This is a genomic window from Arthrobacter sp. Z5-13, assembly GCF_056499105.1.
The window spans coordinates 2,688,153-2,743,922 of the sequence record NZ_CP096460.1; the positions used below are offsets into that span (position 1 = coordinate 2,688,153).

The 55,770-nt window shown below is 63.0% G+C and carries 56 protein-coding genes, 6 tRNA genes and 1 riboswitch (1 of these 63 cut by a window edge); of the genes, 23 read left to right on the forward strand and 39 right to left on the reverse strand.

Annotation, left to right across the window (positions count from 1 at the left end; translation table 11 throughout):
• From M1E02_RS12680 to hisI, 3 genes are all read right to left on the reverse strand, one after another.
• On the reverse strand, positions 1-624 hold the 5' portion of the coding sequence (locus tag M1E02_RS12680) for a Trp biosynthesis-associated membrane protein (RefSeq protein ID WP_479374625.1). The gene continues 75 nt to the left of window position 1, outside the view; only the first 624 of its 699 coding nucleotides appear in the window; it begins with the start codon at positions 622-624; the stop codon falls past the left edge of the window.
• A complete protein-coding gene (locus M1E02_RS12685; protein WP_479374626.1) occupies positions 624-2,219 on the reverse strand; it encodes an anthranilate synthase component I in 1,596 nt (531 codons plus the stop codon). The genes M1E02_RS12680 and M1E02_RS12685 overlap by 1 nt, the downstream gene beginning before the upstream one ends.
• 76 nt (positions 2,220-2,295) lie before the next feature.
• A complete protein-coding gene (gene hisI / locus M1E02_RS12690; protein ID WP_479374627.1) occupies positions 2,296-2,751 on the reverse strand; it encodes a phosphoribosyl-AMP cyclohydrolase in 456 nt (151 codons plus the stop codon).
• Between the two features lie 101 nt (positions 2,752-2,852).
• On the opposite strand from hisI, the gene M1E02_RS12695 reads away from it, so the two are divergent.
• On the forward strand, positions 2,853-3,497 hold the full coding sequence (locus M1E02_RS12695) for a TIGR03085 family metal-binding protein (RefSeq protein WP_479378146.1): 645 nt from the start codon (positions 2,853-2,855) through the stop codon (positions 3,495-3,497).
• Positions 3,498-3,520: 23 nt separating this feature from the next.
• Here the strand turns inward: M1E02_RS12695 and hisF are convergent, their stop codons facing one another.
• The 14 genes from hisF to M1E02_RS12765 all read right to left on the reverse strand — a co-directional run bounded on the left by hisF (position 3,521) and on the right by M1E02_RS12765 (position 14,790).
• Complete coding sequence (gene hisF / locus M1E02_RS12700) at positions 3,521-4,297, reverse strand: imidazole glycerol phosphate synthase subunit HisF (protein ID WP_479374628.1); 777 nt, start codon at positions 4,295-4,297, stop codon at positions 3,521-3,523.
• Between the two features lie 45 nt (positions 4,298-4,342).
• Entirely contained in the window at positions 4,343-5,188 is an 846-nt protein-coding gene (gene hisG, locus M1E02_RS12705) for an ATP phosphoribosyltransferase (RefSeq protein WP_479374629.1), read from the reverse strand.
• 65 nt (positions 5,189-5,253) lie between these two features.
• On the reverse strand, positions 5,254-5,517 hold the full coding sequence (locus tag M1E02_RS12710; protein ID WP_247044674.1) for a phosphoribosyl-ATP diphosphatase: 264 nt from the start codon (positions 5,515-5,517) through the stop codon (positions 5,254-5,256).
• Positions 5,518-5,605: 88 nt separating this feature from the next.
• Positions 5,606-6,091 (reverse strand): 6,7-dimethyl-8-ribityllumazine synthase, encoded by a 486-nt coding sequence (ribH, locus tag M1E02_RS12715; protein ID WP_479374630.1) that lies wholly within the window; start codon positions 6,089-6,091, stop codon positions 5,606-5,608.
• A gap of 106 nt (positions 6,092-6,197) precedes the next feature.
• The gene (ribA, locus tag M1E02_RS12720; protein ID WP_479374631.1) at positions 6,198-6,908 is read right to left on the reverse strand and encodes a GTP cyclohydrolase II; all 711 of its coding nucleotides are present in this window, start codon (positions 6,906-6,908) and stop codon (positions 6,198-6,200) included.
• A complete protein-coding gene (gene ribB / locus M1E02_RS12725; protein ID WP_479378147.1) occupies positions 6,908-7,600 on the reverse strand; it encodes a 3,4-dihydroxy-2-butanone-4-phosphate synthase in 693 nt (230 codons plus the stop codon). The genes ribA and ribB overlap by 1 nt, the downstream gene beginning before the upstream one ends.
• A 29-nt stretch (positions 7,601-7,629) precedes the next feature.
• Positions 7,630-8,298 (reverse strand): riboflavin synthase, encoded by a 669-nt coding sequence (locus tag M1E02_RS12730; RefSeq protein ID WP_479374632.1) that lies wholly within the window; start codon positions 8,296-8,298, stop codon positions 7,630-7,632.
• Positions 8,298-9,413, reverse strand: coding sequence for a bifunctional diaminohydroxyphosphoribosylaminopyrimidine deaminase/5-amino-6-(5-phosphoribosylamino)uracil reductase RibD (gene ribD, locus M1E02_RS12735; RefSeq protein WP_479378148.1), 1,116 nt, complete (start codon positions 9,411-9,413; stop codon positions 8,298-8,300). Before ribD ends, M1E02_RS12730 begins: the two co-directional genes overlap by 1 nt.
• Positions 9,414-9,538: 125 nt before the next feature.
• A riboswitch (FMN riboswitch) is annotated at positions 9,539-9,689 on the reverse strand.
• 108 nt (positions 9,690-9,797) lie between these two features.
• The gene (gene rpe, locus M1E02_RS12740) at positions 9,798-10,454 is read right to left on the reverse strand and encodes a ribulose-phosphate 3-epimerase (protein ID WP_479374633.1); all 657 of its coding nucleotides are present in this window, start codon (positions 10,452-10,454) and stop codon (positions 9,798-9,800) included.
• 100 nt (positions 10,455-10,554) lie between these two features.
• Complete coding sequence (locus tag M1E02_RS12745; protein ID WP_479374634.1) at positions 10,555-12,168, reverse strand: RsmB/NOP family class I SAM-dependent RNA methyltransferase; 1,614 nt, start codon at positions 12,166-12,168, stop codon at positions 10,555-10,557.
• A complete protein-coding gene (gene fmt, locus M1E02_RS12750; RefSeq protein ID WP_479374635.1) occupies positions 12,165-13,085 on the reverse strand; it encodes a methionyl-tRNA formyltransferase in 921 nt (306 codons plus the stop codon). The genes M1E02_RS12745 and fmt overlap by 4 nt, the downstream gene beginning before the upstream one ends.
• A complete protein-coding gene (gene def / locus M1E02_RS12755) occupies positions 13,082-13,651 on the reverse strand; it encodes a peptide deformylase (RefSeq protein ID WP_479374636.1) in 570 nt (189 codons plus the stop codon). The genes fmt and def overlap by 4 nt, the downstream gene beginning before the upstream one ends.
• Positions 13,652-13,755: 104 nt before the next feature.
• Positions 13,756-14,601 (reverse strand): cytochrome, encoded by an 846-nt coding sequence (locus M1E02_RS12760; protein WP_479374637.1) that lies wholly within the window; start codon positions 14,599-14,601, stop codon positions 13,756-13,758.
• Between the two features lie 117 nt (positions 14,602-14,718).
• Positions 14,719-14,790 (reverse strand) — tRNA-Val (locus M1E02_RS12765).
• A gap of 261 nt (positions 14,791-15,051) precedes the next feature.
• Here M1E02_RS12765 and M1E02_RS12770 point away from each other — a divergent pair.
• The 6 genes from M1E02_RS12770 to M1E02_RS12795 all read left to right on the forward strand — a co-directional run bounded on the left by M1E02_RS12770 (position 15,052) and on the right by M1E02_RS12795 (position 15,990).
• Positions 15,052-15,124 (forward strand) — tRNA-Gly (locus M1E02_RS12770).
• 46 nt (positions 15,125-15,170) lie between these two features.
• A tRNA-Cys gene (locus tag M1E02_RS12775) sits at positions 15,171-15,241 on the forward strand.
• A 40-nt stretch (positions 15,242-15,281) separates the two neighbouring features.
• Positions 15,282-15,356, forward strand: a tRNA-Val gene (locus M1E02_RS12780).
• Positions 15,357-15,411: 55 nt separating this feature from the next.
• Positions 15,412-15,484, forward strand: a tRNA-Gly gene (locus M1E02_RS12785).
• A 33-nt stretch (positions 15,485-15,517) separates the two neighbouring features.
• Positions 15,518-15,589: transfer RNA gene (locus M1E02_RS12790), tRNA-Val, on the forward strand.
• 131 nt (positions 15,590-15,720) lie between these two features.
• Positions 15,721-15,990: an antitoxin gene (locus tag M1E02_RS12795; protein WP_247044726.1), complete on the forward strand. Its 270-nt coding sequence runs from the start codon at positions 15,721-15,723 to the stop codon at positions 15,988-15,990.
• 109 nt (positions 15,991-16,099) lie between these two features.
• On the opposite strand, the gene zapE is transcribed toward M1E02_RS12795, so the two are convergent.
• The gene (gene zapE, locus M1E02_RS12800; RefSeq protein ID WP_479374638.1) at positions 16,100-17,137 is read right to left on the reverse strand and encodes a cell division protein ZapE; all 1,038 of its coding nucleotides are present in this window, start codon (positions 17,135-17,137) and stop codon (positions 16,100-16,102) included.
• A 200-nt stretch (positions 17,138-17,337) separates the two neighbouring features.
• Here zapE and M1E02_RS12805 point away from each other — a divergent pair, with 200 nt between their 5' ends.
• From M1E02_RS12805 to ybaK, 3 genes are read left to right on the forward strand one after another with little or no spacing between them, the layout of a single operon-like run.
• Positions 17,338-18,279: a sulfurtransferase gene (locus M1E02_RS12805; protein WP_479374639.1), complete on the forward strand. Its 942-nt coding sequence runs from the start codon at positions 17,338-17,340 to the stop codon at positions 18,277-18,279.
• A 51-nt stretch (positions 18,280-18,330) separates the two neighbouring features.
• Positions 18,331-18,792, forward strand: a complete 462-nt coding sequence (locus M1E02_RS12810; protein WP_479374640.1) for a SufE family protein — start codon at positions 18,331-18,333, stop codon at positions 18,790-18,792.
• 14 nt (positions 18,793-18,806) lie between these two features.
• Positions 18,807-19,301, forward strand: a complete 495-nt coding sequence (gene ybaK / locus M1E02_RS12815; protein ID WP_479374641.1) for a Cys-tRNA(Pro) deacylase — start codon at positions 18,807-18,809, stop codon at positions 19,299-19,301.
• On the opposite strand, the gene M1E02_RS12820 is transcribed toward ybaK, so the two are convergent.
• On the reverse strand, positions 19,285-20,595 hold the full coding sequence (locus tag M1E02_RS12820; RefSeq protein ID WP_479374642.1) for an alpha/beta hydrolase family protein: 1,311 nt from the start codon (positions 20,593-20,595) through the stop codon (positions 19,285-19,287). The two genes, ybaK and M1E02_RS12820, sit on opposite strands and share 17 nt — an antisense overlap.
• Positions 20,596-20,691: 96 nt before the next feature.
• Between M1E02_RS12820 and M1E02_RS12825 the strand changes: the two genes are divergently transcribed.
• The 9 genes from M1E02_RS12825 (at position 20,692) to M1E02_RS12865 (ending at position 30,883) form a co-directional block, all read left to right on the forward strand.
• Positions 20,692-21,183, forward strand: a complete 492-nt coding sequence (locus M1E02_RS12825) for a hypothetical protein (protein WP_479374643.1) — start codon at positions 20,692-20,694, stop codon at positions 21,181-21,183.
• Between the two features lie 14 nt (positions 21,184-21,197).
• Positions 21,198-21,638 (forward strand): peptide-methionine (R)-S-oxide reductase MsrB, encoded by a 441-nt coding sequence (msrB, locus tag M1E02_RS12830; RefSeq protein WP_479374644.1) that lies wholly within the window; start codon positions 21,198-21,200, stop codon positions 21,636-21,638.
• A 164-nt stretch (positions 21,639-21,802) separates the two neighbouring features.
• Positions 21,803-23,239, forward strand: a complete 1,437-nt coding sequence (locus M1E02_RS12835) for a DUF6421 family protein (protein WP_479374645.1) — start codon at positions 21,803-21,805, stop codon at positions 23,237-23,239.
• Positions 23,236-23,958: an SDR family NAD(P)-dependent oxidoreductase gene (locus M1E02_RS12840; RefSeq protein ID WP_479374646.1), complete on the forward strand. Its 723-nt coding sequence runs from the start codon at positions 23,236-23,238 to the stop codon at positions 23,956-23,958. The genes M1E02_RS12835 and M1E02_RS12840 overlap by 4 nt, the downstream gene beginning before the upstream one ends.
• Positions 23,959-24,097: 139 nt before the next feature.
• A complete protein-coding gene (locus tag M1E02_RS12845; protein WP_479378149.1) occupies positions 24,098-25,147 on the forward strand; it encodes a threonine aldolase family protein in 1,050 nt (349 codons plus the stop codon).
• A 61-nt stretch (positions 25,148-25,208) separates the two neighbouring features.
• Complete coding sequence (locus M1E02_RS12850; protein WP_479374647.1) at positions 25,209-25,862, forward strand: DUF3000 domain-containing protein; 654 nt, start codon at positions 25,209-25,211, stop codon at positions 25,860-25,862.
• 52 nt (positions 25,863-25,914) lie between these two features.
• Entirely contained in the window at positions 25,915-27,267 is a 1,353-nt protein-coding gene (locus M1E02_RS12855) for an HRDC domain-containing protein (protein ID WP_479374648.1), read from the forward strand.
• A gap of 167 nt (positions 27,268-27,434) precedes the next feature.
• The gene (locus M1E02_RS12860) at positions 27,435-28,697 is read left to right on the forward strand and encodes a thiolase family protein (protein WP_479374649.1); all 1,263 of its coding nucleotides are present in this window, start codon (positions 27,435-27,437) and stop codon (positions 28,695-28,697) included.
• Positions 28,694-30,883: a 3-hydroxyacyl-CoA dehydrogenase NAD-binding domain-containing protein gene (locus M1E02_RS12865; RefSeq protein ID WP_479374650.1), complete on the forward strand. Its 2,190-nt coding sequence runs from the start codon at positions 28,694-28,696 to the stop codon at positions 30,881-30,883. Before M1E02_RS12860 ends, M1E02_RS12865 begins: the two co-directional genes overlap by 4 nt.
• Positions 30,884-30,984: 101 nt before the next feature.
• Here the strand turns inward: M1E02_RS12865 and M1E02_RS12870 are convergent, their stop codons facing one another.
• The 12 genes from M1E02_RS12870 to M1E02_RS12925 all read right to left on the reverse strand — a co-directional run bounded on the left by M1E02_RS12870 (position 30,985) and on the right by M1E02_RS12925 (position 46,240).
• On the reverse strand, positions 30,985-32,538 hold the full coding sequence (locus tag M1E02_RS12870; protein WP_479374651.1) for an ABC transporter ATP-binding protein: 1,554 nt from the start codon (positions 32,536-32,538) through the stop codon (positions 30,985-30,987).
• Positions 32,535-33,320 carry an energy-coupling factor transporter transmembrane component T gene (locus M1E02_RS12875; RefSeq protein ID WP_479374652.1) on the reverse strand — a complete coding sequence of 262 codons (786 nt, stop codon included), beginning with the start codon at positions 33,318-33,320 and terminating at the stop codon, positions 32,535-32,537. Before M1E02_RS12875 ends, M1E02_RS12870 begins: the two co-directional genes overlap by 4 nt.
• A 3-nt stretch (positions 33,321-33,323) precedes the next feature.
• A complete protein-coding gene (locus M1E02_RS12880) occupies positions 33,324-34,142 on the reverse strand; it encodes an ECF transporter S component (RefSeq protein WP_479374653.1) in 819 nt (272 codons plus the stop codon).
• A 66-nt stretch (positions 34,143-34,208) separates the two neighbouring features.
• Complete coding sequence (locus M1E02_RS12885) at positions 34,209-35,258, reverse strand: nucleoside hydrolase (RefSeq protein WP_479374654.1); 1,050 nt, start codon at positions 35,256-35,258, stop codon at positions 34,209-34,211.
• Positions 35,258-36,235 carry an aldo/keto reductase gene (locus M1E02_RS12890; protein ID WP_479374655.1) on the reverse strand — a complete coding sequence of 326 codons (978 nt, stop codon included), beginning with the start codon at positions 36,233-36,235 and terminating at the stop codon, positions 35,258-35,260. The genes M1E02_RS12885 and M1E02_RS12890 overlap by 1 nt, the downstream gene beginning before the upstream one ends.
• A gap of 54 nt (positions 36,236-36,289) precedes the next feature.
• Positions 36,290-36,517 carry a helix-hairpin-helix domain-containing protein gene (locus tag M1E02_RS12895; RefSeq protein ID WP_479374656.1) on the reverse strand — a complete coding sequence of 76 codons (228 nt, stop codon included), beginning with the start codon at positions 36,515-36,517 and terminating at the stop codon, positions 36,290-36,292.
• Between the two features lie 33 nt (positions 36,518-36,550).
• Positions 36,551-37,111 carry a hypothetical protein gene (locus M1E02_RS12900; protein WP_479374657.1) on the reverse strand — a complete coding sequence of 187 codons (561 nt, stop codon included), beginning with the start codon at positions 37,109-37,111 and terminating at the stop codon, positions 36,551-36,553.
• The gene (locus tag M1E02_RS12905) at positions 37,108-37,725 is read right to left on the reverse strand and encodes a DUF402 domain-containing protein (RefSeq protein WP_479374658.1); all 618 of its coding nucleotides are present in this window, start codon (positions 37,723-37,725) and stop codon (positions 37,108-37,110) included. Before M1E02_RS12905 ends, M1E02_RS12900 begins: the two co-directional genes overlap by 4 nt.
• Positions 37,722-39,695 carry a 1-deoxy-D-xylulose-5-phosphate synthase gene (dxs, locus tag M1E02_RS12910; RefSeq protein ID WP_479374659.1) on the reverse strand — a complete coding sequence of 658 codons (1,974 nt, stop codon included), beginning with the start codon at positions 39,693-39,695 and terminating at the stop codon, positions 37,722-37,724. The genes M1E02_RS12905 and dxs overlap by 4 nt, the downstream gene beginning before the upstream one ends.
• Positions 39,696-39,893: 198 nt before the next feature.
• Positions 39,894-42,737: an aconitate hydratase gene (locus tag M1E02_RS12915; protein WP_479374660.1), complete on the reverse strand. Its 2,844-nt coding sequence runs from the start codon at positions 42,735-42,737 to the stop codon at positions 39,894-39,896.
• 162 nt (positions 42,738-42,899) lie between these two features.
• Complete coding sequence (locus tag M1E02_RS12920; protein WP_479374661.1) at positions 42,900-44,267, reverse strand: class I SAM-dependent RNA methyltransferase; 1,368 nt, start codon at positions 44,265-44,267, stop codon at positions 42,900-42,902.
• A complete protein-coding gene (locus tag M1E02_RS12925) occupies positions 44,264-46,240 on the reverse strand; it encodes an APC family permease (RefSeq protein WP_479374662.1) in 1,977 nt (658 codons plus the stop codon). The genes M1E02_RS12920 and M1E02_RS12925 overlap by 4 nt, the downstream gene beginning before the upstream one ends.
• 173 nt (positions 46,241-46,413) lie before the next feature.
• Here M1E02_RS12925 and M1E02_RS12930 point away from each other — a divergent pair, with 173 nt between their 5' ends.
• The gene (locus tag M1E02_RS12930) at positions 46,414-47,085 is read left to right on the forward strand and encodes a potassium channel family protein (RefSeq protein WP_479374663.1); all 672 of its coding nucleotides are present in this window, start codon (positions 46,414-46,416) and stop codon (positions 47,083-47,085) included.
• Positions 47,086-47,844: a potassium channel family protein gene (locus M1E02_RS12935; RefSeq protein ID WP_479374664.1), complete on the forward strand. Its 759-nt coding sequence runs from the start codon at positions 47,086-47,088 to the stop codon at positions 47,842-47,844.
• Here the strand turns inward: M1E02_RS12935 and M1E02_RS12940 are convergent.
• From M1E02_RS12940 to dut, 4 genes are all read right to left on the reverse strand, one after another.
• Positions 47,811-48,665 (reverse strand): DUF3159 domain-containing protein, encoded by an 855-nt coding sequence (locus M1E02_RS12940; protein ID WP_479374665.1) that lies wholly within the window; start codon positions 48,663-48,665, stop codon positions 47,811-47,813. The two genes, M1E02_RS12935 and M1E02_RS12940, sit on opposite strands and share 34 nt — an antisense overlap.
• On the reverse strand, positions 48,662-48,973 hold the full coding sequence (locus M1E02_RS12945) for a hypothetical protein (protein WP_479374666.1): 312 nt from the start codon (positions 48,971-48,973) through the stop codon (positions 48,662-48,664). The genes M1E02_RS12940 and M1E02_RS12945 overlap by 4 nt, the downstream gene beginning before the upstream one ends.
• 34 nt (positions 48,974-49,007) lie before the next feature.
• Entirely contained in the window at positions 49,008-49,721 is a 714-nt protein-coding gene (locus tag M1E02_RS12950; RefSeq protein WP_479374667.1) for a DUF3710 domain-containing protein, read from the reverse strand.
• A gap of 122 nt (positions 49,722-49,843) precedes the next feature.
• Complete coding sequence (dut, locus tag M1E02_RS12955; RefSeq protein WP_479374668.1) at positions 49,844-50,374, reverse strand: dUTP diphosphatase; 531 nt, start codon at positions 50,372-50,374, stop codon at positions 49,844-49,846.
• A 105-nt stretch (positions 50,375-50,479) separates the two neighbouring features.
• Between dut and M1E02_RS12960 the strand changes: the two genes are divergently transcribed.
• Entirely contained in the window at positions 50,480-50,962 is a 483-nt protein-coding gene (locus M1E02_RS12960; RefSeq protein ID WP_479374669.1) for a DUF3093 domain-containing protein, read from the forward strand.
• 9 nt (positions 50,963-50,971) lie between these two features.
• On the opposite strand, the gene M1E02_RS12965 is transcribed toward M1E02_RS12960, so the two are convergent.
• Entirely contained in the window at positions 50,972-51,271 is a 300-nt protein-coding gene (locus M1E02_RS12965; RefSeq protein WP_309105666.1) for a DUF4193 domain-containing protein, read from the reverse strand.
• A 288-nt stretch (positions 51,272-51,559) separates the two neighbouring features.
• Between M1E02_RS12965 and sepH the strand changes: the two genes are divergently transcribed.
• The gene (sepH, locus tag M1E02_RS12970; RefSeq protein WP_479374670.1) at positions 51,560-52,975 is read left to right on the forward strand and encodes a septation protein SepH; all 1,416 of its coding nucleotides are present in this window, start codon (positions 51,560-51,562) and stop codon (positions 52,973-52,975) included.
• Positions 52,976-53,003: 28 nt separating this feature from the next.
• Here the strand turns inward: sepH and M1E02_RS12975 are convergent, their stop codons facing one another.
• From M1E02_RS12975 to M1E02_RS12985, 3 genes are read right to left on the reverse strand one after another with little or no spacing between them, the layout of a single operon-like run.
• Positions 53,004-53,738, reverse strand: coding sequence for a thymidine kinase (locus M1E02_RS12975; protein ID WP_479374671.1), 735 nt, complete (start codon positions 53,736-53,738; stop codon positions 53,004-53,006).
• A complete protein-coding gene (locus M1E02_RS12980; RefSeq protein ID WP_479378150.1) occupies positions 53,731-54,969 on the reverse strand; it encodes an alkaline phosphatase family protein in 1,239 nt (412 codons plus the stop codon). The genes M1E02_RS12975 and M1E02_RS12980 overlap by 8 nt, the downstream gene beginning before the upstream one ends.
• Position 54,970: 1 nt before the next feature.
• Positions 54,971-55,723 carry a DUF5998 family protein gene (locus tag M1E02_RS12985; protein ID WP_479374672.1) on the reverse strand — a complete coding sequence of 251 codons (753 nt, stop codon included), beginning with the start codon at positions 55,721-55,723 and terminating at the stop codon, positions 54,971-54,973.
• Between the last annotated feature and the right edge of the window lie 47 nt (positions 55,724-55,770).

Below are 55,770 nucleotides of genomic sequence, written 5' to 3' on the forward strand. Positions count from 1 at the left end.
CGCGCCGGCCGCCGCGGCGTCAAAGCGCGTACGCGCCTTCCAATACCGGCTCGCCGGGATTATCAGCAAGGCGCTCAGCCCCAGCATTGTTCCGGCGGCGACGGCGAGGGCCGGGAAAGCCGTAACGCTCACGTCCACATTGCTTCCGGAAATACCGGTTGCTGCCGCAATAGCCCCTTGCGACGCAGCCAGCGGATCAGCGAGGACAATCAGGGCCGCCGCCAGGATTCCCGCAGAAGCTGCGATGATAATTCCCGTAATAATCCAGCGCGCGATCCTGCCGGCAATCGACGCAGCCAGGCCGCCTGCCAGGGCGACGATGGCAAGTGCAGTTACCGGTGTTGCCGCTTTGCTCCCCTGGACCGGCAAGCCGTCCTGGCTGGCGACTGCCTGGCCAAGTTGGGCAGGATCCAGGTGGACGGTTATCCAGGTCTGGGTGGTGGTTCCGACCACCGCCAACGCCATCAGGGCAATGATCAGGACGAGGAACGATTTCCGTGCCCAGGCCGGTGCAGGCTTGGTTTCTCTTGCCGTGGTTCCAGAGGCAGTGGAATCGGTGCGCCCTTCAGCGGGGCCCGAGCCCGAAGCAGTGTTCGAGCCCGCCGACTTGTCGAGTCCACTCATCAGACGCCCGGACCTGTTGCAGCAGGTGACGGCGGGACGCTGCCGCGAACGGGCACGCCTTCCTCCTGGATATTGTGCAGTGAGCCGGCTATGTGGACTGCCCGAAGAGGAGCGGCGGCCTTGTTGACGGTTTCGAGGGCTTCGGTGGGGTTTACCGAATCCGCAACGATTCCGCCGCCGGCCTGGACGTAGGCGCGGCCCTCGCGGAGGAGGGCTGACCGGATGGTGATGGCCATGTCCATATCTCCGGCAAAGTCCATGTAGCCCACCACTCCGCCGTAAATGCCCCGACGGTGCGGTTCGAGTTCGTCCAGCAGCCGCAGGGCTCGCGGTTTGGGAGCACCGGATAGCGTTCCCGCCGGAAAAGTTGCTTTCAGGACGTCATAGGCATTGGCCGTGGGGGCGAGGTTGCCAACCACTGTGGAAACGAGGTGCATGATGTGGCTGAAGCGCTCCACCTCCATGAACTGGGTGACATCCACCGTGCCGGCCACACAGACTTTGGAGAGGTCGTTGCGGGACAGGTCAACCAGCATCAGATGCTCGGCCCGCTCCTTCTGGTCGGCCAGCAGTTCCTCGGCCAGAGCTTTGTCCGCCTCCACCGTCTTGCCCCTGGGACGGGATCCGGCGATGGGGTGGGTGATGACTTCCTCACCGTTCACGGTGACCAGCGCCTCCGGGGAAGAACCCACGATCGAGTATTCACGCCCGTCTGCATCCTCGAGGCTGAAGATGTACATGTACGGGCTGGGGTTGGTGTTGCGGAGCACGCGGTAGACGTCGAGCGGGCTGGCATCGCATTCCATCTCGAAACGGCGCGAAATGACCACCTGGAAGACCTCGCCGTCGACGATTGCTTCCTTACCGCGGTCGATGGCGGCCAGATATTCGGGCTCGTTCCATCGTTCCTGCACGCTGGAGGCGAAGTCCAAGGCTGCAGGCTCGAGGACGGAGACGGGCTGCTGTACAGGTGTGCTGACCCGGCTGAGCAGCGCCTTTACGCGGGCGACCGCGTCGTGCCACGCTTCGTCGACGCGCTCGGAGCTATTGTCGAAATTGATGGCATTGGCAATGAGCAGCACCGTGCCGTCAGTGTTGTCGTGCACGGCCATGTCTGTGACCAGGTTGAGCGCCATCTCGGGCAGCTGGAGATCATCCTCAGGAGGGCTGGTGAGCTTCTCCCAGTGGCGCACGGTTTCCCAGCCGAGGAATCCCACCAGGCCCGAGGTGAAGGGAGGCAGCCCGTCGAACCTGTCCGTCCGCAACGCCTCAATGGTGTCCCGCACAGCGTCAACGGGATTGCCGTCGACCGGGACACCCTTCGGCGGCTCGCCGAGCCAGTGGGCCTGGCCGTCCCTGGTGGTCAGGGTGGCCCGGGATTTGGCGCCGATGAAGGAGTACCTGGACCACGAGCCACCCACGGCCGCCGATTCCATGAGGAAGGTGCCTGGCTGGCCCTGCGCGAGCTTGCGGTACAAGCCGATGGGCGTTTCAGCGTCCGCCAGGACCTTGAGCCGGACAGGGATAACGCGGCTGTGGCCTGCGAGTTCGCGGAACTCCTCCAGGCCCGGGCTGATGACTCCAAGGTCCTGCATGGCTATGGTTCTCCGCCTGTTCTATGAGTGACAATTCGAAAGTGCTGGGTGCTGCCGGTCCTGATTCAGGTCCTTGTCAGGAGGGGCTGCCTGTCACGGCCTCGAGTTCGCGGCCGTCGAAGCATGTGCGCGTTCCCGTATGGCAGGCTGCACCGACCTGGTCCACGCGGACCAGCAGGGCATCTCCGTCACAGTCCATCGCAACGGACTTAACCCATTGGACATGCCCCGAGGTGTCTCCCTTGCGCCAGTACTCCTGGCGGGAGCGTGAATAAAACGTCACACGCCCGGTGCTCAAGGTCCGCTGAAGTGCTTCATCGTCCATCCAGCCCAGCATGAGCACTTCATTCGTATCGAACTGTTGCACGACGGCCGCCACCAGGCCGGCACTGTCACGCTTGAGGGCAGCAGCAATTTCGACCGGAAGATCGCTGGCCTGTGGAGACGGACCAGCTGTTGAACCAGACTCGGCTACAGGCTTGGAAACGGGCGGGTTTGACGCGCGCGGGGCGGGGGCGGGCTGCTCAGACATCAGGTCAAGTCTAGTGCCTGCCATAAGTGTGAAGATCAGCACCAGCCGAGGCGGCGGTTCCACTGCGCGTGTCCGGCCCTCTCGTGCTACTTTCACAAGTGATGCATTTCGTCGAACCGTCCCGAGAAGTTCTGGCCGAGACCCTGCTGGCGGCCGGTCCTGACTCCCCCACGCTCTGCACCGGATGGCAAACCCGGGATCTCGCCGCGCACCTCTATCTGCGCGAGCGGAAGGCCGCCGTCGGACTGGGGCTCCTGTTCAAGCGCCTGGCAAAAGCCTCGGACAAAGCGACGGCGAAACTGGCGGCCAAGCTCAAAACCACCGAAGACTACAACCGGTTGGTCAACACCTTCCGGGCCGGTCCTCCGGTTCTCTCCCCCATGAACATTCCGGCGCTGGACGAAAGCTCAAACCTTATTGAGTACTTCGTCCACACCGAAGATGTGCGCCGCGCAGTGGACCGCTGGGCACCCCGTGCCTTGGACGCCGAATACTCTGACGCACTCTGGGACGAACTCGTTAAGCGTGCTGCCATTCTCTACCGCGGCGTGGACCTCGGTGTGGTGCTGGTGCGCCCCTCAGGCCCGCGGCACGTTGCCAAGCGCGCACCCGTTTCAGTTGCGATCGTCGGGGAACCGGGTGAGTTGCTGATGCATGCGCATGGCCGGACAAAACACGCCCTCGTAACTTTTGAAGGCCAGCCCGACGCCGTCGCGCTCCTCCAGTCAGCAGAAGTCGGCCTCTAGCCCACCTGCGGGGCAGGTGGGGCTCAGCGGACTTCGAAACCGGCTTCGCGGATGGCCGTCTTAACCTGCGAAATCATGTCATCGGGTCCGAAGTGGAAGATCGACGCGGCCAGGACTGCGTCTGCCCCCGCGGCCACGGCCGGCGGGAAGTGCGCCGGCTCGCCCGCTCCGCCGGACGCGATGATGGGAACCCGGACTGCGGCACGGACCAGACGGATGAGCTCCAGGTCGAAGCCGTCTTTGGTGCCGTCGGCATCGATGGAGTTAAGCAGGATTTCTCCTACTCCGCGGTCCGCTGCTTCCTTGGCCCAGGCGATGGCGTCGATTCCGGTCCCCTGCCGGCCGCCGTGGGTTGTCACTTCGAAGCCGGACGGGGTCGGTTTGGAGCCGGGCCGGTTACGCCGTGCATCCAAGGACAGCACCAGCACCTGGGAGCCGAAATGCCTGGTGATCTCATCCACGACGTCGGGCCGGGCTACCGCTGCTGTATTGATGGACGCCTTGTCGGCCCCGTAACGCAGAAGCTTGTCCACCTCTGCGACGCCGCGGACGCCGCCGCCTACTGTCAACGGGATAAAGACTTCTTCGGCGGTTTGGCGCACGACGTCGAAGGTCGTTTCGCGGTTGCCTGAGGACGCCGTGACATCAAGGAATGTGAGTTCGTCGGCGCTGCCGTTGTCGTAGCGGTGTGCGAGCTCAACCGGGTCCCCGGCATCGCGAAGGCCTTCGAAATTGATGCCCTTGACCACACGGCCGGCATCAACGTCCAGGCATGGGATAACGCGAACGGCTACAGCCATGACTTCTCCTGAAAATTACTGAAGGAAACTCTGTGGACGAGGGGCTCAGATACGGCAGGCGTGGATGCTGCTGACGAGGATGGCACGGGCACCCATGTCGTATAGCTCGTCCATAATCCGGTTGGTATCCTTCTTCGGCACCATGGAGCGCACAGCCACCCAGTCCGAGTCCCGCAGCGGGGAGACAGTGGGAGACTCAAGGCCGGGCGTCAGCGCCGCCGCCTCCTCCACAAGCTCCTTACGGACGTCGTAATCCATCAGCACGTACTGACGCGCCACGAGAACACCCTGGAGGCGGCGGATCAAGACGTCAGCCGCCGGATTCTTTTCACCCTTGCGGCCGATGAGTACCGACTCGGAGAGCAGGATCGGTTCCCCGAAGATTTCCATCCCGGCGGCCTTGAGCGTGGTCCCGGTTTCCACGACGTCGGCAATGGCGTCCGCGACGCCGAGCCTCACAGAGGACTCGACGGCGCCGTCGAGCCGTACCACTTTGGCGTTGATGCCGCGCTCGGCGAGGTATCCCCGCAGGAGGCCGTCGTAGCTCGTCGCCAGCCGCTTTCCCTCAAGCTGCTCGACGGCGTCGAAATCACCGACGGGCCCAGCGAAGCGGAAGGTGGACGCGGCAAACCCGAGGCCCAGGAGTTCCTCAGCCTCTACCTCAGCGTCCAGCAGCAGGTCCCTGCCGGTGATGCCGACGTCGAGCGTTCCCTGCCCGACATACACGGCGATGTCGCGCGGGCGGAGGAAAAAGAACTCAATATCGTTGTCCGGATCAACCAGCACGAGTTCGCGGCCGCCATCGCGGCGCTGGCGGTAGCCTGCCTCGGCGAGCATCTCGGAGGCGGCTTCGGACAAGGATCCTTTATTGGGAACGGCAACTCGCAGCATGGAGGAGAATCTTTCTGGGTGGGGACGGAATCGGTTTCAAGCAGGGTATGACCGCAGCGGGGCGGCTAAAGATGCTTGTAAACGTCTTCCAGGCTTAGTCCCTTGGCAAGCATCAGAACCTGCAGGTGGTAGAGCAACTGGGAGATCTCCTCAGCGGCTGCTTCGTCGGATTCGTACTCAGCAGCCATCCAGACTTCCGCTGCCTCTTCGACGACCTTCTTGCCGATGCCGTGGACCCCGGACTCCAGTTCAGCGACCGTGCGGGAGCCGGGCGGGCGTGTTGCAGCCTTCTCACTGAGTTCTGCAAACAGCGTCTCGAAATTCTTCACGCCCTCCAGCCTACTTGCTCAAGGCTGGAGAGCGCCTGCCGGGCCGTAGCATGACGACGGCGTTGTGACAGAAAGCACAAACGGCTCGTTACCGGTACTGGCTCAGGGTCACTGCCGTTGCGAGGGCAGCCGTCACGGCTTCATGGCCCTTGTCCTCCGAGGAACCGGGAAGGCCGGCCCGGTCCAGGCCTTGCTGTTCCGTGTCACAGGTCAGCACACCGAATCCCACCGGGACCCCGGTTTTGACGCTGACATCGGTCAGACCCATGGTGGCCGCCTGGCAAACGTAATCAAAGTGGGGTGTGCCTCCCCTGATCACCACACCGAGTGCAACGACGGCGTCAAAGTGCGGCGCCAGCCGGGCAGCGGCGACGGGAAGCTCGAAGCTGCCGGGTACCCGGAGGACGGTCGGCTCGCTGATGCCGGCCTCTTTGGCGGCTCGAAGCGCACCGTCGAGCAGGCCGTCCATGATCTGCGTGTGCCAGCTCGCAGCAACGATCGCCAGTTTCAGGCGTGACGTTTCGTCGGGGTTCAGGGTGGTCAAGTCGATTTCGGGCGCGCCGTGTCCGCTCATTGCGAGGTTCCGTTCAGTTGTGGTGGTGAGTCTTGATGTTCAGTTTTGACAGGGTTCAGTTTTGACCAGGCCGTTCAGCCTGCGCCAGTTCGGGCCGAGGGCCGGCTCAGTCCTGTTCGTGGTCAAAGGGGGTGGAGGGCAGGCCCGCGGCTCCTGCGGGAACGGTGGCCGATTCGGCGCCAAGGACAAGCCGGTGGTCCATCCGATCCTTCTTGGTCTGGAGGTACCGGATGTTCTGCTCGCGGGAGGGAACCTCGGTGGGAACCATCTCCACCACTGTGACGCCCGCCTTGGCCAACCTGTTCTGCTTATCAGGGTTGTTGCTCAGGAGCCGGATTTTGGTGAGTCCCATTTCCGCCAGGATCTGCGCCGCAGCCTTGTAGCAACGGGCGTCAACGGGCAACCCCAGTTGCTCGTTGGCTTCTACGGTGTCCAGTCCGGCCTCCTGAAGGGCGTAGGCCTTGATCTTGTTCGCAAGGCCGATGCCGCGGCCTTCCTGCCCGCGGAGGTACAGCAACGTCCCGCCGTATTCGTTGATCATCTCCAGCGCATAAGCGAGTTGTTCACCGCAGTCGCAGCGGTAGGATCCGAAGACGTCGCCCGTGAGGCATTCCGAGTGCAGCCGCACCAGGGGTGCCTGCCCATCGGTGGGCGGAATGGGAGAGCTCACTGCCAGGTGCTCGGCACCGGTTTCGAGGTCAATCCATGCCTGGGCAACCAAACCGCCGAACTCGCCGGGAAGCTGGACCACCGGGCCACCGCTGACCGGGTGCGGCTCTGCGCCGTTAGCTGCCTTCTGGACTTTCGAAGCCGTCATTATTTCTCCTCTTTTCCGGCCGGAACCGATGCCCGCCTACTGTGTTCCCCATTACCCAGATAGCTCACAAGGTCCTCGATCGAGATAAGCGGGCAACCATGTTCTGCAGCAAAAACGCGCAGTCCATCCAGCCGCATCATCTCTCCGTTGTCATACACCAACTCTGCAATTACACCCACGGGTGACAGTCCTGCCAGCCGGCACAGCTCGACAGCTGCTTCCGTATGGCCCGGACGTTCCCGTACACCCCCCTCAACGGCCCGAAGCGGAAAAACATGCCCGGGACGTGTAAGCGAGGCCGGCGTGCTGGCAGGATCGGCCAGCACCCTGGCAGTCAGGGCACGGTCTGACGCGGAAATTCCTGTGCTCACGCCTACTGCCGCATCACAGGAGACAGTGTAGGCAGTCCCCTTGGCGTCCTCGTTGACTTCCACCATCGGCGGCAAGGCCAGGGCGTCAGCGCGGGCACCGTCGAGGGGAACACAAATGACTCCCGAGCTGTAGCGGACGGTCCAGCCCATGAGAGCCGGCGTGGCAAATTCCGCCGCGAAAATGATGTCGCCTTCATTTTCGCGGTCCTCATTGTCCACCACAATTACGGGTCTGCCCGCGGCGATCGCCTGTACGGCTACTTCAATACTGTCCAACCGGGCAGGAGCAGCATCCAATTCGACGGGGGCAGCGAGATCCAGCGGGTGGCCAGGCGCGGGGAAGGCCGGGCTCACAGCGAAACCTCCGTATCCACTGCCTGGGACGCCGATGCGGTTTGCTCCTGTGCCGCCGGCAGGGAGAATGCCAACAGCCGCTCGGTGTACTTTGCGAGCACATCAACCTCCAGGTTCACCGGGCCCCCAATGGTCTTTGCTCCCAGACCTGTCTCCGCCAATGTTGTGGGGATCAGTCCCACCTCAAACCAGGGCGCCGGATCCTGGGCGGAGCTGACCGCAGTAACGGTGAGGGATACGCCGTCGACCGCTATTGACCCCTTCTCGGCGATGTACCTTGCCAGGGCGGGAGGCACTTCAAACCTCAGCCGGTCCCAGTTTTCCAGGGATTCCCGTTCCTTCAGGCTGCCCACACCGTCTACGTGGCCTTGGACGACGTGACCGTCCAAGCGCCCACCGGCGGGAACACACCGCTCAAGGTTGACGGCGTCCCCGGCCTGCAACCCGCCAATCGTGCTCCTGACCAGGGTCTCGCCCATAACGTCGACGCTGAACTCCTTGCCAACGATCTCAGTGGCAGTCAGGCATACGCCGTTCACTGCAATTGACCCGCCCAGAGCAAGACCCTCGGTGGTCCCGGGCGCCTGCAGACGGAGGGTTGCGCTTCCCTCTCCCCTTTTCACGGACAGTACTTTGCCCTGTTCGGCGATAATTCCGGTAAACATCAATAGCCTCCTGCTGCGCTGCCGGCACCTGTCAGGTGCACGGTTGAATCGGTAGTTGCCGTGGAAAGTTCGGTGATGGGTGAGCCGGCAGATGTTTTTGAGCCGGCAGGGCGAAGATGCAGCCGAAGATCCCGGCCCAGGGACTGAACGGCTCCGCCTCCTGCGGGATCCCATTCCCAATGCTGGGCATCGGAGAGGGTTGTGATGCCGAGGTCGCCCAGAGCCGCGGTGCCGGATCCCAGCAGCGTGGGTGCGAGGTAAACAATGAGTTCATCCACTAGCCCGGCTGTCAGGAAAGCGCTGAGGATGCGGGAGCCGCCCTCCACCATCAGATGGCGGACTCCGGCGGCAAAGAGGCTGTCCAGGGCCTGGCGGGGGTCCCTTGTGGCGAGATGGAAGACACGGCCGTCGTCTCCGTGAATAGCGGCATCCTCCGGAATGTTCCGGAGCCCCATGACGGCTCGCAGCGGTTGCCTGCCTTCGGGCTCACCGGCGGAGTTCCTGGCAGTTAGCCGGGGGTTGTCAATCATGACTGTCTGGGTGCCCACAAGGATGGCATCGATGCGCCCGCGGGTGCTGTGGTTGTCCGCCAGGGACTCCGGACTCGAAATCCACTGGCTGGTGCCGTCCTGGGCTGCAATCCGGCTGTCGAGGGTCTGGGCGATGTGGAGCGTGACGAAGGGCCGCTTAGACAGTACGGCCTCGAACCATCTGCGGTTCAGGTCAAAGGCGCCCTCCGCATTCAGCCCGGAAAGTACCTTGACTCCCGCCGCCAGCAGCGTGGCCGCGCCGCCGGCAGCCGGATCATGGGGATCATCCACGGCATAAATGACCTTGGCCATGCGGGCATCGATGATTGCCTGGGCGCAGGGACCGGTACGTCCACAGTGATTGCAGGGTTCAAGAGTGACCACCATGGTGGTGCCCGCGAGATCCAGCCCCTGCGAACCAGCCTGGGCAATGGCATCGGCCTCGGCATGGGGGGTTCCGGCGCCGCGGTGATAGCCCGTTGCAATCTGCCGGCCGTGAGCATCGAGAATTACCGCGCCCACCAAGGGGTTCACCCCACGGGGTCCCTTGAGCGCCTCCGCCAAGGCACGCTCCATGGCCGCCATTTCAGCGGGCGTGAATTCAGCGTCTGAGACCACCTGCGTGTCGTTCCTTCCCTCGAAAACCGCGTGGGCTCCGGGGGTATACGACAGCAAAGTCTGTGGCGCCTTAAAGCGCCACAGAAACAGCCGTACGTGCTTCTCTCATCCAGACTTTAACTGTCGGTACCGGAATTTCACCGATTCAACCGTCCGCCGGAAGCCTTCGAAAAGAAAGCACCGGCTCGCGGGTCGCGGACTGTCACCGCCGGTTCGGACTTACACCGACCCCGGAGCACGTATTTGTGTGTTGTTATTCTGTCACAACCTCACTGCCCGCCCGGGTATTCCCGTCAGAGTGCGTCACAGGGAGAATTGTTTTCGTCGTAAATGCTGAGCCCGCTAAGTCGGCTACCGGCTACCGGCCTTCCGGAGCCGTTCCACGGCTTCGGACGGGTCCTCGGCGCCGTAAACCGCGGAACCTGCCACAAAGACATTCGCTCCGGCTTCTGCTGCGCGGATGATGGTTTCTTCCGTGATGCCGCCGTCCACCTGCAAGGCCACACCGGTGCCCGCTCCGTCGATGGCAGCCCGTGCCCGGCGGATCTTGGGCAGCGTGAGGTCCAGGAAAGACTGGCCGCCAAAGCCCGGCTCCACTGTCATGATGAGGAGCAGGTCCAGTTCCGGCAACATGTCCAGGTACGGCTCTACCGGCGTTCCCGGCCGTAAGGCCATTCCTGCCTTGGCACCCCTCGCCCGCAGTTCACGGGCAAGTTTGATCGGGGCGATCGAGGCTTCGACGTGGAAGGTCACGGAAGCCACTCCTGCGTCGGCGTAGGCCGGGGCCCAGCGGTCGGCGTCGTTGATCATCAGGTGGGCGTCCAGCGGCACCGGACTGACGGCCTGGATCCGCTGCACCACGGGCAGGCCGATGGTCAGGTTGGGGACGAAGTGGTTGTCCATAACGTCAACATGCACGGCGTCGGCGTTGCTGATGCGCTGAAGCTCGGCCTCGAGGTTCACGAAGTCCGCCGAGAGAATGCTGGGATTGATACAGCACTGGGCCATGTGAATGTCCTTTCACGTAAGGGCACTGCCAAACCAACAACGGCCAAGCAGTTTTCAGTTGAGAGTACTTCCGGGTTGGATGCTCACGGCAATCCCGGTGTCAGGACTTCTTCCGGATAAGGGCAAGGAACATGGCGTCCGTTGCGTGCAGGTGAGGCCATAACTGCGCCGTCCCCTCATGCCCGGCCTCCAAATGACCGGTCAGGCTCACGTTGTCCAGCACGGCTCCGGCATCCAGCAATTCCAGGTCATCACGCTTGCGCAGGGCATCGCTGACCACGGCGGTGGTTTCGGCCGGGTGCGGCGAGCACGTCACGTAAGCCACCACCCCGCCTGGTTTGACCGCAGCCAGGGCCGACTTCAGCAAATCCCGCTGCAGCGGCCCCAGATCCGCAAGGTCCTTCGGTGAACGGCGCCAGCGTGATTCGGGACGGCGCCGCAGGGCACCCAACCCGCTGCAGGGAACATCGACGAGGATCCGATCGAACGTCTCGGGCTGTTCGCTGCCGAGCTCCCGGCCGTCCCCGGTGCGGACCTCCCAGACGTCGCCCGGCACAACCGACAACGCCTGGCGGACCAGCTTGGCCCGATGCGGCAGGGGTTCGTTGGCCAACAGGCGTGCACCGCTTTGGTTGGCGAGGGCTCCCAGCAGGGCTGCCTTTCCGCCGGGTCCGGCACAAAGATCCAGCCAGAGTTCTCCATGCTCCGAACCGGCAGTGCCAGTGTTGCCGGCATCGTCCCCGCTGGCACGGTTGTCCTGGAGATCGACGGCGGCCAGCGCACGGGCAACCAACTGGGATCCTGCGTCCTGGACCCTGGTGCTGCCTTCCCTGATGGACGCAAGCCTGCCGAGGTCTCCCCCGCTGGAAAGTGCGGAGTCCTCAACGAGCTCGCCTGGGGTCGCTCCATTCTGGAGCGCTTCATCAAGGCTTCCCAAGCCGGGCAAAGCCACAAGATTGACCACAGGAGCCGCGTTGTCCGCCTCAAGCAGCGCGGTAATTTCCGTCACAGGCCGTCCATGTGCCACCAAGGATTGCCTCAATGCCCGGACGATCCACTCAGGATGGGCATGGCGGACTGATGCAATGGTGGTCTCGTCCTTCTGGTCCCGAAGGAGTTCCTCGAGCCATTCATCGAGGCTCCGGGCAGAAACCTTCCGCAAGACGGCATTGATGAGCGTGGACGGCCCGGCTCCGATAACAGCCCGGGCCAGGCCGACTGTCTGATCCAGGGCAGCGTGCGCAGGGACGCGCATCGCCAACAGCTGATGAGCTCCGATCCGGAGGGCGTCGAGGATTGCCGGATCTAGCTGGTCGAGGGGACGGTCAACGCAGCGGGCCAAAACGGCGTCGTAAGTCCCCTGTCCGCGGAGGGCACCATAGCTCAGTTCGGTGGCGAATCCGGCGTCGCGCTTGTCCAGCCCGTGATGCCGGATCCGGGAGGGGAGGACAAGGTTCGCATAAGCATCCTCGGACGCAACAGCGCGGAGTACTTCGAAGGCCACCAGACGCGCGGGATCGGCACGGCGGGTGCGCTGCGAAGGCGCGTTTTCCGTGAAGCTGCGCTGCGATGTCCGGTTCCGTTCCCGGCCCTGCGCGTTCCGCTGGCTGCCCCCGGCTGCGCTGCCCCGCTGCCCGCCGCTCCGTGGCCCACCGCTCTGTTGCCCGCCGCTGCGCTGCCCACGGCCGTTGCCGCCTGTGCCGGACCCGCTCATTCGAACACCATGCTTTCCAGTGAAGTCTGTCCGCGCACCCAATCGGTGGCGGTCATTATTTTCTTGCCCGAAGGTTGGACCCTCGTTAATTCCACAGCGTGCGAGCCGGTACCTACCAGCACAGCCTTTTCCCTCAGGGCCACCTTGCCTGGTTCCAGGTCAAGCGTATCCGGGCGCAGCACGACGGGCTCGAGCTTCAACCTCTGGCCGTCCAAGGTGGTCCACGCTCCCGGCTCAGGGGTAACGCCACGCGCCCTCCTGCCAAGGGCAAGAGCCGGCTGATGCCAGTCGAGGCGTGCGTCGTCAATGGTGAGCTTCGGTGCGAGCGAGACGTCCCCGCTCTGCGGCACGGCAGCAGCGGCTCCGGCCTGCACTGCAGAAAGCGTCTGGGCGAGGAGTACGGCTCCGCTGTGTGATAGCCGCTCCAGCAGCGCGCCGGAGGTGTCGTCGTCGTGCACCTTTTCGGTGAGGGTGCCAAATACAGGTCCCGTGTCCAGGCCCTCTTCGAGCAGAAAGGTCACGGCCCCGGTCACGTCATCACCGGCAATGACAGCGTGCTGGACCGGCGCGGCACCACGCCATGCCGGCAGCAGGGAGAAGTGCAGATTGATCCATCCGTGTTGTGGGACATCCAGTGCCGCACGGGGAATGAGCCCGCCATAGGCCACGATTGCGGCCACATCCGGTTTCAGTTCCGCGATCTTGGCAGTAACCTCAGCATCCACCTTGGCAGCGTGAATCACGCCAATCCCCAGTTCGGCGGCCCGGGCTGCGACCGGAGAGGGAGTCAGCACGCGCTTTCGGCCAAGGGGAGCATCGGGTCGCGTGAGTACGGCGACGACGTCAAACCCGGCAGCAAGCAGTGCGTCCAATGACGGCACGGCCACCGCCGGCGTTCCGGCGAAGAGAACCCTCATCCGGCTGTTCCGGAACCTGCGCCGAAGCTGGAACCCACGGTCCGCGCCCGCTTGGCGGTGGTTTGTTCGGCAACAAAGTGATAGTTGGCTGCGCGGATAGCCCGGAGGGCACTCTTGCGGTCTTCGCCTTCAAGACGGTCGGTGAAGAGCACGCCGTCAAGGTGGTCAGTCTCGTGCTGGAAGCAGCGGGCCAGCATGCCCTCAGCCTCTACGACCACCGGGTTGCCGTTCAGGTCTACTCCTGTTGCCTTGGTGGCCCGATGACGGCGGACAGGGAACCCGAGCCCGGGAATGGAGAGGCAACCTTCCACTTCGTCCGTCTGGAAGTCGTCACTGTTTTCCAGGACCGGGTTGATAATGTGCCCTTCGACTCCGCCGATGCGGTAGGTGAAAACACGGAGGCTGACACCGACCTGCGGCGCAGCAAGTCCTGCACCGTCAACGTCCTCCATGGTTTCCACCATGTCAGCGACCAGCTTTTCAAGGTCAGGTCCGAATTCCGTCACGGGATCGGCCACGGTGCGGAGCACAGGATCGCCGATGATGCGAATGTTCAGAATGGCCATGGGCAGTCTTTCCTCACGGTGGAGAAGGATGGGATCCCATCCAGTTTAGATGGCACAGCTGTCAGGAGGGCGCGGTGTGCCGGCCAGGGAAGTGGAGAGGCTGATCAGGGAGACACCGGCGGGGCCACAGGCAGCAGTGCATTTCCGGCACTTCCTGTGTCAGCGGCCATTTCCCAGACCCGACGCAGTGCGCAGAACTTCCACCAATGATGTTTGAGGACCTCGGGGTTGGCCCGCTGGGGACGGACTTCAGTCTCACCCAGGGCGACTGCCAGGAGGACCGGTGCTTCACCGTGCTTCCAGGGCTCCCATTCGCCGGCCACAGCGTCCACGAGGCTCTCTTCAGCCTTCATCCCTGCCACCAGCTGCATCACCACTTTGTCGTCCAGGGGCTTGACCGTTCCATCCCTGGTGGTGCCCTTGGTTTTGTAATCGATGAGGCAGGTCCGGCCGTTGATTCGCGCTACCAGATCCAGCGTTCCCGCATAGCCGACTGTTTGGTTCCAGACGGTGATCTCCGGCGCGATGGGCTCAACGCGGTACAGCTCCCACCATTCATCAAACCGGGCGGCAAAGGCTTCCTCGCCGTTTGCGGCCAGGGCCTCACGCGTTTCCTTCATCCGGTGCGGCCTCCCTAGGGCCCGTAAAGCCACCTGCTCGCAGTAATCATGAACACGGTCACCACGTTTGGCGGCGACATCCCGGTACGCCTCCGCTGCACGGGCCGCCCTGTTGACCGCCTGCCGTACCTGCGCCGGGCTGCCCAGAATGCCTGGGAGCAGGGGGTCGCTGGCAAGGCTGCTGGCACCCATATAGCCGAACCATCCATCCAGGCCGTGAGGCTGTTGGCCTATGACGGTGGTGATGGACGGAACAGAAAACTCCGCGGTAGTGGACCGGGCGTACATACGGCCATAATCCGTGGCGTGGGCAAGCAGTGGAGCGGTCATGTATCAACTCTTTCACAAAGGACCGACAGGAAGTCCAGCTCACTGAAACCGTCTGGACCACCGGAAGAAACACAAAAAAGGCCCGTTCCGCTGCAAGAACGGAACGGGCCTTCGGGGTGGGCGATACTGGGTTCGAACCAGTGACCTCTTCGGTGTGAACGAAGCGCGCTACCACTGCGCCAATCGCCCCAATGCCTTTGAATGCTAGCCCAGTCCGGTCAAATTTAGAAATCGGCTTCCTGACACCATTATTCCACTTTGAAGTCGGGCAAAGACAGAGGGAATTACATGGCTGTAATTAGTCGAAACCCCCTAGATATCAAGGAATCAGCGGCATTTGTGTCCGGGGGTGGGGAAGCGATTTGGAGAATCATTGAACCTCCTATAGAGTTTTTACTCGTTGGAACGCGAGGAAATGCCCCTCAGGGCACCGAATCAAAGCTCCAAACTGCGGACGTAGCTCAGCTGGTAGAGCACCACCTTGCCAAGGTGGATGTCGCGAGTTCGAATCTCGTCGTCCGCTCGCAGGACACTGTCACGGCAAGGGTTCTTCGGAATCGTGCTAACACGGTGGGTTGGCCGAGAGGCGAGGCAGCGGCCTGCAAAGCCGTATACACGGGTTCGAATCCCGTACCCACCTCGGTGAAAACCATGGTTTCCGGTTCAGGCTGGATGGCAATGGGCGATTGGCGCAGCGGTAGCGCGCTTCCCTGACACGGAAGAGGTCACTGGTTCGATCCCAGTATCGCCCACCAGAGCAATTCTGATTGCTTGTTGTAGAACGCCGATCAAGCGCAACGATCTACATGTGCGGACGTAGCTCAGCTGGTAGAGCACCACCTTGCCAAGGTGGATGTCGCGAGTTCGAATCTCGTCGTCCGCTCTCTTTTCTTTTAATCCGCGTTACTCATTCCGCGGGCGATTGGCGCAGCGGTAGCGCGCTTCCCTGACACGGAAGAGGTCACTGGTTCGATCCCAGTATCGCCCACTCATGAAAGCAGCTCCCTCGGAGCTGCTTTTTTGCTGTCAAAACGCCCATAGCGGTTGGCACCTCCAACCTCCGCGGTTAGGATCGAAAGGCCAGGAGCGATCTGGCTCCGCGACTGAAGGGAGGTGCCCGTGGGATTACTTGACGATCTAAAGGGCAAGGCTCAGCAACTTATTGGTGGCAAAGAAGAAGCCATCAAGGACGGCATCGGCAAAGCCGGTGACTTCATCGATACCAAAACCGGTGGAAAGTACGCCGACAAGATCGATTCCGTCCAGCAAGGTGCAGCCGGCCTCGTGGACAAGGCGAACGGGCAGCCCGATGCGGCGCCTGCAGCCGATGATCCCCACGTCGACGGTGAGCCACCTGTAGCCGGGGAACCCCGACAGCAGGGCCTCTGACCCAACTAGGTACGTCAGCGAGGTGTCGGTCCCGCCGAGAGGCGGTGCCGGCACCTTCGGCGTTTAACCGGCCCTTCGGCGTTCAGCAGGCCCTACGAGGGCACTGCCTCTACGAGGGCTCGTGGTTTTGACCCTCGCGCGCCAGGGCTGTCAGACGTGAGACGGCGCGGAAGTACTTCTTCATGTAACCGCCGGTCATCATTTCCTCTGTAAAGAGGCGGTCGAAAGGAACGCCGCTGGCGAGGATGGGGACGTCCTTGTCATACAGTCTGTCCGCGAGGACCACGAACCGCAGGGCAACTGCCTGTTCCGTGATGGTGTCGACATCGCGCCACACCACTCCATCGATGCCGTCAATCAATTGCCGATAGCGGCTCGGGTGGACGCCAGCGAGGTGGGCAATGAGGGTCTTGAAGTCATCCCTGGCCACAGTCTTGCCGTCGAACTCCGCCTTCATGTGATGGTGGAGTTCGTCATTGCGCAAAGGCAATGGAGCCGCCGGCAGGCCGCGGTGGCGGAAGTCCTCGCCGTCGATCCTCACCACGTCGAACTGATCGGCCAGAACCTGGATCTCGCGTTGGAAGTCGACGGCGGCGAAGCGGCCGTCGCCCAGCGAACCCGGAAGCGTATTGGACGTCGCTGCCAGCTTGACGCCGGCGTCGGCCAGTTCCCGCATCAGTCGGGACATGAGGACGGTATCGCCCGGATCGTCGAGCTCGAATTCGTCAATGCAGACGAGCTTGTAGTGACTGAGCGCTTCCACCGTCTTCCGGAAGGACAGCGCTCCCACGAGGTTGGTGTACTCAACAAAGGTGCCGAAAGCCTTCGGGCCCGGCGTCGCGTGCCAGAGGGACGCCAGGAGGTGCGTCTTGCCGACGCCGAATCCGCCGTCCAGGTAGATGCCGGCCCGGGACGTGTCCTTCTTGGCAAAGAGGCGTTTGAAGAGGCCGTCGCCATCCCGCGCGCCCACGCCGGCAGCGAAACCTTCGAGGGCACGGACCGCTGCCGCCTGGCTTGGCTGGGAGGGATCGGGGCGGTAGCTGCCGAAGGAGACCGCACCGAATCGTGGCGAAGGATAAAACCCCTTAAGGAGGTCATCCACGGAAACCGCCGGCGTGCGCGCGGCGAGCTGTTCGATCTGTACCAAAGTGGTCCGTTCTGCTGGTCTGTCCCCAGAAAGAATACCGGTATCGGCCCTGCGGCAGCGGTCACGTGATCAAGGCCATATGTCCCTGTGTTAACAGAGGGAAGCAATCGTCCGGGGGCGTGGCTAGTGTGGGAGCAGGTCCGGCTGCCGTGAAACTCGTGCCAGGGCCCACTGACCGTTTTCAATGAAAGGCCATCAGCATGCCCTACCCCGTTGAACAGAACGAGAAATTCTCCGCCTACACCCACCCGGAGCGGCTCGTATCCACCGAATGGCTGGCCGCGGCCATCGAGTCCGGTGCCGTGCGTGACGGCGGGCTTGTGGTGGTGGAGTCCGACGAAGACGTCCTGCTTTACGAAACCGGGCACATCCCCGGCGCCGTGAAGATCGACTGGCACACCGACCTCAATGACGAAGTGACCCGGGATTACGTGGACGGCAAGGCATTCGCTGCCCTCGCTGCAGCCAAGGGGATTTCCCGGGACAGCACCGTGGTGATTTACGGCGACAAATCCAACTGGTGGGCTGCTTACGCACTCTGGGTCTTCACCCTGTTCGGCCATGAGGATGTCCGGCTGCTGGACGGCGGCCGCGACAAGTGGATCGCCGAAGGCCGTGAACTCACCACCGACGCACCTGCTCCTGCTCCTGGCAACTACCCGGTAGTAGAGCGCAATGACGCCCCCATCCGCGCCTTCAAGGAAGACGTGCTCGCTCACCTGGGCAAGCCGCTGATCGATGTGCGTTCCCCTGAGGAGTACACCGGACAGCGCACGCACATGCCTGCCTACCCTGAAGAGGGTGCGCTCCGTGGCGGCCACATCCCCACCGCCGCTTCCATTCCCTGGGCCCGTGCCGCTGCACCGGATGGCACCTACCGCAGCCGTGAAGAACTCGAGGCACTGTATCTGGGAGAAGCAGGATTGACGCCGGGCGACGACGTCGTGGCCTACTGCCGTATCGGCGAGCGTTCCAGCCACACCTGGTTTGCCCTGAAGTACCTTCTGGGGTTTGACACCGTCCGCAACTACGACGGCTCATGGACCGAATGGGGGAACGCTGTCCGCGTTCCCATCGTCAAGGGCGCCGACCGCGGCACTGTTCCTTCCTCGCAGCCAGTATCGGCAGCGGTGTCCAACTAGTCGGCGAAAGCCCACACCCCTCCCCTGCAAATACTGCGTAAGCTGGAACTGATGAATACCGATTCCCTCCCCGCCAACCTTGCGGAAATTGTTGATGATTTCCAGGCCCTCACCGAACCTGAGCGGCTGCAGCTGCTCCTGGAGTTCTCGCGTGGACTTCCTGAGCTGCCCGAGCATCTCAAGGACCACCCTGAACTCCTCGAACAGGTGGTGGAGTGCCAGTCGCCATTGTTCCTGACAATCGAGACGGAAAAGGGCGACGGCGGTGCTCCGGACAGCGTCCGGCTCTACTTCAAGGCGCCACCGGAAGCTCCCACCACCCGGGGCTTCGCCGGTGTCCTCCATGAGGGACTTGACGGTTTGTCCGCACAGGAGATCCTGGCCGTGCCGGATGATATGCCGGAGCTCCTGGGACTCACGCGCGCCATCACTCCGTTGCGGATGAGGGGCATGACGGCCATGCTGGGCCGCATCAAGCGTAAAGTGGCGGCCTCGGCCCGTTTCCAGGGCTGAGCCCCCGCCGGCGGATGGGAAGAAAACAGGCTTCACAAGGAACACCGGCCACAGCGGCCTTAGCTGCGGCCGGTGTTCCTTTTGTGCTGCACCCGTACCAACACGATCCCGCCACAGCGAGCTACGGCATGGAGGCTGCAGAGGTGCTCGGCATTGACCCGGCAAGGGTCTTCAAGACCCTCATGGTCGACGTCGACGGGCAGCTGGCCGTGGGAGTGGTTCCAGTCAGCGGCAACCTGGATCTTAAGGCGATGGCCGCATCCTTGGGCGGGAAGAAAGCCGCAATGGCTGATTCCGCCGTCGCAGAACGCCGGACGGGCTACGTCCTGGGCGGGATTTCGCCGCTGGGACAGCGCCAGGCTTCCCGCACCGTCGTTGACGACAGCGCGTTGGAACAGGAAACAGTGCTCATCAGCGGTGGCCGCCGGGGACTGGACGTCGAACTGGACCCCCGCGACCTCATCAGGTTCACGGGCGCCATTTCCGCACGAATCAGGACGCAGCGCTAGCTGACCCGGCTCCAGGGTTCGTCCTGGGTGCCAGCTGCTGCCGTAGCCATGCCGAAATCAGCGACTCCCACCGCTGTGGATCAACGTTCCATTCCTTGGTGTGCCGGGCGCGGCTGAAGCTTTCAAAGGTGACCATCTCGGGGTTTTTTTCAGCGAGCTCCGCTGACGGGCCGTACGGCACATATTCATCGTCCACACTGTGGATGATGAGGGTCGGCGTCCGCAGCTCCACAGCCCTCGCCACCCAGTCCATGGCTTTCAGGTCCACCGGAGCCGCGAGTCCCGTAAGCCTTCGGCCGAGGCGGTGGCTCATCATCAGCTGGCCATACCTGCCGACGCCGGACGGAATCCGATGAATTTGGGCATGGTGCGCCAGGACCTCCACCCAGTTAATTACGGGAGCATCCAGGACCATGGCACGGATCAGGTGGCGGTAGCGCGACAAATCGGCGGCTTGAAGACATATTGCCCCTCCCATGGACCACCCGAAAAGGACCACTTCTTTGGCACCATTGGAGAGAGCATATGTAATGGCGGCCTCGACGTCGCGCCATTCCGTGGAGCCGAGCCCGTAGCGGCCGTCTGGTGCCGACGGCGCCAGGCCGTCATTCCGGTAGGAGATCAGGAGGCTGGTCAGTCCGTGATCCCTTGCCGTGTGGACGGCCCGTAATCCCTCCTGCCTGGTGGCGCCGCGGCCGTGCACCATAATGGCCCAGATGTCCGTGGCCGGCTGGGCTGGAATCATGATGGCCGGCGCTGATCCGCCGTCGACGTCAATCAGCACCTCCTTTGAAGGGAGGCCGATAGCGGCGGGATCGGGGTAGGCAACCCCGCTCCACCAGCCACGGCGGGCTGTGGCCAGATCGCCGCTGTACACCGCCTCCACCTCGCGAAGGACAGTTCGTTCGGCAGGCGAATACGACAGGATCCTTCCGATCCGGGCATGGCCGCGCCCGCTGTCGAAGAAGAGCCCGTACACGCCTTCCACAATGGCGTCATCAGTCGCGTCGAGGATGACCTGTTGCCGGTTTCCATCGCGAATGACGGCAAGGATTTCCTGGTTCTCGTCACGGATGCGGGCGGGGGTGATCACCCTCCGCGCGAAATACAGGGCGAGGGCGGAGGAACCAGCGCCCATCAAACCCGCGAGGCTCGAACCTGCAATGACACCGCCTAGTGCCCACTTGGCGCTCAGGGATTTCGATCCCGTCGTCGTGGTTCCCGTTACTGAAGGAGTCAGCAACGCTCGCAGTGAAGCGCGGGGGGTCTCGGGGCGGCGGAGCTGGAAAGCCATGCCACCATTCTTACCGCTAACTCACATCTGACATATTCCGGACATGCCGCAGCCGGATGTACTGCGGGGACGATGCGCCCGGACTAGGCTGAGGTCATGAACGATCCGATCGTCATTTTGACAGAAGAACCGCTGGGTGCGGATGACCGCGTCAACATCGAACGCCTTGTGGACGGCGGTGATATTCCGTTGGTGGTGCTTGTTCCGGCTAATACCGAGCGCCATATGCTCGTGGACTTCCTTGAGCACCTGTCATTGCTGGAGATCGCACAGGCTTTCCGCGAGCTGACCGCACACACTCCCGATCCCGAGTCTGAACGGGCCGAGGCCGCTGAGACACTTGCCGTGTCCCTTGCGGCGCTGGCAGGAGTAGGCGCCGGCGTCACGGGCGAGGTGGTGGACGGCCGTGCTGTTGACGGACTGGTGGCCAAGGTCAAGGAACTCGGTGCGCGCCAGGCTGTCGTAGTAACCCGTCCGCATGCCATAGCGGACACTTTCCACACGGACTGGGCCAACAAGGCACAGGACCGGCTGGGACTGCCCGTACTCCATCTGTATGCAGGTTCGGGATTTATCGGCGACTCCTAGACGTTGACCAAGGTATGAGCATTCAAGGAGACCACGGCAACAGCGAGGCGCCCGTTGTGGCCCGGACCGACGAGGAATGGCGCCAGGAACTCTCGCCCGAGGAATACCGGGTCCTTCGCCAGGCCGGAACCGAACGGCCCTACACGGGCGAGTACTGGGACACCCATACCGAGGGCGTCTACCAGTGCCGCGCTTGCGGAACCGAGCTGTTCACCAGCAAGGAAAAGTTCGATTCGCACTGCGGCTGGCCGTCCTTCTGGGCTCCCTTGGCGGAGGGAAAAGTACGCTACATCCACGACCGCACCATGGGAATGGACCGCGTCGAAGTACGGTGCGCCACCTGCGATTCGCACTTGGGGCACGTCTTCGATGGCGAGGGGTACGAAACCCCTACTGACCAGCGTTTCTGCATCAACTCTGTTTCGCTGCGGCTGGTAAACGCCGAGGAACGCTGAACGCAGGCGGCCCACGTCAGGCAGCTTTCCTCTTGATCTGGAGGACCTTTTCCGCAGGCCGTGACCAACACTTTCTTATGCTCAACCGCTTTTTGGATTAGTGGCTCTGATTGGTTGCTACGCTCGCCGAAGAAGCAACAGCGACCAGAAAGGCCACTGCCACCATGAGCATCCCCGTCATCACAAACGACTCAATCCAGTCGATTCATTCCCCGGAGTCTTCGTCACCTGCACCTGTCAGTGCCACCCATCCGGAATGGATCCGGCTGAAGACGGCAGCCACAGCCCTGCAGTCCCTGCAGGCAAAGGACGGCTCCGTTCCCGAGGAGGCCCACCACACTGATGCGGCGGCTCATGTTTCTGTTATCGTCGGGGCAATCGAGGCCCTCGCGCCGTCATTCCCTCACGACGCCGCTTACCTGGATCTCCTCGTAAAGGACTTTGGTGCCTGGGCAGCTGGTGGCTTTGCCGTACCCGACTTCCTGGATTCACTGCTGGCGTTCCAGCCGCAGCAGCACCGGGAAAACGGGCTTCAGCACCTGGTGGTTTTCCCCATGTATACGCAAAACGGCAGCAGCAGCCGCCTGGTGGAGGCAGTGCTGATTGAGGTCATCTGGCCGGAGTTCATCGCTGACCTCGAGGGCGGCGAGTACTCAAACAGGCTTTTTGTTCCCATCCGCTTCCTGGACTTCACCCCCGGCTATGACACCAATTCGGCAGTCCTGTTCCCGGAAACCGTGGGCGTCCGCGAAACACCCACCTTCACTTGGGGCGCCATTTTTGCTGACCGGGAAGCTGCCCGGTTCCGAAAGGTGCTGCGCGCCGCGGCCCAAATCACCTCGCTGGAGCTTCCGCCGGAAGCCAAGGAGTTGCTGGAGGACCAGCAGCTGACCCAGGAAACGTTTGTGATGTGGGATCTGATTCACGACCGCACCCACATGAGGGGCGACCTCCCGTTCGACCCCTTCATGATCAAGCAACGCATGCCGTTTTTCCTGTACTCCCTGGAAGAACTGCGCTGTGACCTGACAGCCTTCCGCGAGTCCGTGAAGATCGAAAAGGATGAAAAAGCCAGCCCCGAAGCGCGTCGGCACGCCAAGCTCGTGCAGTACGCGGTGATCTTCGATCGGATCTTCCGCTTTGCCATCACTGGCAGCCGCGTCCGCAACTACGACGGCCTCGGCGGGCAGCTTCTCTTTGCCTGGATGCACCAGCACCGGGTACTGCACTGGACTGACAGCAGCCTAAGCATCGACTGGGATGAAGTGTCCCAGGTGGTCATCGACCTGGGGCTCCGGATCGAGGAACTCTACTGGCGCTCCATCGACCGGCCCAAAACAGCACACTGGTTGGCAGCCTATGAGCTGGTATCCGGTACCGTGACTCCTAACCCCGCATCCGTTTGGGCCAAGGGTCCGGACGCTCTGCCACTCGCCGGACCGCCACGTGGACTCACCGACCAGGTGCTGGACGACGAATTCCCCCTGTCCATGTTCTACGAAGCGCTGGAGAAGAAGATGCGGCCAGTCATCGAATCCACTGCAGGAATTACCGGCAGTTCCACCATCACATCCACAACGGAGGCTTTGAACGCGGTATGAAATCCGGACGCACCCTGAAGGTATTGGTCACTGGCGGCAGCGGACCCTCGGGGGTGGCGACGGCCACGGCCCTTTCGCAGGCAGGCTTCACGGTGCTCACCGTAGGCTCGGACAAGCAGCGGATTGTGGCTGCAGCCGCCGAGGCGGGCGAAGGCGTCATCCCCCTGGTCTGCGACCTCGCGAACCTGGCCGAGGTACGGACGCTTCAGTCGGAAGTGACAGCTTCCCATGGCGGGATCGACGGCGTCATCCACCTTGTGGGCGGATGGCGCGGGGCCAAGGGCATCACTTCCCAGACCGACGAGGACTGGGACTTCCTGGAACGCAATGCCGTGACCACCCTCAGAAACGTTTCCCGGGTGTTCTATGACGACCTCTCAGCATCGGAAACAGGGCGTTTCGCAATGGTGTCATCCACTGCGGTGACCTCCCCCACCGCCGCAACGGCAAGCTATGTGGCGGCCAAAGCTGCGGCTGAGGTGTGGACGATGGCTATGGCCCAGGGCTTCGAAGCGGACAAGAACGGCGAATCGGAACTGCAAAGTGCCGCCGTCGTGTTTGTGGTCAAGGCACTCGTCGATGACTCCATGCGCGCAAAAGCGCCGGAGCGGAAGTTCCCGGGCTTCACGGATGTAGGGGAACTCGGCGCCGCCGCCGTTGACCTGTTCCGCACGGAGGCTGCTGAGCTGAACGGGCGGAGACTCCCGCTGGTCCCCTGACAGCAGCCGCCCCACCGCATCGCAAACACGATCCCGTCCCTAAACTGAAAGTGTGACCAAAGCAATGACATCCACAGTAGAGACTTCCCCCGCCTCTGCCGCCGCCCAAACTGCAACCGCTGCTCAGGAACCGGGTCAGATGCAACTGCACGATCCGTCGGTACGGGGTTTTGCCTCGGACAACTACTCCGGCGTGCACCCGGAGGTCCTCGCAGCGCTGGCAGCGGCAAACGGCGGACACCAGGTCTCCTACGGTGAGGATGACTATACGGCCCGGCTTCAGCTGCTGATGGAGCAGCACTTCGGTGAAGGAATCGAATGCTTCCCCGTTTTCAATGGAACGGGGGCCAATGTACTTTCGCTGCAATCCCTTCTCCCCCGCTGGGGCGCTGTAATCTGTGCCGCAACGGCCCACATCAACATGGATGAGAACGGTGCTCCAGAAAGGGTGGGCGGCATCAAGCTTCTCGCGGTGCCCACCCCGGACGGCAAGCTGACTCCCGAGCTCATCGACCGCGAGGCATGGGGATGGGGAGATGAACACCGCGCCCAGCCACTCGCCGTGTCCATCACCCAGACCACTGAAATGGGGACCTGCTACACCCCGGAGGAGGTCCGGGCTATTGCCGACCACGTCCATGCCAAGGGCATGAAGCTGCACATGGACGGCGCCCGGCTGGCCAATGCGGCAGCCCATCTCCGGGTTCCGCTGCGGGCCTTTACGCGCGACGCCGGCGTGGACATCCTCACGTTTGGAGGAACCAAAAACGGGCTGCTTTACGGGGAAGTAGTGGTGGCACTGAATCCGGCAGCCGCCAACGGCCTGATCTTTCTCCGCAAAATGAACATGCAGCTCGCGTCCAAGATGCGCTTCCTGTCCGCCCAGTTCATTGCCCTGCTGGAAGGCGATCTGTGGCTTCGCTCGGCAGGACATGCAAACGCCATGGCAGCGAGGCTGCGCGCCGGTGTGGAGGGCATTGACGGCGTCGAACCCACGCAAAAGACCGAGTCCAACGGGGTCTTTGCCGTCCTTCCGGCGGGAGTGGCGGACAGGCTGCGGAAATCGTTCCGGTTCTATGACTGGAACGAGGCAACCCGCGAGGTCCGGTGGATGTGCTCCTTCGACACCAGCGAAGAAGACGTGGACTCCTTCATTGCCGCCATCAAACGGGAGTTGACTGCCGGTTGATCCAAAAACCACGACGGCGAGCCTGCAGGAAAATCCTGCGGCGCTTGCGTACCCTGCGAAGGTGAACGCACTCGCCCAGGTTCCTCCAGAGTTTCTCCACGCTCTGGGGACCCTTAGAAAAGCTCGTTGCAGAAGTGAACTTCGGCTCGATGAGATCCCCGCGCCTTCACGGCTGGCACCCTACGCTGTGGCCTTGGGCGCCGAGGTTATGGCGCCAAGCTATCGTCCCGGGCCGGGCTCCATCCATGGACCGGCCGCAGCAGCCCTTTCCAGGGCATCCGGCGGGGAGGAGCCCGACGACGAACTGGCCACCGGACGCTTTATCCTCCTGTACGACCCCGACGGCTCCGCAGTCTGGGACGGGGAGTTCCGCATTGTGACGTACATCCGTGCCCAGTTGGAGCCGGAAATGGGAAACGACGAAATGCTTGGTTCCGTAGCCTGGACCTGGCTGGTCGAAGCCCTCGAAAACCACCGAGCGCCTTACCGGGCTGCCGGTGGAACTGCCACCCGCGTCCTGTCCGAAAGCTTCGGAACACTTGCTGACCGCCGGGAGTCAATCGACATCGAACTCCGCGCCTCCTGGACTCCGGCCTCGTCGGACGTCCGCAGCCACCTCGAGGCATGGTCGGACATGGTGTGCACTTTTGCAGGTCTCCCACCCCTGCCCGACGGCGTGTCTGCCCTGCCACGGAGGCGGAAGCATTGGCAGTGACGGAGAGGGCGCAGGACATCCTGCCGTGTGTTATCGGTAAACTGTTGGAATCATGACCCCTCACATTCCGGAACACACCACAGCCGGCGTCCCGGCTGCTGACATCAACCCGCACATCACGGTGGAAGGCTTCGACAGCCTCGTCCCGGAAGTCATTGACCTTGACTCCCCCCGTGACGGCGTACCACTCGTCATTGAAACCCCCGCGGGCCTGGAACGCTGTGCCGCTGCGATAGCCGCCGGAACAGGCCCTGCCGGGGTGGACGCTGAGCGCGCCTCCGGCTTCCGCTACGGGCAACGCGCCTTCCTGGTCCAGATCCGCCGCGAAGGCTCGGGCACCTGGCTTATCGATCCCGAACCCTTCGGGGACCTGCGGATCATCAATGACGCCCTGCAGGGTGTCGAGTGGATCCTGCACGCGGCCAGCCAGGACCTGCCCTGCCTCTCGGAACTGGGCATGTGGCCGGACAAGCTTTTTGATACCGAGCTTGCGGCCAGGCTGGCAGGCCTCCCGCGGGTTGGCCTTGCCGCCGTTATCGAGCAGCTGCTGGGCTTTGGTCTGGCCAAGGAACACTCAGCCGCCGATTGGTCCACCCGGCCGCTCCCTGAGCCGTGGCTCAGGTACGCCGCGCTGGACGTGGAAGTTCTCACCGAGTTACGCGAAGAACTCATAGAGCTGCTGGAGGCAGACGGCAAGCTCGAATTCGCGGAACAGGAATTCGCCGCAATCCTTGCCAACGGGCAGGCGCCACCTCGGATTGACCCGTGGCGCAAAACTTCCGGGCTCCACCAGATCAGGGACCGCCGGCAGCTGGCTGCGGTGAGGGAAATGTGGGTGGAACGGGATTCCTTGGCCCGCAAGCGTGATGTTGCCCCCGGCCGCCTCCTCCCTGACTCCGCCCTCGTTGCAGCGGCCAAGGCAATGCCTTCCACAGTTCCGCAGTTACTGGGAACCAAGGGCTTCCACGGCCGCGCAGCGCAACGGGAAGCGCCCCGCTGGCTTCGCTGCATCAGTATCGCCAAGAATCTTGAGGAACTCCCTCCCCTGCATCTTCCTACCAACGCGCCGCCGCCTCCCCGGGTATGGGCAGACAGGGACCCTGAGGCAGCCCAACGGCTTTCAACAGCCCGTCCCCTGCTGCAGGAAGCGGCCGATCACCTTAAGCTCCCGGTGGAGAATCTCCTGACCCCCGATTATCTGCGCCGGGTGGCCTGGCGCCCTCCGGAGGAAATCGATGAGGACTCCATCGCCGAGGAGCTTCGCAGGCTCGGCGCCCGTGAGTGGCAGGTGGGGGTAGTGACGCCGCTGATCACAGAGGCGTTCCTCAATCCACAGCCCCTGCCCCTCAAGGAGCCGAAGGAAGCCGGCGTGAAAGGCAACGCAGACGGTCCCGCGGTGGCGTGACAAGAGGCTGATACTTCAACGCAGGCCCCACCACGGGTGCTCCTCCTTGCAAGCTAAGTTACTCACGAGTAACATGGATTTCACTTGTCGCCCGGTTCACTGCTGCCTGTGGTCATTTTGGCCCTGGACCAGTGCCGCGGCATCCATGTCTCGATGAGGAGTAGCACGTGAGCCAAAGCAGCGGTAATCCGCGAACCAACCGGAACATCAGGGACATAGTGTTTGTGGACGGTGTCCGCACTCCATTCGGCCGCGCCGGAGAGAAAGGCATCTACGCCGGCACCCGCGCGGACGACCTGATCGTCAAGTGCATCCGGGAACTCATGCGGCGAAACCCTTCCCTTCCGGCAGAACGCATTGATGAGGTGGCCATCGCTGCCACCACTCAAACAGGTGACCAGGGCCTCACAATTGGCCGGACAGCCGCCTTGCTCGCCGGCCTCCCGCGGACCGTCCCGGGCTTCGCCATCGACCGGATGTGCGCCGGCGCCATGACGGCGGTCACCACAACAGCAAGCGGCATCGGTTTCGGCGCGTACGACGTCGTCATTGCCGGCGGTGTTGAGCACATGGGCAACCACCCCATGGGCGAAGGGGCTGATCCCAATCCCCGCTTCATGTCCGAACGGCTGGTAGATCCTGCAGCACTGAACATGGGTAACACCGCAGAGAACCTGCATGACCGCTTCCCCGCCATCACCAAGGACCGGACGGACGCCTACGCCGTCGCTTCCCAGAACAAACTGGCGGCAGCATACGTGAAGGGCCAGATCCAGCCTGACCTGGTCCCTGTGGCAACGATGAAACCGGGCCAGGGCTGGACTCTCAACTCAACCGACGAACCCCCGCGCCCGGGCACCTCGCTGGAGGACCTCGCCTCGCTCCGTACGCCTTTCCGCCCGCACGGAAGGGTAACGGCCGGTAACGCCGCGGGACTCAACGACGGCGCAACGGCAGCGATCCTCGCTTCGGCCGACGCAGCCGAGGAACTGGGTCTGGCGGTAAAGATGCGGCTTGTCACCTATGCGTTTGCCGGGGTCGAGCCCGAGGTGATGGGTATCGGCCCCGTCCCTGCCACTGAAAAGGCCTTGAAGAATGCAGGACTGGGCATTGATGACATCGGGTTGTTTGAAATCAATGAGGCCTTCGCGGTGCAGGTGCTGAGTTTCCTGGACCATTTCGGGATCGACGACGACGACCCCCGGGTCAACCGCTATGGCGGTGCAATCGCGGTGGGCCACCCCTTGGCCTCCTCCGGGGTCCGGCTCATGAACCAGCTGGCACGCCAATTCGAGGAAGACCACTCTGTCCGCTACGGCATGACCACCATGTGCATCGGCCTTGGCATGGGGGCAACGGTTATCTGGGAGAACCCGCATCACGCCGATTACAGCACTACAGCCACTACCGAGACTGGAGCCGCAGCATGAGCGCCGCAGAATTCCGAAAGCTTGCCGATCTTTTTCCGAACGAGACGGTCACCCACTCGTACGTTCAGGACATCCAGCTGCCACCTGTGGCAGGAAAAGACGGAACGCCAGGCAAGAGTCCCGGCACGTTCGCGCTCGTGACCCTCGATAACGGGCTCGATCACTCCAAACCCACCACTCTCGGACCGAACACCCTGGTTGAACTGGGTACTGTTCTTGAGGGCTTACGGGAGCGGGCAGCCCGTGGTGAGATCGTCGGCGTCGGAGTTACCGGAAAGCCGTACTACCTTGTGGCCGGCGCGGACCTCTCCGCCGTCAAATCCTTGGAGAGCCGTGAACACGGCTTGTGGATGGCCCAGCTGGGCCACGACGTCTACGCCACCCTGGCCAATCTTGGCGTTCCGAGCTTCGCCTTCATCAATGGTGTGGCGTTGGGCGGCGGTCTCGAGATCGCCCTGCAGTCGACCTACCGCACGGTTTCCACGGGTGCCGGCGCCCTCTCGCTGCCGGAAGCCTTCATTGGCCTGGTCCCCGGCTGGGGCGGCGTCTACATTCTCCCGCGGCTCATCGGCCCGGAAAACGCCGTCAAGGTCATGATCGAGAACCCCCTCAGCAACAATCGCAGCCTTTCCGGACCGGAAGCCTTCAAACTGGGCGTCGCCGATGCCCTCTTCGAACCCGCCGACTTCGTAGAGCAGTCCATAGCGTGGGCAGCGAAGGTCATCTCCGGCGAGGTCATGCCTGAGCGCTCCAACGCCGCTGACCCCGCTGACCCCGATGTTGCCGGCCGCTGGGACGCTGCAGTGGCTGCAGGACGTTCTTTTGTGGAGGCCAAAACCTCCAACGCTTCCCCGGCGCCCGGGAAGGTCCTGGACATCATGGAAGCCAACCGGACCATGCAGCAGCAGGAGTCGGCGGAGCTGGAATGCGATACGCTCGCGGACCTCATGCAGACCGACGAATTCCGGTCCACCGTCTACGCATTCCTGGATCTGGTGCAGAAGCGTTCCAAGCGCCCCGCAGGTGCTCCGGACCGAAAACTGGCCCGTCCCGTGACCAAGATCGGAGTGGTGGGGGCAGGGCTGATGGCCAGCCAGCTCGCCCTGCTGTTCGCCCGCCAGCTCAAGGTGCCTGTTGTTATGACGGACATCGACCAGGCCAGGGTGGACAAGGGCGTGGGCTACGTCCACGCCGAAGTGGACAAGCTGCTGGCAAAGAAGCGCATCAGTCCGGACGCAGCCAACCGTACCCGGGCTCTGGTGACCGGTTCCGTTTCCAAGGAAGCCTTCGCCGACGCCGATTTCGTCATCGAAGCCGTCTTTGAGGAACTCAACGTCAAGAAGCAGGTCTTCGCGGAAGTGGAGGCCATCGTTTCAGCAGACTGCATACTTGCCACGAACACGTCTTCGCTGTCCGTCACTGCCATGGCCGAGGACCTGCTGCACCCGGAGCGGCTGGTCGGTTTCCACTTCTTCAACCCTGTGGCCGTTATGCCGCTGCTGGAAATTGTCCGCGCGCCCAAGACCGACGACGCCGTGCTGGCCACCGCCTTCGAACTGGCCAAGGGGCTGAAGAAGACCGCTGTGCTCGTCAAGGACGCGGCTGCCTTCGTCGTCAATCGCATACTGCTGCGCCTGATGGGTGAGGTGACCGCTGCCTTCGATGAGGGGACTCCTGCCGAAGTGGCTGACAACGCCTTGCGGCCCATGGGCCTCCCGATGACTCCCTTCACCTTGGGGGCGATGGTGGGCCTGCCGGTTGCGCAACACGTCCAGGAATCGCTCCATGCCGCTTTCGGTGACCGCTTTGCGGTGTCGCAGAACCTGCAAAAGCTCATCGACAACGGAATCAAGTCCATCTGGGCGCCCGGTTCGGAGAAGACCAGTCCCGATGGCAAGCCGGTGATCCCGGCGGAAACGCTGGCACTGATGTCCTTCGGCTCCTCTCCTTCCACTGCTGAGGAAGTCCTGCGCCGTACCCAGGACGCCCTTGCCGAGGAAATCGGGCTCATGCTCGCCGAAGGAGTGGTAGCGGGCCCCGAGGACATCGATCTGTGCGTCATCATGGGCGCCGGCTGGCCGATGTTCCTGGGCGGCATCACCCCCTATCTTGACCGGGTTGGCGCCTCTGAGCGGGTTAACGGCAAGCGCTTCCTGGCGCCGGGGATTGCTTCACGTACCGCGTGAGGGGGCCCTTGAACGGTCGTCAACGGACGGTCGTCAAGGAAACTCGTCAAAGGCCGGTTGAATGACCCATTGAAGGATGGCTGGTGCAGGGTGGAAGGCTCCTAAATTTCCTGGAGCCTTCCGCCCTGCAGCCTGAAGACGCGCTGGCTGACAGTCCTCGCATAGGCGAGATCATGGGTGACCATCAGGACAGCAGCACCACGCAGTGTGACCGCGTCCAGGGCTGTTTGGAGCCGGGCCAGGCCGTGACGGTCCAACCCCACCGTCGGTTCATCCAGGGCTATGAGAGCGGGCTGGCGGGCAAGCACCGTGGCCAGGGCAAGAAGGCGCTGACCTGAAGCCGGAAGATCGTGGGGATGGGCCGAGGCAACGTTTGCCAGGCCCACGTCCTCCAGCGCCTGAATGGCATGCTCCCCGGCTTCGGCACCGAACAGGCGGCCAAGCCCAAAACTGACTTCCCGCATCAGCGTCCGCTCGAACAGTTGGTCGCGCGGATGCTGGAAGAGCAGGCCCACATCTGCCGCAATGGCTCCGGTTGATTTTCCCCGGATGGGAAGTCCTCCCACCAACACTTCCCCACGCTCAGGGCGCAGCAGCCCGTTGACGTGGCGCAGCAACGTGGACTTTCCGGCTCCGTTGGGCCCGGTGATAGCCACAGTTTCCCCGGGTTCCACCTCGAGGTCTACTTGTGTCAGCACGGCACGCGGCCCCCCTTGCCTGCCGGGCAGGGAGTAGGCCACGTTCCGGAAGCTCAGGCTGGACGTTCCTGCAGACCGGATGGGGGCGCCGTTCCGGACCGCACCGCTTCCGCCCAGGAGTTCGCTGGCCATCGCCGTCGGCCTGGCCCTTCTGTGACTCGCCGCCTCCGACGGCACCACTACGCCCGAGTCGGCCAGGCCTCTGCTGAGCAGCACGTCAGCCGGCGTCCCTTGTGCGGTGACCGTGCCGCCGTCGAGCACCAGGCAGTGGGTGGCCTGGCTGAATAGGAGGCCCGCCACCTGTCCGAGATGGACGACGGCGGTCCCCCGGTCAACCAGCACGGCGATGAGGTCCCCGATCAGCCGGGCGCCCTCAGTATCCAATGAGGACAAAGGATCATCCAGAATGAGGACGGCCGGGTCCGTGATCACGCAGCAGGCGATCGAAAGGCGCCGCAGTTCCCCTCCGGAAAGGTTTCCCGGGTCTCTGTCGAGCAGGTGGGAAAGACCTGTGAGCCTTGAGACCTCAGCCACCCGACGATGCATTTCATCGCGAGCCGTGCCACGGTTTTCCAGCCCGAACGCCAGTTCTTCAGCCACGGTGGAGCGAACCTGCGAGAGCATCGCAGCGGGGTCCTGGGGCACATAGCCCACGTGCCTCGACCAGGCTGCGGGGCTGATTCTGGGATCGTCCTCTTTCCCGGCGAAGTCAAGGCGTTCAGCACCGTTGGGGACCCCGCCACCCCGCAGCGACAGCCGTCCCCTGAGCAGGCCATCACCGTTCCTGAGCCAGCCAGCGAGCAGCTTTGCGAGCGTTGATTTGCCGCTGCCGGCCCCGCCGAGCACAGACGTCAGCGTTCCGGCCTGCACGGTGAGGCTTACGCCATGCACCGCCCGCGCCGTCTCCTCATGGAAACTGAAACTTTCGATGCAGGCATCAAGAATCGGCGTCGTCATGCGTTTCCTCCTGCCGTCAGCGAAGGAAGAACCGGCACACCAAACCAGGAAGCACCCAGCCTCAGGATCACCGCCGCAGCAGCCAGCCCCAGAACCGCACGGCGGAATGTGCGCTGTCCCCGTGAATCCGTCACTTCACGGTACGTGCTGCGGGGGCCGGGGGAACTGAATCCGCGCGCATCAAGGGCGTTGGCCCTTTCCGCTGCGTCCTGGATGAGTGCCAGGACCAACGGAACCATCTGCAAACGTGCAGCGGCCAGGCGCTGCACGACGCTGCCGCCCATGACCAGCCCGCGGGCTTCCTGGGCCTGACGGATCCTGCTCAGCTGAGCCGCGATGGCTGGAGCCAGTGTGAGCGTGGAAGCCAGAACGTAGCCGAACTGGGGCGGGATCCTGCGGGTGGTCATCGTCGCAACAAGATCCGCAACGTTAACCATGAAGGAAAACAGCAACAGCACCAGAACGCAGGCAGTGGTGCGCGTCCCCATCTCAAGGGCGAAGGCAAGCCCCTCAACTGTGATGCGGGCCGGTCCCCATCCCGCCAGGACCGTACGGCCCTCCGGAAAAAACAGCCCGTGCATCATCAGCAGGGAGAACCAGAGTGGCAAGAGGATGACAGCCGAGGCAGCGAGGACCCGGCGCAGAACCCCGGCGCGTGCCCCTGCAGCGAGGACAGCCGCCGCTACGGCGGCGGACACAGCCCAACTGGACGCCGCCATCGTGAGGGCGACGGCGGCGCCGGAAGCGGCAAGGGTGGTGAGCGGATTGAGGCGGGAAAGCACGGGCTAAGAAGCGGCTGCCGGGTCCTTTCCTGCGAGGACCTTGAAGCGCCGAACAAACGGGAAGCGGAAGGTCGCCCGACGAGGCAGGGCGTACACCAACAGGGCGGCGATGGCGAACACGATGGCCTTGTCCATTGGGTCCGAGATCAGTGCCTGCTTGGTGATCGCCGCGAGCAGGGTATCCCCCATTGCCCGGAAGGCGCTGACGATGGCACCGGTCCCGGCACCTGCAGTACCGCCGAAAACAAACGCTGCGATGGGAGCCGACACCACTCCGGCGATGATGCCGGTGACGAACCCCGCAACAGGTGCCAGGTAGAAGCGGCGGAACAAACCGTAACGGGCTGCCATGCCGGCCAGGAAACCTATGAGAGCCGCTCCTGCAGCAAACGGCAGGACGGTCGGGTTGAAGAAGGACCATACGATGCTGCTCAAGGCCCCCGTTGCGGCTCCGGCCGCCGGTCCGGCGAGGACAGCGATCAGTACGGTGCCGATCGCGTCGAAGTAGAAAGGCAGCCCCGTAGTGCCCATGATCTGGCCCAAGGCAATGTTCAGGACCAACGCAACAGGTATAAGGACAAGGGTGGACGTGGGCAGGGTGGGGAGCACACCCAGGATCAGCAGAATCGCACCGAGGAGGAAGCCGCCCAGGGCCACGAGGGTGGACGCGCTCCCCACACCGTTGGCGATGTCCGACGGCTGGGCAAGGACCAGGAAAATAAATGTGGCCGCAATAGAAGCGGCACCCAGAAGCTCAAGCAGGCGGCGTTTTTTGTCCGCCGCCGCACCAGGAGCGGGAAGAGTGAGGGACTGCTGCGACATGGTGGTTCCTTTGGCTGGGGCCGGTACGCAGGGATTTCCGGGTACTGGCAGGGCACAACGATCCGCCTATGTCACCTCGGCGCGGGTACCATGATACCGGCTCGCCGCCAGGCGGCCCACGGAATCGATCAGCTCATCGAAGCACTGCTCAGGGTTGTTGCCTGAGACGATGCGGGCGTTCGGCGGCTGGCCCCAAATGCCCCTGAAATCCGCCACCGTGGTGCCAATCAGCAACGGGGAATCGGTTTCAACGTGGACTGTGGCCAGGCGGGTGCTGAACTCCGTCCGTCCCACCGCCACAGTGGCGGCGAAAGCATCGTGCATGTGGGAGATGAAACCCTGGTCATACAGACGGTGGAACTCCATGTAGAAGCGGATGGCATCTGAGAGGCACGCCACCACCGGATTGGCTGACCTGCTGCGTTGGCCCTCCGGCTGCTCCGGCAGTACCAGTTCCGGCTCAGGGACTCCGGCGGCTTCCCCCAAACGCCGGACATGCTCGGGCCGCATCTCAATCCGTTCGGTGGACTCAAGGGCGCAGACTATGGGCAGTTTGTCCTGGGGCACTCCCCTGTAGGCGGCGAAGACCTCCTTGGCCGCATGGGGATCCACCGAGACGTTCCATTCGGCGGTGGGCGTGGTGTTTCCCTGATAGTTGAAGCATCCACCCATGATCACGAGGCCCTTGAGCAAGCGGGGCAGTTCCGGCTCGCGGCGCAGGGCCAGCGCAAAGTTGGTCAGCGGTCCGGTGATAAGGCCGGTGATCTCGCCCGGATGGGCGCGCACTTCCTCTACCCAGATGTCCACAGCGTGCCGTTCGGAGATCTTCCGGCGCGGAGCGGGCAGCTCCGCATAGCCCAACCCCTGCGGGCCGTGGGTCTCTTCAGTAGTGCGGAGCGGTATTTCCAACGGAACCTCCGCCCCGATGGCAACCTCGATGTCCGCGGCGCCGCACAGTTCGAGCAGCGCCAGGTTGTTCAGGGCCACTTGGCGGGCCCCGACGTTTCCCGCCGTGCAGGTGATGGCCCGGAGGTGGATTTCCGGGCGGGACAGCAGGTAGACAAGCGCCAAGGCGTCGTCGATGCCGGTGTCAACGTCCACCAGGAGTTGCTGCATCAGAAGAGGGCGACCTTCGGAGTGATCGGGAAAATATCGTCCAGTTCAGCACGTTCCCCGGCCGAGGGCACCCAGGCCACAGCTGCCGCGTTCTCGCGGACCTGTTCCGGCCGGGTGGCCCCCGCGATCACGCTTGCAACGCGCGGCTGCGCCGCCAGCCACGAGAAAGCAACCTGCACTTCTGTGAGGTTCCGTTCCGCGGCAAACATGCTGAACCTGCTGAGCTGGTCCCAGTCGGCCTCGTGAACCAGGTGGGTCCGGGTATGGCTTAGCCGTGAACCTTCAGGAGCCTTACCTGGACTGTACTTTCCGGTGAGGAGGCCGTTAGCCAGGGGGAAATAGGGCAGCACGCCCAGGCCCAGGGCCTGAGCAGCCGGGGTGACCTCGAGTTCGGCTCTCCGGTCCAGCAGGTTGTAGTGGTTCTGGGTGGAGATGAAGCGTGCTCCACCCAGGCTCCGTGCCACGTATTCAGCCTGGGCAATTTGCCAGCCGGCCATGTTCGAGTGGCCGATGTACCGCACCTTGCCGCTGGTGACGAGATGGTCCAAGGCAGCAAGGGTCTCTTCAATAGGCGTGAGGGAATCCGGCGTGTGGTATTGGTAGAGATCGATCCAGTCCGTTCCCAGCCTGCGGAGGGAGGCCTCTGCCGCCTGGATGATGTACCGGCGCGAGCCGCGGGCGCCAAAGTCCTTGCCATTGGCACCCCGCATGTCCAGACCGAATTTGGTGGCCACCACGGCGTCGTTCCGGCGGCCTGCCAGCGCCTTGCCCAACATCGTCTCGCTGAGGCCGGGATCCCGCCCATAGACGTCGGCGACGTCAAACAGGGTGATCCCGGCTTCGAGCGCAGCATGAACCACGGCGTCTGTTGCCTCTTGGGATTCGGTCGGTGTGTTTGCCCGCCCAAGGTTATTGCAGCCAAGCCCTACCACGGAGACAGTGAGTCCGGACGTTCCAAGCCGGCGGTATTCAGTCATGAATTCACCCTATAACGCCGGCTACGGACGTCCGTCCACGGTACGGCTATGCGCTCAGCCTGTTTGACGCGAAGGGAACTCCAGCCCGTGCTCATCCAATGCGTCCTCCAGCTGGGCCATGGTCTTGACGCCCATCCCGTGCAGTTTTGTCAGGTCATTGTGACCGAACTGCACTACCTGCTCCAGGGTTACCACTCCCGCGTGGGCCAGGGCCCTTCGTGCCGGGGCACCTATGCCCTGAGGCAGTGGTGTGTGGCCTGGTTGGATGGATTTTGGCGTCATAACAGATCCCTTCCAGTGGTTTGATACCCCCTATTAGAGGGTAAAGCCCGAAGCTGGTTTGGGCGAGTGCTTAAGCCTGAAAGCTTCCGGATCAGTGAACGGGGCTGCCCCGATACTGAGCTTGGTAAAGTCCAGGTCTTCGCCGCGAATGCAGACCTTGATGGCATTGACTGCTTTGTTCACGTCGGGGCAAAGGCAGAAAATATTGAGCTTCGAGTTTCCGAACTCGGACCGGTCCACAATGCCGAGACCCCGCCAGGCCAGATGGCTGATGAGCGCGTCCTTGGCCTTCTCCTCCAGATAGCGATCCCGGTCGGTGCCGTCCTTGGTCTTGAGGGCATATTGTGCCACTACCCAGAACTGCTCCTCATCGGGGATTTCCGCATATCCGTCCTCTGCGCACTGGGCGGCGAAGGCTGCCATGAGTCCCTCTGCTGCCTCGGCATCGGCGACGTCGGTCTCTTCAGTTTTGCTCTGGTGGCCAACCACGCCGTAATTCATGACCAACTGGCTGTAATCCTCATCGAACCAGACCTCCCTGAAATTCAGGATTCCCTCGTCGTCGCGTTTATAAACCCTGATTATTCCGCTCATGCGCGTCCCTTCGTGAACCAATCGACGTCGGTGCCGTCGAAGGGTGCCTGCTGTGCCTTGACGGCCTGATAGAGCTGGTCCGCGGCACTCTGGAGGGATTCCACCAGATGGGCCGGGTAATTCATGGCGAGGCGGTGCTCCGCAAACTCGTCTTCGTCATCGATATAAACCCCGCGGTCAGCCGTGAGCACCACGTCCAGGTCCATGTCGATCACATGGAACTCGGTGACGCCTGGCCGGATGGTGCTCCACTCATGGGCAACGGCGAGGTCCACGTATACCCGGACGCCGTTCGGGTGGGCGTCATCGTAGAAGGTGGCCACCCAGTCGCCGGAGCGTGGAATGAGCAGCACAGCATCGGACTCTGCGTAAAAGGCAGCTCCCGGCCGCGAGCAGAATTGGTTGGTCCCTTGGAAGATCCACCAGCCGTGGTGGTCCTCACCAAGGTATCTTCCCGGTACAACCCAGTGGGCTTTACCGTTCCATTTCCTGTTCCGCGCCACCACCAGCTGGCCAGGTTCCAGGCCTGCCGGAATCCGGGTTGTGCTTAGATGCTGCCTGGTCTCCCCTTCTCCCCATGCGCCCGGATACTTGAGCCGTTCCTCTTCCCTCACAGTTTCGGCAGGCTGCCGGTAGTGGGGTGCTCCTGGCCGGGAAGGGGACGGGCGAAAGGCACCTTGGTCCCCAGAACCTGGGCTACGACGTCGTGTGTTATCTGCTGGGCAGTCAACCCCACGCGGGCCAGGACCTGGCTCCGTGAACCGTGGTCCAGGAACTCCACAGGCAAACCAACCTCGTTCAGGGCGGTGTCCACTCCGGCCGCACGCATCTCCTGCCGGATCCGCGAACCCACACCTCCGGCGCGGACGCCGTCCTCGATGCAGATCACCAGGCGGTGCCGTGCCGCCAGAGCAACGATGGACCGGCGTACGGGAAGCACCCAGCGAGGGTCCACAACGGTAGAGCTGATGCCTTGGGCGCCGAGCCGGTTGGAGACGTCGAGGGCAAGTTCGGACATGGCGCCGACGCTGACAATCAGGACGTCGTTCTCGGTGGAGCCGGACGGGCGGCGGGCTAGGACATCTACGCCGTCGCCAAGCCGCTCGATGGCCTCTACCTCGGCACCCACACTGCCCTTGGAGTACCGGACCACTGTTGGTGCGTCGTTGATGGCCACGGCCTCGCGGAGCTCCTCCCGGAGCCGCGTGGCGTCCCTGGGGGCCGCCAGGTGCAGCCCGGGAACGATCTGCACCATGGCCATGTCCCACATGCCGTGGTGGCTGGCGCCGTCGGGTCCGGTGACGCCGGCGCGGTCCAGCACAATGGTGACGCCTGCCTTGTGCAGTGCAACGTCCATCAGCAGCTGGTCGAAGGCGCGGTTAAGGAAGGTGGCGTAGACGGCCACAACAGGATGGAGCCCGCCGAAGGCCATGCCGGCAGCAGACGTCAGCGCGTGCTGTTCAGCGATGCCGACGTCGAAGACCCGCTCCGGGTGCCGCTCGGCGAACTTGTGCAGCCCGACGGGGATGAGCATGGCGCCGGTGATGCCGACGATGTCCGGCCTCTCATCGGCGATGTCGGCGATTTCGTCGGCAAAAACGGAAGTCCAGGATTTGGCCCCTACCGGATCCGTGGGCTCCCCTGTCTCGGGGTCGATGATCCCGACGGCATGGAACTGGTCAGCCTCGTGCGCGCGGGCGGGCGCGTAGCCGTGGCCCTTCTCTGTCATGGCGTGCACAATGACCGGTCCGCCGTAGTGCTTGGCGGTCGACAGGGCGTGCTCCATGGCCTGCAGGTTGTGGCCGTCAACAGGGCCGATGTACTTCATGCCGAGATCTTCAAACATGCCCTGCGGGGCCCACCAGTCTTTAACGCCCTTTTTCATGGCGTGCAGGCTCCGGTAGGTGAACTGGCTCAGAGTGCCGCCGTTCTGCAGCCTCTTCTTCCACCAGTCCATGGCGCCTTCGTAGGCGGGCGCAGCGCGGAAGGAATCGATGGTGGGCCGCAAGGACGCGAGGTAGTCTGCGAACCCGCCTACGGTCGCTGCATAGGAGCGGCCGTTGTCGTTAACGACGATCACCACACGGCGGCGCTTATCGGCAGCAATATTGTTGATGGCTTCCCACGCCATGCCACCGGTGAGGGCACCGTCGCCCACTACCGCGACGACGTAACGGTCGCCCTGGCCTGTCAATTGCCGGGCGCGGGAAATTCCGTCGGCCCAGGACAAGGAGGAAGATGCATGCGAGCTTTCGACAATGTCGTGCTCGGATTCGGCGCGGTCCGGGTAGCCGGAGAGGCCACCCTCCTGGCGCAGTGTACTGAAATCCTGGCGGCCCGTCAGCAGCTTGTGGACATACGACTGGTGTCCGGTATCAAAAACAATGCTGTCGCGGGGGGACTCGAAAATCCGGTGCACGGCAATGGTGAGCTCCACGACCCCCAGATTGGGACCCAGGTGGCCGCCGGTCTGTGAGACGCTGCCGATCAGGAAACTCCTGACTTCTGACGCCAGTTGTTCCAACTGTTCGTCAGAAAACTTACTCAGGTCTTGCGGATCCCGGATGGTGTCCAAAATTCCCAACGGCCCCTCCTTCGGATGATAGACATGCCGTTTAACTCTAACGCCTCAGACTCAAGCGGCGTGCCGTGGCAACCGAAGGCCCCGGCGGTCTTGGACCGGCCGGGGCCTACGCTGGTGCGGCTTTGCACTCACTCTGTTCTCCGCACAACGCGGAACTCAGTCTGGTGCAGTCGCCGGGTACAACTCAATGTGTGCTGATCAGTTCGAGGAGATCTGGCGCAGCACGTACTGCAGGATGCCACCGTTGCGGTAGTAGTCCGCTTCACCCGGGGTATCGATGCGGAGGACGGCGTCGAAGGACTTCACCGAACCGTCTTCAGCGGTAGCTGTGACCTTCAGGGTCTTTGGAGTGGTGCCTTCGTTGAGGGCGGTTACACCTTCAACCGCGAAGACCTCCGTGCCAGTCAGGCCCAGCGTCGCCGCTGACTCCCCTGCCGGGTACTGCAGCGGCAGGACGCCCATTCCGATGAGGTTGGAGCGGTGGATGCGCTCGTAGCTCTCGGCAACGACTGCCTTGACACCCAGCAGCGCGGTGCCCTTTGCGGCCCAGTCACGCGAGGAGCCTGAACCATATTCCTTGCCCGCGAGGACCACCAGCGGAGTGCCCGCTGCCTGGTAGTTCTGCGCGGCATCGTAGACGTAGGCCTGCGGGCCATCAGCCTGCGTGAAGTCGCGGGTGAAACCACCCTCGACGCCGGCGCCGTCGTTGAAGCCGGAAAGCAGCTGGTTCTTGATGCGGATGTTGGCGAACGTGCCGCGGATCATGACTTCGTGGTTGCCTCGGCGTGAGCCGTAGGAGTTGAAGTCCTTGCGCTGCACACCATTGGCCAGCAGGTACTGTCCGGCCGGAGTATCCGACTTGAAGGAACCGGCGGGGGAAATGTGGTCCGTCGTTACAGAATCGCCCAGCTTCAGCAGCACACGGGCGCCGGCGATGTCAGTCACGAGCTCCGGCTGTGCCTTCATACCCTCGAAGTACGGGGGCTTCCGGACATACGTGGAGCTCGGGTCCCAAGCGAAGGTATCGCCGGCGGGGGTGTCCAGGGCCTTCCAACGGTCATCGCCGTCGAACACACCCTCGTAGCCGCGGGCGAACATGTCCTTGTCGATCGAGGAATCAATAACCTGCTGGACCTCGACCGGGTTGGGCCAGATGTCCTTCAGGAACACATCGTTGCCGGCTTCGTCCTGCCCAAGCGCATCGGCTTCGAAGTCGAAGTCCATGGTGCCGGCCAGGGCGTAGGCGATGACCAGCGGCGGGGAAGCCAGGTAGTTCATCTTCACGTCGGGGTTGATGCGGCCCTCGAAGTTGCGGTTTCCGGACAACACCGCAGTGACGGAAAGATCGTTGGCCTGGATGGCCTCCGAAACTTCGGCTTCCAGCGGTCCGGAGTTGCCGATGCAGGTGGCACAGCCATAACCGACGATGTAGAAGCCAAGCTTCTCCAGGTACGGCGTCAGGCCGGACTTCTCGTAGTAGTCGGTGACTACCTTGGAACCCGGAGCAACAGAAGTCTTGACCCACGGCTTAGCCGAGAGACCCTTGTCGACGGCGTTGCGGGCCAGCAAAGCGGCGGCGAGCATGACCGAGGGGTTGGACGTGTTGGTGCAAGACGTGATTGAGGCGATGGCGACAGCACCGTGATCGAGTTCGAACTCGCGGCCGTCGGCGGTCTTGACGGAAACGGCTTTGGAGATCCGGCCGGCCGCACCGTGGGCAGCGGAGTAGACCGGAGGTTCGCGGTCCGTATCCGTTACGTGGGAGTCGGGCTGGGTGAACGACGGAGCGTCCGAGGCCGGGAAGGTCTCCTCGAGCGACTCATCCACGGTGCCGGCGTCGGCAGCGTGGGAGACGTAGTTCAGGAGGTCGTGACGGAACTCGTCCTTGGCGTTGATGAGCTCGATGCGGTCCTGGGGACGCTTCGGACCCGAGATCGAGGGAACAACCGTCGACAGGTCCAGCTCAAGGTACTCCGAGAAGCGGATTTCCTTGGAAGCGTCGTGCCAGAGGCCCTGTTCCTTCGCGTAGGACTCCACAAGCGCCACGTTCTCGTCTGAGCGGCCGGTGAGGCGCAAGTAGTCGAGTGTGACGTCGTCGATCGGGAACATTGCGGCGGTGGAACCGAATTCCGGGCTCATGTTTCCGATGGTGGCGCGGTTGGCCAGCGGCACCGCGGCAACACCTTCGCCGTAGAACTCCACGAACTTTCCAACAACACCGTGCTTGCGCAGCTGTTCGGTGATGGTCAGCACGACGTCCGTGGCGGTGGCACCGGCCGGGATGGAACCCGTCAGCTTGAAGCCCACAACCCGCGGGATCAGCATCGAGACAGGCTGGCCGAGCATCGCTGCTTCGGCCTCAATGCCGCCGACGCCCCAGCCCAGTACACCCAGGCCGTTGACCATGGTGGTGTGCGAGTCGGTACCGACGCAGGTGTCGGGGTAGGCACGAAGAACGCCGCCGACTTCGCGGGTCATGACGGTGCGTGCGAGGTATTCGATGTTGACCTGGTGGACGATGCCGGTGCCCGGCGGAACCACCTTGAAGTCATCAAATGCGGTCTGGCCCCAGCGAAGGAACTGGTACCGCTCGCCGTTGCGCTGGTACTCGATCTCCATGTTGCGCTCAAGGGCGCCGGAGTTGCCGAACGCGTCAATCTGTACGGAGTGGTCAATGACCATTTCCGCGGGAGCCAGCGGGTTTACCCTCTTCGGGTCACCGCCCAGCTCCTTGACGGCCTCGCGCATAGTGGCGAGGTCTACTACGCAGGGCACACCGGTGAAGTCCTGCATAATGACTCGGGCCGGTGTGAATTGGATCTCTGTATCGGGCTGGGCGTCAGGATCCCAACCCGCCAAGGCACGGACGTGATCGGCAGTGATGTTCGCGCCGTCCTCGGTCCTCAACAGGTTCTCTAGCAATACCTTGAGGCTGAACGGAAGGTTTTCTGCACCTTCAACGGAGTTCAACCGGAAAATTTCATATTCGGTTCCGGCTACATTAAGTTTGCCTTTTGAACCGAAACTGTCCACTGTGCTCATCGCAGGACTCCTCTCGCAACAGTTTCATCTTTGTCGCGCGGTAGACCGCTTGCTAGTTAGGTCCTCCTAATTACTGCTAATTAGTCAAGGACTTAAGAATTGCAGGAGGTCAGCCGTGATTACGGCTCGCGACGCGGGACTACTACGCTCATCCTAGTGGCATCATCCCCCGGGAGTCAGCAACGCCGCAGTCTCCAGGTGATGGGTGTGGGGGTAAAGGTCAAAGGCCCGTAGCTGCTGCAGGGCCCAGCCCCGGTCCTGGAAGTAACCGAGATCACGTGCAAAGGACGCCGGGTCACAGGACACATACGCGATGGCCCGCGGGGCTGCATCAACCAGCTGGCCGACCACGGCCTTCCCGGCCCCGGCACGCGGCGGGTCCAGAACCAGTGCGTCAAAGTTCCGTGGTTTGTGGCGAAGCACCCGCTCCACCTTTCCCTGCACAATCTCCACCTGGGGAGCACCGTGGAGGTTCTTCCTCGCATCGCGGCTTGTGCCGGGGGCACCTTCGATCGAAAGCACGGAGCCCGTTGTGCCAACAATGTCCGCCAACGCTGCCGTAAAGAGCCCCGCACCGGCATAAAGGTCGGCAACGACGGCCCCGGCGTCGAGGAATCCGCCGTCGTGAAGGAAGCCGCTCACCGCTCCCACCAGCGTTTCAGGTGCGTCCCGGTGGATCTGCCAGAACCCGTCTCCAGTCACGCGGAAATCATGGCCGACGGCGGTTTCCTGCACCCAGGTGCGTCCCCTCAGCTGCTTGAGATCGCCCGTGACGGGATCGACGGACGCTACCGATACGTCGTCGGGGAGTTGCCCAATGATCGCGCTGATCCGTTTCGTCTTGGTTCCCGGGGCGGGCGCCAGCAGCACCAGACGCCGTGATCCATTGGCAGGGGCGGCTACCTCCACCCGCTCAATGCCCTGAAGATCGATGTCCCAGAGTTGAAGTGAAGTGATGCCTTCGACAGCCAAGGGCATGTCCTGGATGGGCATCACCTGGTCGGAGCGATGGGCGTGCATGCCGAGCTTGCCCCCGGCGGTGACTGCAAAGCTCGCACGTGTGCGCCAGGCGAGTCCGGGGACGCCGGTGTGGGCAGGCGCACCGGCGTGGGCAGCAGCGGCCCCTACCGGTTCAACCTCGGTGACGAGCTCGATGCCGGCGAGCCGCTTGAGCTGTTCAGCGAGCACGTCCCTTTTGAGCTGCCGCTGGCGTTCCAGCGCTACATGTCCGAATTCAGCCCCGCCCACCGGAGGATGTCCGTGCGGCCAGGACCGCAGTGAATCTGCCACATGCCAGAAGTGCGGAACGCGGTCAGGGGACCGTTCAAGGACCTCGACGACGTCGGCCCGCCAGAATTTGGAGGACTCCCCCGCGTCGGTCAGCCGGATCCGGACCTTTTCGCCGGGGATTCCGTGCCGGACGAACACCACGCGGCCTTCATGCCGGGCTACGCAGTGGCCCCCGTGGGCAACTGGTCCGACGTCGACGATGAGGTCCGCCGGGGTGCGGGTCTGGGTGGCGTGGGTCATTGGATATCCTGCAGTTTCTTGGCTTCCTCGGATGATTTCAGCTGCCAGGGAACGCTGGCAACCATGACTCCCGGTTCAAAGTGCAGCCGGGTCTTGATGCGGAGGGCAGTCTGGTTGTGGACCAGCTGTTCCCACCATTTACCTACGACGTACTCCGGGATGTAAACGACGATGAGGTCGCGGGGTGAATCGCGCCGCATGTTCTTGATGTATTCCATGATCGGAGTGACAGTTTCCCTGTACGGGCTGGCCAGCACCGTCAAGGGGACGGGAATCTCGAGTTTTTCCCAGTCCGCCAGGGTCTGTGCTGTCTCTTCCGGGCTGATGTCCACAGTGACGGCGTCCAGGCGCGAGGGGCGGGAGGCACGGGCGTAGGCCAACGCGCGCAGCACGGGTTTACGCACGTGTGACACCAGCAGGACGGCGTGAACACGGGTGGGCAGTGCGCGCGGCGAGGAGTCCTCATCAACCGCCAGTTCCTTTGCCACGTTGTCGTAGTGTGCCCGGATGCTCCACATGATGAGGAAAAGCACGAACATGGCCAGGAGCGCAATCCATGCTCCCTGCTCGAATTTGGTGATCAGCACGATCGTGAGTACGAGCGCCGTCATGCCGAAGCCGATGGTGTTGATGGTCCGGGACTTGATCATCCGCCTGCGTACGGCCTTGTCCCGCACAAGCTTCAACTCCCGGCCCCAGTGCCTGATCATTCCGAGCTGGCTCATGGTGAAGGAGATGAACACGCCCACAATGTAGAGCTGGATGAGCCTGGTGACGTCGGCATCGAACGCCAGAATCAGGACAAGCGCCCCCGCGGCCAAGGCCAGGACGCCGTTGCTGAATGCCAGTCGGTCTCCCCGCGTCCGCAGCTGGCGGGGCAGGTATCCGTCCTGAGCGAGGATCGAGCCAAGAACCGGGAACCCGTTGAAGGCTGTGTTGGAGGCGAAAATAAGGATAACTCCAGTGGCAGCCACCACGATGTAGAAGAAAATTGACCCGTTGCCGAAGATGGTCTCGGCAATCTGTCCGATGGCCGGTGTCTGGATGTAGTCAGCCGGCGGCGCCTTGCCATCCACCAGGAACTCGGTAGCGGGATCCAGGACGATGTGCACCTTGGTTGCGTTGGCCAGGTAAATGATGCCGGCGAGCATGGCGGAAGCGATGACTCCCAGAAGCAGGAGCGTGGTGGCGGCATTCTTGCTCTTGGGCTTCTTGAAGTTGGGTACGCCGTTGCTGATCGCCTCAACACCAGTCAGGGCGGCGGCTCCCGAGGAGAAGGCGCGCAACAGCAGGAAGGCGCCGGCCAGGCCAACAAGGCCCTCGTCGAATCCCTCTGCCGGAATGATGGTGAAGTTGGCCGACGGCGCTTCGCCCAGCTGGCCGGTGGCGGCCTGGAACAGGCCCACGGCGGTCATACCCAGGATGGAGGCCATGAAGATGTAGGTAGGCACTGCAAAAACCGTGCCGGCTTCCTTGATGCCGCGCAGATTCACCAGCGCCAGGATCACGACGCCGATCGAGGCCAGCATCGCCTGCTGCCCATGCAGGGAAGGCACAGCCGTGGCCAGGTAGGCGGCCGCCGACGACATTGAAACGGCGACTGTCAGAACGTAGTCCACCAGCAGTGCGGAGGCCACCGTCAGGCCGGCATACTTGCCAAGATTTACGTTGGCAATTTCATAGTCACCGCCACCGGACGGATAAGCGTGGACGTTTTGCCGGTAGGACGCCACCACGGTGAGCAACACCACCATGACGGCAAGGCCCACCCAGGGCGAAAATGCGACGGCGCTGACGCCCGCCAGCGCCAGGGTGAGGAGTATTTCGTCCGGGGCGTACGCCACTGAGGACAACGCGTCAGAGGCAAAAATGGGAAGAGCGATCCGCTTTGGCAGGAGGGTGTGGGCCAGCCGGTCGTTCCGGAAGGGCCTCCCCACGAGCACCCTCTTCACGGCGTTCAGAATTGTCAGCACCAGACAAAGCTAGTCGGATTCGGGCGTGATGTCATGACGGCCAACGCCCGATGCCGGATATGACCCGGCTCCCCGCCCCGCCTCCGCTGACCGGCACCGGCCGCGCTGACCGGCACTGCCCCTGCTGCCGGTAGAGTCGTACCGGCAGCAGGATAAGCAATAAGGAGGAACCGGTGGCCCACTTCGTCATCATGGGTTGCGGACGTGTAGGGGCGACGCTCGCGCACACGCTGGAGGATGCAGGCCATTCGGTGGCCATCATCGACCAGGACGACCGCGCCTTCCGCCGCCTTCGGAGTGGCTTTTCGGGACGCAAAGTCACCGGGGTAGGGTTCGACCGGGAAACCCTCAAGCAGGCAGGCGTTGCTGATGCCTATGCATTTGCGGCCGTTTCCAGCGGTGACAACTCCAATATCCTTGCCACCAGGGTAGCCAGGGAAACTTTCCATGTTCCCCATGTTGTGGCCAGGATCTACGATCCCGGGCGGGCCGAGATCTACCAGCGGCTTGGGATCCCCACAGTTGCAGCGGTCCGCTGGAGCGCGGACCAGGTCTTGCGGCGCATACTCCCTGAACAGCACCTGGCAGGAGATTTCCGCGAGCCTTCAGGCAGGCTTGTACTGGCTGAGATCGAATTGGACCCTGCATGGGTCGGACACCCTCTGACCCAGATCGAACGGGCGGCCGATATCAGGATTGCTTATCTGACCCGGTTCGGCGAGGGAGTTCTCCCCACGGCCGCAATGTCCTACCAGGACGGCGACACCGTCCACGCCATGCTTCGGGTGGAGCGCAGCGCCGAAGTGGCGCATCTCCTGGCCAAAGCACCCTTGAAGGAGTCCTGAGTGAAAGTCGTCATTGTCGGAGCGGGAAGCGTTGGTTCCTCGATTGCCCGCGAACTCCTGGCCCACAAGCACGAAATCCTGCTTCTTGACCTGAAGCCGGAGGTGATCGGCCGAAGCGGATTGCGCGGAGCGCACTGGCTGGTTGGGGATGCCTGCGAGCTCAGCACCCTTCAGGATGCAAAGCTTGAAGATGCCGACGTCGTGGTCTCTGCCACCGGAGATGACAAGGTCAACCTCGTGGTATCCCTGCTGGCAAAAACCGAGTTTGGTGTCGGGCGCACGGTGGGCAGGGTCAACAACCCCAAAAACGACTGGATGTTCAATGATTCCTGGGGAGTGGACGTAGCAGTCAACACCCCGCAGCTCATGACCGCCCTGGTGGAGGAAGCAGTGGAGATCGGTGACCTTGTCCGGCTCCTCACGCTACAGACGGGAGTGTCATCCCTCGTCGAATTCACCGTGCCTCATGACTCGTATGCCATTGGGCTGACGGTTGGAGACATTGATTGGCCTGAAGACTCCACGCTAGTGGCCATTCTGCGCGACCAGGCACCCATCACGCCCACCCGGGATGACGTCATCGATGGTGGCGACGAACTGTTCTTCGTCACCACCATCGCTGCGGAGGATGAACTGCGCGCCCTGTTGTCCCCGGAATCGGTCGAGGACCAAGAGGACGGTGCCGCAGCTGTTTCAGCTGGTGCGGATCAGGCCATGGAGGTTGGTCAGGCTCCCGAGGACGACGGCTTCGAAGGCTGAGCGCTTTCGGCGTCAGGCAATGGAACAGGCTTTGTGATCAGCCACGCCACCCAGATGCCGAGGATGTAGAGGGGCGCGCCCATAATAAGCCGCATGGTGGCCAGTGCCGCGAGGCCGTCCTCCCCCATGAAATACAAGGGAACCTGAACCAACAGGCGAAGCGCGAGTACGGCGACAATCACCCACGTGCCCAGGGAGTAAGCACGGACGCGGACGGGGTCCTTGCGCCAGTCCAGCCCTTCGTTGCGGATGAATCCAAAGAGCAGTCCGGCCACCGGCCACTTAACAGCAATGGAAATGATCATGGCGACTATGTAGGCGCCGTTGGTGAAGAAACCCGGGACGTAGAAGTCCTCAGCTTTCCCTGTGGTGTTGGCCAGCCACGCTGAAATGCCAACGCCCACAATCCCGGCGAAGGCCTGGGTCAAAGGCCGCCTCTGGATCAGCCTGGCAACGGTGAAGAGGGCAGCCGCTGACAGGGCAGCGGCAAGCGAAACCGTCAGGTTGGCAGTGACTGTGAACGCCACCAGGAAAACGAGGCCGGGCAGGATGCTTTCCGCAATTCCCTGGACGCCGCCCGCTGTCTTGAGTACATTGATGCGGCCGTCGCTGTGACGGTGGAGTCCTGCCTTGGCCGCGTAGCCCTCCGCAAGGGCAGCCACGGTTGGTGAGGGGGTGGCTGAATCAGGATTATGGGCATGGCCACCGGAGACCGGCGGGAGCAGCGATGGGTCCTGGGACGCTTCCTGTGACTGCCCCTGAGGCGGCTTTGGCGCCGCTGGGGGCACTGCTGCCGGACGGGGCGTTTCGGACTCGGTCATTCGTGCTCCTGGCGGGAAAGTATTTCATAGCGGGGGTTGAACATGGTGGGAAGACCGTCCCGAAGGGTCAGCATTCCCTGCAGCTGCAGTTCCACGCCGGCAGCAATACCGGGGACCCTGCGTCGGCCAAGCCAGGTGACGCGCAACCTGGCAGGAAGTGCAGAATTACCCCCCTTGACCCTGCTTGCAGTGGTATGGCGGTCCCGGACCACTGCTGTAAAGGAGGCGACGTCGGAAGCGGGAACAAAGGTCACGGATTCGATGAATCCGTGACACACCACTCTTCCCCTTTCCGGCAGTTCACTCACTGACAGAACGGGTCCTTCCGGTGCCTGCGTGAGATCAGCCAATCTGCGTAATCTCGGGTCCGCGTTCAGGCTTCTGGAATTCAGGAGCGCCCTGGGGGGTCGTGGTGGCGTCCTTGGGCAGCCGCAGTTGCAGCAGGTCCCGTGGCGGCATCGGGTTATCGCCACGAACCACCACGATCTGCCGGAAAAGCGATTCAAGGGCCGCTGCGGCTTCACGGTCGACGGCGGCCTCCCCGCCCAGGACTCCACGCAGGAACCAGCGGGGACCATCCACGCCAATGAACCGGGCCACCCGGTATCCCTGGCTGCCATCGGGTTGGCCGGCAGGAAGTTTGGCAACAAGCTCCGTTCCGAAGCTGCCCTGCACCTCCTCCACCTGGCCGCCCTGGCCGCTGACTGACTGGCCGATCTGTTCCCGGATTTCCTCCCACAGCCCTTCGGACCGCGGGGCTGCGAATGCCTGGAGCTGCAGGCTTGAGCCCTGAAGGTCCATCGTGACGGCAACTACCCGCTGCGTGGCCTCTTCCACCTCGAGCCGAAGCTGAAGCCCTTCCGTGGGCGCAATGAGAAGGGCGCCGAGGTCAACGTAGCCGTCCCGGTTCTCAATCTCGGAGGCATCAAAAGGGCCACTGGCACGTGGTCCGGTTAACTCCTCGCCGCCTTCCGACGACCCGTTGTCCGTTTCCGGCCACTCTGCGGACTCTGCCGCCTGTTCCTTCTTGGCTTTCCTGCCACGCCCAAAAACCATGGGGTTGTCTCCTTAGTTGTTCTTGTCCCACAGGGGGAGGACACCTGTCCGGCGCCCCTAAGAGCCGGTCATGGTGCCGACGCCCGGCTTCTCTGAAACCTGCTGACGGCAGCTGGTGGGGATTACACCGGAGATTGACCGAAGCCGCCGGTCGAGCCGAACCCGCCGCTGCCGCGGACAGAATCACTGAGTTCCCCCACAACAACGAAGTCCGCATACTCCACGCGCTGGATGACCATCTGTGCAATTCTATCGCCGCGGCTCAGTTCAATGGCGTGTTCGCGATCGGTATTCAGAAGCGTCACGGAGATCTCGCCCCGGTAGCCGGCGTCGACGGTTCCAGGGGCATTCACAATGGTCAGGCCGTGCTTTGTGGCGAGACCCGAGCGGGGATGGATGAGGGCGACGTAACCCTCCGGCAGGGCAATGGACACTCCTGTGGGAACCAGGCGGCGCTCACCTGGGGCCAGAACCACGTCCTCACGCGAGCGGAGATCGGCCCCGGCGTCTCCGGGGTGGGCGTACGACGGAGCTTCCAGGCCGTCGTCGAGCATTTTCAGCTGGACCGCCAAAGTCTTTCCTCCAGTCGAGGAGGAAGGGGCCACCGGCGCATCTTCGGGCACTGTCCGCACCGCTGCTAGTTCATCAGTCACAGTCACTCACTCTATCGCCCACCCCGGAAATCGGCCTAGCCGCCTCCCTGGCCGGGAAAGACGGGCAAAGATGAATTAGCCTGCGAAAAGTGGAAAGCTTGGCACATGCCGGAATCCAACGCAGGTTCGCCTGCTCCCAACAGCACTCCCAGCGCCACTGTACTTTTCCGAGAAAAGCTCTGGCCCACCTTTTGGATCTGGCTTATCGCGGTGGGACTTGCCGGTGCAGGCATCCTGGTGTTTGCTCCCATCAGCCTGATTGCGGGATTCACTGCTGCCGCCGTGCTGTTCGTGATTATGGCCGTTCTGCTGATGACCTCGACGCCGACCATTACAGTCACTCCTGAGACCCTCCAAGTGGGCAGGGCCTCTATTGAACGACGGTTCGTCGGCGATGCGACAGCTTTCCGGGGCAAAGAAGCTACGGCCGAACGTGGCGTACGGCTGAACGGCCTTGCCTACCTTTGCATTCGGGGCTGGGTGGATCCGGTGGTCCGGATCGAAATCACCGATCCCTCGGATCGCACCCCCTATTGGCTTGCCTCTACCAGGCATCCCGATGAACTGCTTTCAGCACTTCAGCAATAACTGACTCCCCTAGCCTTCGCATTCCTTGCAGAACTTCATTCCGTCCTTCTCCCTGGCCACCTGGGAGCGGTGCCGGACAAGGAAACAGGACGCACAAGTAAACTCGTCCGCCTGGGGAGGCAGCACACGAACCAGGAGTTCTTCCCCGGAAAGGTCCGCACCGGGGAGTTCATAGCCCTCCGCAATATCAGATTCATCCTCATCCACCACGGCGGTTGGCTTGTCCGTCCGCCGCGACTTCAGTTCTTCAAGGGAATCTTCGCTGAGGTCTTCTTCTGTCTTCCTTGGCGCATCGTAGTCTGTCGCCATGATTTGATTGCTCACACTCCGCTTTGGTTCGGTTGGATCCCCGGCCTCAGGGGAACCTGTGGCCGGTTCACCGATGTAAACGCTGCGCCATCTGATTTTGTGCCCGATTTCCGCGTTATTTTTCCCTAAGAGGAACCGGAAAGCCAGTACCCTTCCGCTCCTTTTTTCCAACGCCTGTATTGGTTGGAAAGTCGCGGAATATCGCGGCGCGCCCTCCGTCCTAACAGCAATTGGTGCTGCCGAGTGGCAGAGTTTCGATTGTTAGTAATGCCAGGGTGGAGGATTTGTATGCAGGATCTACGGCTTGTAGGCGTCCACGACGACGGAGAGCATCTCCTGTTGAGCGGCACCGGCGGCGAGATGTTCCGGCTGCCGATCGATGAAGCACTCCGTGTCGCGGCCAGCCGTACTTCCGCGAACGCAGCAGCGCGCGCGGCGACCACGCCCATTGCCATGTCTCCACGCGATATCCAGGCCAAAATCAGGAGCGGTTCAACAGCCGCCGAAGTGGCTGACTTGTCCGGAATACCCCTTGCCAAGGTGCAGCGGTATGAGGGCCCGGTGCTTGCCGAACGCGAATACGTCGCCCAACAGGCCCGCAAGATTGAAGTCGCGGCTCCCGCTCCCGGCCATGACATTTACCGCTCAGCGTTCGGGGACAACCCGGCCTCCCTCGGCGAAATGGTCGCCCACCGCCTGACCGCCTACGGCGTGGAGCCTTCCACTGTCGAATGGGATTCCTGGCGCAGGCCGGACGGAACCTGGACAGTCGTCGCAAGGTTCGAGGCAAGAACGGGCGGGCCAGCGAACATCGGCGAGGAACCCCCTGCCATGTGGACATTCAGTCCAAGCAGGAAGTCCCTGCAGAATGCGAACCGCTGGGCGCAGCAACTGAGTGAGCTGGAGCCGTTGGACGGACCGCTTCCCACCCGCAGGCTGTCTGCCGTATCAGACCGCCCTTTCGATTTTGAAACCGATGCCGGCGCGGGCCGGAACGCTACCGGAAAGCAGGGGAAGGACGCCGACGGGCTGCTGGACATGTTGCGCTCCCGCCGGGGACAACGGCTCGGCGTTGACGAAGACAGCGACGACGCGTTGGCCCTACTGCTGACGAACGGAGTTCCGGCCGCGCATCCGAGGCCTTCGGAAATGGTTGCTGAACCGGATATCGAGCCCGAGGCCGCGAGGCCCGATACAGATGAAGACGCAAACGCGCCTGCCGCACGTGCAGATCTCCACGACCGCAAACGGGATGGCAGGGTATCCATGTTGTCGCGGCTCAGCCTCGCCCCCCGTCCCCAAGCCGAGGACGACGATTCGCTGAAGCTGCAGGACGGCGTCAGCACTGATACGCGAGAAATTACGATCGTGCCTGGTCCCCGGCGTCCCGGCGCAGGGAGAGTTGACACGCCCTCACGTCCCGGCATTGAATCCGGCGGAGACGGATCACGTGATCCGGCCCCAGGCCAAGGGACGAGAAGTACCGGCGGCCCGCAAAGTGCCGGACTCGACGAGCTGTTGGGAGGACGCGGGGTTCGGCGTTCCGCCAGCGATTCCGGCAGCACCCGGGAGCGCGAGGGAAACCGCGAGCGGGACGGAATCCGTGAGCGGGACGGGGAACTGCCCGAGCGGCAACCATCGAAACCCAAACGATCAAGCGTCCCGAGCTGGGATGAGATTGTGTTCGGAACCCGCGGGGATTAGCGGATCCCTTTGCTAAAGCGCTCGGTTTCTAAGCGTCTTTGGCTGGCGGCGAGCCTGCTGCATTCCAGACGCAGGCGTCAGTATCAAACGGCAGAAGCTGGTCATGTTGGGCCAGAACATTAGCCCCGTGGGCAGTAACCCGACGCATGTAGTGCCTGCGGCACAGCGTTTCATATCCCACCACCGGCACCAGGAGTGGGTCCGCGCTTCCGCTTGCGCCGCCGCCAGTCCCCCGGTCGACGTCGCCGACTACTATCTGCTCGCCTTCAACAACCATCGCGCCGTCAACCGTGCGGGCATTTTGGGTGGCCCGCCGCCCACACCAGCACAATGCCTCAACCTGGAGGACATGGACGCGGTCTGCAAGCTCAATGAGACGCTGGGAGCCCGGAAACAACCTGGTGCGAAAGTCAGCAGTGATGCCAAAGGCGAACACGTCGAGCTCCATCTCGTCCACAACACGGGCCAGCTGTTCCACCTGCAAAGGCGAATAGAACTGGGCCTCATCGCAGATCAGATAGTCAACGCGGCCGCCTTTGGTTCTCCGGCGCACCACCTCTTCCCAGAAATCTGTGGAGTCAAGAACCTCCATAGCGTCTGTTTCAAGTCCTAAACGGCTAGAGATACGGGAGCCGCCGGCACGGTCATTGCAGCTGAATCTGACCCCATCCCGGCCACGCGCACGGTGGTTGTAATCCATCTGCAGGGCGAGAGTCGATTTGCCGCAGTCCATGGTTCCCGAGAAAAAGACGAGTTCAGCCACGCCTGCCCTTTTTACCTTCCGCCTTGAAGCACAGCAGGGGAACTTCGCGTTCGGCCTTGGTCAGCGAGCCGTGCTGGCCCACTACCTCCAGGGCTGTGGGCCGTACCCTGCGGGTGTCGTAGAGCGCCAGCGCGTCCCTTGCGGCGATCATAACGTCACCGATCCTGGGAACCACCTCTTCGCGTACCCTGCCGAAGAGTCCGGCGGCGATCGCTTCGTCCCGGGTGAAAGCCCAGATGCGTTCGCCGAACCGGGAGCGCCAGGCTGCCAGCAACCGCTCCTGCCCCTGTTGCCCCAGATCCGGCTCGAGGTAAAGATGGACCATCCTGGGCTCACCGGCTGTATGCCGCACACCCTCGATAAGGGCCGGATCTGCGGAAAAGTCGAGCCGTTGCGACTCGGGAACATCCAGCATCCCGTGATCAGCGGTGAGGAGCATGGTGGTTCCTGCCGGAAGGGTGGAACTCAGCCTGCGGACAGTGGCATCCAGTTCTTCGATCTGATGTTCCCATTGCGCAGACTGGCAGCCATGCCTGTGGCCTGCCTTGTCCAGTTCATTGACATAGAAGTACATGAGGGCGCGATCCGTGCTTTCCATCGCTTCCGCGGCGGCCTCAGTCCTGGCATGGGCGGTGATTCCTGATACGTGACGGCCACCGCGGAGGGCTGCCTGGGTCATGGGCGAGCTGGTGAACTGGGGAAGGCTGACGGTGACCACGTCCAGATGCTCTGCTGCCCGCTCCAGCACAGTCGGGAAAGGCTGCCACGTCTGCGGATCAACCCCGGAGTCCCAGTTCCCGAGCATGTTGACCACTTTGTCCTGGCCAGGGTCCAGGATGTCGTAGCCCACCATGCCGTGCTGACCCGGTTCAAGCCCCGTCCCCAGGCTGGCAAGCGAAGCAGCGGTTGTGGAGGGAAAGGCTGCATCCAGCACAACGGGAACGGAGCCCTGGCCCGCCAGGACCAGGCTGCGCAGGAATGGTGTGTGCGCAAGTTTTTGCTTCAGCAGGCTGCGTCCCAGTCCATCAGCAACAATGACGCAGATCCGCTGGCCCTGCGGAATGTTGAGACCGTTGTCAAAGCCCTCAATGCCCAGGCTTGCCGCTGCACTGGGAAAGACTTCGGCTACTGAGCGGCTTCCGAAAGCCGGTGCGGAGGGAAGGGAAAGCGCGCCCGACGTAACCGGGGGTGCTGTTGCGGGGATCGGACCAGGACTTTGCGCAGGCGCCATCTTAGCGCTGGTGCCCGCGGCTGAGCCGGTTGCCGAAGACACCCATCCTGGGGCGGGGATGTGCCGAGCCTGCATGGGCCGTGGGAGTGGAAGATGCCGTGTTCACGGCGCGCAGGGCGCGGGCGAAAAGTTTTGCGTCCTGGACGGCCTGGAGCCCGTCAGCTTCGGCGCTGATGCGAAGGACTATGTCCTCCTGGGCGATGGTTCCGCTGTAGCCGTGGTCTGCCTCGCACTGCGGATCGCCGCAGCTGGCCGGTCCGACGTCGAGGCGCTGGCCCCCGGACCAGGCGATCGAGAGAGTTACCTCCCGCACGGGATCCGATGACTTGTAGTTTTGCGGCTGGGCGTACATATAGCTGAGAACCACGGAGCGGATCTGAGCCACCGGAACGGACTCAGTGGAAATCTGGGCTACGATCTGTTCCCCGGCTTCGTCGAGCTGCTGATCATCCACGTGGGTGATGACCAGCATGTCGTCAGTCAGGACCAGCACCGTGATATGGCGGCGTACTTCGGCCCGGTCGAAGTGCGTTTCCAAATGGACAAGGTGCGCGACGCAATCCCGCCCATCGAGGGCGTCATCGACGACGTCGGCCACGAGCCGCGGATAAAAACCGGCTTGCTGGAGCGCCCCCTCCAGGCTCTGTCCTTGGGCGCTGTGGTTGTGTGAGCTGTGGGAATGCGGGACCTGCTGGCCTGGCTGGTTCCCGGTCACGGGCGTTTGCGGCTTCGAGGTGGGAGGCTGGGAGCTCATGACCCCATTTTCACAGATCGGCTGGGGAGTTGCTAACTGCGGGGGGA

What these genes read in the sequence shown, in the direction of transcription:
- M1E02_RS12950 (WP_479374667.1), bottom strand. Translation starts at nt 49,721, where the DNA reads ATGGTTTTTGGGCGTGGCAGGAAAGCCAAGAAGGAACAGGCGGCAGAG.
- M1E02_RS12840 (WP_479374646.1), top strand. Translation starts at nt 23,236, where the DNA reads ATGAAATCCGGACGCACCCTGAAGGTATTGGTCACTGGCGGCAGCGGA.
- hisF (WP_479374628.1), bottom strand. Translation starts at nt 4,297, where the DNA reads ATGGCTGTAGCCGTTCGCGTTATCCCATGCCTGGACGTTGATGCCGGC.
- M1E02_RS12980 (WP_479378150.1), bottom strand. Translation starts at nt 54,969, where the DNA reads ATGGCGCCTGCGCAAAGTCCTGGTCCGATCCCCGCAACAGCACCCCCG.
- M1E02_RS12730 (WP_479374632.1), bottom strand. Translation starts at nt 8,298, where the DNA reads ATGTTTACCGGAATTATCGCCGAACAGGGCAAAGTACTGTCCGTGAAA.
- M1E02_RS12845 (WP_479378149.1), top strand. Translation starts at nt 24,098, where the DNA reads ATGCAACTGCACGATCCGTCGGTACGGGGTTTTGCCTCGGACAACTAC.
- M1E02_RS12890 (WP_479374655.1), bottom strand. Translation starts at nt 36,235, where the DNA reads ATGACTGAATACCGCCGGCTTGGAACGTCCGGACTCACTGTCTCCGTG.
- M1E02_RS12920 (WP_479374661.1), bottom strand. Translation starts at nt 44,267, where the DNA reads ATGACCCACGCCACCCAGACCCGCACCCCGGCGGACCTCATCGTCGAC.
- ybaK (WP_479374641.1), top strand. Translation starts at nt 18,807, where the DNA reads ATGGGAAGAAAACAGGCTTCACAAGGAACACCGGCCACAGCGGCCTTA.
- ribA (WP_479374631.1), bottom strand. Translation starts at nt 6,908, where the DNA reads ATGACGGCTTCGAAAGTCCAGAAGGCAGCTAACGGCGCAGAGCCGCAC.
- M1E02_RS12685 (WP_479374626.1), bottom strand. Translation starts at nt 2,219, where the DNA reads ATGCAGGACCTTGGAGTCATCAGCCCGGGCCTGGAGGAGTTCCGCGAA.
- M1E02_RS12870 (WP_479374651.1), bottom strand. Translation starts at nt 32,538, where the DNA reads ATGACGACGCCGATTCTTGATGCCTGCATCGAAAGTTTCAGTTTCCAT.
- M1E02_RS12745 (WP_479374634.1), bottom strand. Translation starts at nt 12,168, where the DNA reads ATGAGCGGGTCCGGCACAGGCGGCAACGGCCGTGGGCAGCGCAGCGGC.
- hisG (WP_479374629.1), bottom strand. Translation starts at nt 5,188, where the DNA reads ATGCTGCGAGTTGCCGTTCCCAATAAAGGATCCTTGTCCGAAGCCGCC.
- M1E02_RS12895 (WP_479374656.1), bottom strand. Translation starts at nt 36,517, where the DNA reads ATGACGCCAAAATCCATCCAACCAGGCCACACACCACTGCCTCAGGGC.
- M1E02_RS12825 (WP_479374643.1), top strand. Translation starts at nt 20,692, where the DNA reads ATGAACGATCCGATCGTCATTTTGACAGAAGAACCGCTGGGTGCGGAT.
- M1E02_RS12985 (WP_479374672.1), bottom strand. Translation starts at nt 55,723, where the DNA reads ATGAGCTCCCAGCCTCCCACCTCGAAGCCGCAAACGCCCGTGACCGGG.
- M1E02_RS12965 (WP_309105666.1), bottom strand. Translation starts at nt 51,271, where the DNA reads ATGGCGACAGACTACGATGCGCCAAGGAAGACAGAAGAAGACCTCAGC.
- M1E02_RS12885 (WP_479374654.1), bottom strand. Translation starts at nt 35,258, where the DNA reads ATGCAGCAACTCCTGGTGGACGTTGACACCGGCATCGACGACGCCTTG.
- fmt (WP_479374635.1), bottom strand. Translation starts at nt 13,085, where the DNA reads ATGAGGGTTCTCTTCGCCGGAACGCCGGCGGTGGCCGTGCCGTCATTG.
- ribH (WP_479374630.1), bottom strand. Translation starts at nt 6,091, where the DNA reads ATGAGCGGACACGGCGCGCCCGAAATCGACTTGACCACCCTGAACCCC.
- M1E02_RS12760 (WP_479374637.1), bottom strand. Translation starts at nt 14,601, where the DNA reads ATGACCGCTCCACTGCTTGCCCACGCCACGGATTATGGCCGTATGTAC.
- rpe (WP_479374633.1), bottom strand. Translation starts at nt 10,454, where the DNA reads ATGGCCCAGTGCTGTATCAATCCCAGCATTCTCTCGGCGGACTTCGTG.
- M1E02_RS12865 (WP_479374650.1), top strand. Translation starts at nt 28,694, where the DNA reads ATGAGCGCCGCAGAATTCCGAAAGCTTGCCGATCTTTTTCCGAACGAG.
- M1E02_RS12855 (WP_479374648.1), top strand. Translation starts at nt 25,915, where the DNA reads ATGACCCCTCACATTCCGGAACACACCACAGCCGGCGTCCCGGCTGCT.
- M1E02_RS12960 (WP_479374669.1), top strand. Translation starts at nt 50,480, where the DNA reads ATGCCGGAATCCAACGCAGGTTCGCCTGCTCCCAACAGCACTCCCAGC.
- M1E02_RS12900 (WP_479374657.1), bottom strand. Translation starts at nt 37,111, where the DNA reads ATGAGCGGAATAATCAGGGTTTATAAACGCGACGACGAGGGAATCCTG.
- M1E02_RS12915 (WP_479374660.1), bottom strand. Translation starts at nt 42,737, where the DNA reads ATGAGCACAGTGGACAGTTTCGGTTCAAAAGGCAAACTTAATGTAGCC.
- M1E02_RS12810 (WP_479374640.1), top strand. Translation starts at nt 18,331, where the DNA reads ATGAATACCGATTCCCTCCCCGCCAACCTTGCGGAAATTGTTGATGAT.
- M1E02_RS12820 (WP_479374642.1), bottom strand. Translation starts at nt 20,595, where the DNA reads ATGGCTTTCCAGCTCCGCCGCCCCGAGACCCCCCGCGCTTCACTGCGA.
- M1E02_RS12805 (WP_479374639.1), top strand. Translation starts at nt 17,338, where the DNA reads ATGCCCTACCCCGTTGAACAGAACGAGAAATTCTCCGCCTACACCCAC.
- ribD (WP_479378148.1), bottom strand. Translation starts at nt 9,413, where the DNA reads ATGGCGGCCATGGAGCGTGCCTTGGCGGAGGCGCTCAAGGGACCCCGT.
- M1E02_RS12880 (WP_479374653.1), bottom strand. Translation starts at nt 34,142, where the DNA reads ATGTCGCAGCAGTCCCTCACTCTTCCCGCTCCTGGTGCGGCGGCGGAC.
- M1E02_RS12835 (WP_479374645.1), top strand. Translation starts at nt 21,803, where the DNA reads ATGAGCATCCCCGTCATCACAAACGACTCAATCCAGTCGATTCATTCC.
- sepH (WP_479374670.1), top strand. Translation starts at nt 51,560, where the DNA reads ATGCAGGATCTACGGCTTGTAGGCGTCCACGACGACGGAGAGCATCTC.
- hisI (WP_479374627.1), bottom strand. Translation starts at nt 2,751, where the DNA reads ATGTCTGAGCAGCCCGCCCCCGCCCCGCGCGCGTCAAACCCGCCCGTT.
- def (WP_479374636.1), bottom strand. Translation starts at nt 13,651, where the DNA reads ATGGCCATTCTGAACATTCGCATCATCGGCGATCCTGTGCTCCGCACC.
- M1E02_RS12695 (WP_479378146.1), top strand. Translation starts at nt 2,853, where the DNA reads ATGCATTTCGTCGAACCGTCCCGAGAAGTTCTGGCCGAGACCCTGCTG.
- msrB (WP_479374644.1), top strand. Translation starts at nt 21,198, where the DNA reads ATGAGCATTCAAGGAGACCACGGCAACAGCGAGGCGCCCGTTGTGGCC.
- M1E02_RS12940 (WP_479374665.1), bottom strand. Translation starts at nt 48,665, where the DNA reads ATGACCGAGTCCGAAACGCCCCGTCCGGCAGCAGTGCCCCCAGCGGCG.